The following is a 55835-nucleotide window of genomic DNA, read 5'->3' as shown; positions in this document are numbered from 1 at the left end:
GGTCGGGCAGCATACGGCCCAGACCGGAACAGCCGCCACTTATACCGCGGCAGGGTTCGTGCGCCGCAGGCTGGAGGCCGCCGGGTTTACAGTGACACGCGCGCCGGGCTATGGCCGCAAACGCCACATGACCCGCGCGGTGAAAGGCACAGCATGACCGAACAGAACACCCGCCTTGGCATTTGGCTGATGGTCACGACCACCTTTATTTTCGCCGTGCAGGACGGCATCAGCCGCCATTTGGCGGGCGAATACAATGTGCTGATGGTGGTGATGATCCGCTATTGGTTCTTTGCCGCCTTCGTGATGACCGTGGCCGCGCGTAAAGCAGGCGGGCTGCGCGCGGCGTCGGCCACCAGCCAGCCCTTGGTGCAAGGCTTTCGCGCGGTGTTGCTGGTGGCGGAAATCTGCGTGATGATCTTTGCCTTTACCCTGTTGGGGCTGGTCGAAAGCCATGCAGTGTTTGCCTGTTATCCGCTTTTGATCGCTGCCCTGTCTGGCCCGGTTTTGGGCGAAAGCGTAGGCTGGCGCAGGTGGGCGGCAATTGGCGTCGGGTTCATCGGGGTGATCATCATTCTTGAGCCGGGCTTTGGCGTGTTCCAGCCGCAGGCGATTGTACCGTTGATAGCGGCGCTGATGTTTGCACTTTACGGGCTGCTGACCCGCTATGTGGCGCGGCGCGATTCGGCGGCAACCTCGTTTTTCTGGACAGGCACCGTGGGGTCGGTGGCGATGACTGCCGTCGGCACATGGTTCTGGGAGCCGATGAGCGGCCCGGATTGGGGCTGGATGGCATTGCTGTGCGTGACCGGCGCGTTAGGGCATTTCACCTTGATCAAATGCTACGAAGTGGCCGAGGCGAGCGCCGTGCAGCCTTTTGCCTATCTGCAACTGGCGTTTGCCAGTGCGCTTGGCCTGATGGTGTTTGGCGAAACCATCCGGCTGAACGTGGCGCTTGGCACGGCGCTGATCGTGGCGGCGGGGCTGTTCACCCTGTGGCGGCAACGCCAAAAAACAGCGCGTTAATCCGACACCGGGCGCAGGGTGGCACCGGTAAGTTCTTGCAAAAACGGCACCGGGTGCGGCGGCTTGCCAAGCCGCGCGCGGTAAACCGGCAAGCTTTCGGCAACGCGCATCACGTAGTTTCGGGTTTCGCGGAAGGGGATGTGTTCAATCCAGTCCACCACGTCCATATCGCCGGCGCGCGGATCGCCACGGTCTTCCATCCAACGCACAGGCCGCCCCGGCCCAGCATTGTATCCCGCCGACATCATCACGACATTGCCATCAAAACGATCGGCCAGACCGGCCAGATAGGCACTGCCAAGCTGCACATTGTAAGCCCAATCATTGAACACCCGCGCGCGCGAATGATCCGATGCACCGATGGTGCGGGCCATATCGCTGGCGGTGCCGGGCATCAGTTGCATCAACCCCATGGCACCTGCGCCGCTGACGACGCGGTGATCAAACTCGCTTTCACGGCGGGCAATGGCCAAGGCCAGCTCCATCGGCACGGGCAGGTCCATATCTGTCATCGGATGCAAGGCGTAATAAGGGCCGGGCACGACAATGCCGCGCCGCGCACCGGCCTTGCCGATCATGACTTGCAGGTGCGGTTGCTCCATCCGCTCCAACAAAAGGCCCAGTTGCGCCAACCCTGTGGCGTCAAGATTCGCAGCCAATTGCACGAAAAACCGTTCGGCAAGGTTCAGCTCGTTCGCGGCAAGGGCCAGAACGGCAGCTTTGTAGACCGATCTTTGGGGAAAATCCGCCTGATCGGGGTCAGGCACAGGGGTTTTTCCCGCCAGATCCGGGTCAGAGGGCAAGCCGGCCCTTTCGGCAGCCAGCAGGCCGTAGAAACTGGTTTGATGCGCCGCCCCTTGAGCATAGGCGATCTGCGCCCCCTCGGCATCACCAAGCGCCTCTTGCGCACGCCCAATCCAATAACCTGCACGCCCCAATGAAATCGGCGTATCGACAGCAACTCGAAAGCGTTGGAAATGATCAAGCGCCAATTCCGGCTCGTCCAGATAGGTCAGCGCCAGATACCCCGCCAACCATTCCAGATCGGCAAACGACGATCCATCGACCAACCCATGCCGCGCAGCCAGCGCGTAAGCGGTCTGCGCATCGCCCTCGCGCATTTTCGCGCGGGCCAGATAACGCCGCCAACCTGCCCAACGGTCTGGTTCACCCAAGCCCGCATCCGAGATGCTTTGATCCAGAATCACGCTGATGGCCTGATCGCTGTTGTTGTCTTTCAGATGACGGTTAAAGATTGCATGCGCGACCAGCGGATCCGACGCCAGATCTTCGGGCACATCATCGGGCGACAACGTGCCTGACTCGACCTTTTGGCGGGTCTCGGCCACGGCGCGGCGTTCCTCGCCGACAAGCGGCAACATCTGCGCCACATCGCGCAGACCGCGCCACAGGGCCATCGACAAACGGGTATCGTGGTGACGCGCCAAAAGATCGCCGTGCCGGTCAATGAACTGGTCATGCTCTTCGCTGGACAGGTCCATTGTCAGCCATGCCAGCACCAGCGTCGCCTCGGCCTCGCCCACACGATCGGCTGCGAAAAGCGCACGGGCATGTGCCAAGGCGCCGACGCCGGTTTGGGGCAACTGCCCATTAAAAAAGGCCAAAATCTGTGTGTCCGTCGCGGTTTCGGCCAGCGCCTCCTCGCTTTGGCGGCGCAGATACACCAACCCCGGCCAATCATCATGGGCCCCAAGAAAGGCCAGAACCTGCTCGGGCGTGCCTTGCCCGTCGCTGAGGCGATACCATTCGATCAGGCTTGCGGCCGCCGGGCCATCGCGCGCCGCCAGACGGGCGGCCACGTCCCACCGCCCGGCCTCCATCGCATTCAGCGCCGAGGCCAGCGGGCGCGGTGCGATGCGCGCAGGATCAGCAGCCCACACCGCGGCGGGACCAAGGGCCGCGCCGACAACAAGGCCGATGAGAAAACAGAACAGGCGCATGATCTCTTGCATTTCTTGCCAAGGCGAAGGATAGACAGCGCCAGCCTATGCGCGCGCGCGCGCCCCGTCCAATAACAAACCTTCATGGACGGCGGCCTGATGCCGCAGTGGGGCTGAAACCAAGGATCGGCGGGGCCGCCTGTGCCCCACCGAGTGACGACAAGAAAGGAGCGTGTCATGTTCAAAGGATCTTTTCCTGCCCTGGTCACGCCGTTCAAGAACGGCGAGCTGGATCTGGACACGCTGAAACACCTTGTCGAATGGCATATCGGCGAAGGCAGCCATGGCTTGGTGCCGGTGGGCACCACCGGCGAAAGCCCGACGCTGACCCATGAAGAGCATGAAACCGTGGTCGAGGAAGTGGTGCGCGCCGTGAATGGCCGTATCCCGGTGATCGCGGGGGCGGGCAGTAACAATACACTGGAATCAATCCGCTTCATGCAGCATGCGGCAAAGGTCGGGGCGGATGCCGCGCTGATTGTGACGCCCTATTACAACAAACCGACGCAAGCCGGGATGATTGCGCATTTCACCGCGTTGCACGACTGCTGTGATTTGCCAATCATCATTTACAACATCCCCGGCCGGTCGGTCGTGGATATGACACCGGACACCATGGGCGAATTGGCCAAGCTGCCGCGTATCGTTGGCGTAAAGGATGCCACCGGCGATCTGGCCCGCGTCAACCTGCAACGCATGACCTGCGGCAAGGATTTCATCCAGATTTCGGGCGAAGACGGCACCGCGCATGGGTTTAACGCGCAAGGCGGTGTCGGCGTGATCTCGGTCACCGCCAATGTCGCGCCAAAACTGGTGGCACAGGTGCAAGAGGCCACGCTGGCCGGTGATTATGCCCGCGCGCTGGACTTGCAGGATCGGCTGATGCCCCTGCACACGGCGATTTTCACAGAACCCGGGCTGGTGGGCGCAAAATACGCGATGTCACGGCTGGGCCTGTGCAGCGAAGAAGTGCGCACACCGTTGATTGGCTTGACCGAGCCGACAAAGCAGTTGGTGGATGCCGGGCTGCGCCACGCAGGGTTGATGAACTGATACCGGGTTGAAAGGGGGCGCTGCCCCCGCCGCCGCAAGCGGCGACTCCCCCGGAGTATTTTTGGAACAATGAAGCGCAGGACGCGTGGCCCGGCAGTGCTGTCAATCGACCCGACGGACGTAGAGGTGATTGCCTTCGCGCCGGGTTTCGAGAACCTTGATCGCAGCCACCAGATCACTGAGCTTGCGGTGGCCGTATGAGCGGGTGTCGAAATCGGGGTTGGCGGCGGTGACCTGTTGGCCAAGGCGGCCAAGCGCATACCAGTCGCTGTCTTGATCAATGCTGTCCATCGCCTTGAACAAGAGATCGCGCGCCTCGTTCAGGTTTTTTGGGCTTTTGGTGGCGGGTGCGTTTGTGGTGTCGGGGCCGGGTCCGAGGTTTTCAAGGTAGATAAACCGTTTGCAGGCCTTGCGAAACGCCTCGGGGGTTTTGCGCGCACCGATGCCATAAACATCCAGCCCCTGTTCGCGAATGCGGCTGGCCAGTCGGGTGAAATCACTGTCGGAACTGACCAGAACGAAACCGTCAAACCGGCCCGAATGCATCAGGTCCATCGCGTCGATCACCAAGGCGATATCGCTGGCGTTCTTGCCAACGGTGTTGGCGGGCTGGTGATGCGGGACAAGGCCAAATTCGGCCTGCACCTTGTTCCAGCCGCTCATCAGTTGCGAGGAAAAATCGCCATAGCAACGGCGCACGCTGGCCTCGCCGATGGCGGCAATCTCGTCGAAAATGGCCTTGGTCCATTTCGGTGAGGTGTTATCGGCGTCGATCAGGACAGCCAGAAGCGGCGTTTGGTCAGACATGGCGCGTTCTTTCGTGCGAATCAGTCGGCAGTGCCGAGCTTGTCTTGGGTTTTGGTCTGGAAATCGCTGGCCGCGTGGCGTTCATGCAGTTGCGTATCAGGATCGCCAAAGGTTCGGTTGACCATGCGACCGCGCTGCACCGCCGGGCGGGCATCGATTTTTTGCGCCCACGCCATGACGTTTGTGTAGCTGGCGGCGTCAAGGAAAGTGGCCGCGTCGCCATATTGGCGGCCCAGAACCAGATTGCCATACCACGGCCAGATTGCCATGTCGGCGATGGTATAGTCATCGCCCGCAATGAAGGGCCGGGTTGCAAGCTGACGATCCAGCACATCAAGCAGGCGCTTGGTTTCCATGGTGAAGCGGTCGATGGGGTATTGCATTTTTTCCGGCGCATAGGCGTAGAAATGGCCAAACCCGCCGCCCAGATAGGGCGCGCTGCCCATTTGCCAAAACAGCCAGTTGAGCGTTTCGGTGCGCGCCGGGCCCGTGGCCGGCAGGAAGGCACCGAATTTTTCGGCCAGATGCATCAGGATGGCACCCGATTCGAACACGCGCAAAGGCTCAGCCCCGGTGTGATCGACCATCGCGGGGATCTTGGAGTTCGGGTTGATCTCGACAAAGCCGCTGGAGAATTGATCGCCCTCGGTGATGCGGATCAGCCACGCGTCATATTCGGCGTTATGGCCCGCAGCGAGGAGTTCTTCGAACAGAACGGTGACTTTCACCCCATTGGGTGTGCCCATCGAATAAAGCTGAAACGGGTGCTGACCCACCGGCAACTCTTTGTCATGGGTCGGCCCGGCGATGGGGCGATTGATCGAGGCGAATTGGCCGCCCGATTCGCCCTCCCACGTCCAGACCTTGGGGGGTGTATAGCTGTCGTTGGTCATAGTTTGCATCCTTCCGGCTGGGTCAGTGCGCACGCCGCGCCCGTGGTTCGTGTTGGGGGTCAGCCTACGCTTTTGCCACCTGTCCGCAATGTTGAGGGCCGCACAAGCATGTGTGCGGCCCTGTGTTTTTCAGCCTGAGGCAGGTGAGATCAATACACCACCACCGAGCGGATCGATTCGCCAGCATGCATCATCTCGAAGCCCTTGTTGATCTCGTCCAGCTTGAGGGTATGGGTGATCATCGGATCAATCTCGATCTTGCCGTCCATATACCAATCGACGATCTGCGGCACGTCAGTGCGGCCACGTGCGCCGCCAAAGGCGGTGCCGCGCCAGACCCGGCCGGTGACCAGTTGGAAGGGGCGGGTTGAAATCTCGGCCCCGGCCGGTGCGACACCGATGATCACGCTTTCGCCCCAGCCTTTATGGGCCGATTCAAGCGCGGTGCGCATCACGCCGACATTGCCAGTGGCGTCAAAGGTGTAATCGCCGCCACCGCCGGTCAATTCGACCAGATGGGCCACCAAATCGCCGTCAACCTCGTTGGGATTGACAAAATGGGTCATGCCGAATTTCTCGGCCATGGGTTTCTTGGCATCGTTTAGATCAACGCCGACAATCTGATCGGCCCCGGCAAGGCGCAGCCCCTGAATGACGTTCAGGCCAATGCCGCCCAGACCGAACACGATGGCGGTCGAGCCGATTTCGACCTTGGCGGTGTTGACCACCGCGCCGATGCCGGTGGTCACGCCACAGCCGATATAGCAAATCTTGTCAAACGGCGCGTCCTTGCGCACCTTGGCCAGCGCAATCTCGGGCAGGACGGTGTGGTTGGCGAAGGTCGAGCATCCCATGTAATGCAGGATCGGCGTGCCATCGAGCATGGAAAAGCGCGAGGTGCCATCGGGCATCAAGCCTTGGCCTTGGGTCGAGCGGATCGACTGGCACAGGTTGGTTTTGGGGTTCAGGCAGTATTCGCATTCCCGGCATTCCGGCGTGTAAAGCGGGATGACGTGATCGCCGGGTTGCAAGGATGTGACGCCCGGCCCCACCTCAACCACGACGCCCGCGCCTTCATGGCCCAGAATGGCGGGAAACAGGCCCTCGGGGTCAGCCCCGGACAGGGTGAAATCGTCGGTGTGGCACAGGCCGGTGGCCTTGACCTCAACCAGAACCTCGCCCGCCTTGGGGCCTTCAAGATTGACGTCCATGATTTCAAGCGGTTTGCCAGCCTCTAGGGCAACGGCGGCGGTGGTGCGCATGGTGTTTCCTCCGGGTTTTTCATGTTGCCCCGACTGTGAGCGAAAGCGCGCGCCAAATCAACAGGATGTGCGACAAAGGGTAGACCGGGGCCGACAGGTTGGGGCAACCTGCATGGTGGAAACGGGAGGACCAAAATGAAACATGTTTTGTTTGTCTTGAGTACAATGGCATTGGCTGGATGCAACACGACCAACGAGGGCCCGGCGGATGACACCGACACCTGCGAGGCCGAGCGTTTGCAGCACTGGGTGGGCCAGCCGCGCAACGCGTTTGACGCCGAAGCGATCGACGGCCCAGTGCGTATTTTGCCGCCGGGGGCGATGATGACGATGGATTATCGCCTTGATCGGCTGAACGTAGATCTGTCGAAAGATGGTCAGATCACCCGTATCTGGTGCGGATAGCACGCGATGAGACTCGACTCGGGGCATGGGCATCTTATAAAAAGGAACAAATAGCGAACATTGTGCTGCCATCATGCCCGCCCGCCGTATTCTTTCCGTCTGGTTTCCACGCCTTGGGGCCGAACGCCTGTTGCGCCATATGAGCGCTACGGGAGATGTGCCCTTGGCCGTGGTGCAAGAGGTGGGACAGACACGCGTGATAAGCGCGCTGTCCAAAGCGGCCGAGGCGGCGGGGCTACAGGTGGGCCAGCCGTTGCGCGATGCCCATGCCATGTGCTCCGATCTGGTGACGCGGGCGCAAAACCCACGGGCCGAGGCCGCGTTTCTGGCCGCCTTGCAGCGTTGGGCCGGGCAATTTTCGCCTTGGGTGGCCGCACAGGACACAAACGGTCTGGTGCTGGATATCACCGGCTGCGCGCATCTGTTTGGTGGCGAAGAGGCGATGATGCAGGCCATGGCAGACGGCGCGCAGGGATTTGGGCTAAGCGTGCAGGCCGGGCTGGCCGATACGGTGGGCGCAGCCTGGGCGCTGGCACGTTATGCCGGGCGCACACCGGGGCATGGCCGGTCAGGCGACGCGATTGATCAAGAGGCGCGCGCCACCCGGTCCCGCGCGGCCAAGCGCCGCCATTGGGAACGGGGCGGCCCTGCCGTTCAGCCCACGGCCACCCCCGGCGCGGCGGGCCATGCCCTGCGCATCGCGGCCCCCGGCCAAACCCGTAGCGCATTGGCCGACCTGCCGGTGGCTGCCCTGAGGCTAGAGCCAGAGGTGATTGAGCAATTGGGCCGGATGGGGCTGCGCCGGGTGGGCGATCTGACCGGCCAGCCGCGTGCGCCCTTGGCACGGCGCTTTGGCCGGGGGCTGTTGTTGCGCATGGATCAGGCGCTTGGCGCGGTGCCAGAACCCGTGTCACCGGCGCGTGAAGCGCCGCGCTTTGCCACGCGGCTGACCCTGCCCGAGCCGATCGGGCTGCGCGATGACATTCTGGCGGGGTTGGACCGGCTGCTGCCCCGGTTGGGCCAGTTGCTACGCGATCAGGGCCAAGGCGCGCGCCGGGTGCGGCTACAGGCCGGGCGCGTCAATGACACGATGCAAACCCTTGAGATCGGACTGGCCCGCGCCAGCCATGACCCGGCCCGCATCCGCCCCCTGCTGGACATGAAAATCGACGAAATCGACGCCGGGTTCGGTATCGATATGCTGCGGCTTGAGGCGGTTCAGGTTGAACCCGTTCATGCCCGCACCGTCACCGGCCATGCCGGGGCCACCGAAGCCGCCCACGCCCGTGCCAATGGCGAAACCGCGATGGCCGACTTGTTGGGCCGCATGGGCGCGCGGATCGGTCTGGATGCGATCACCCGCCGTCATCCGGCCAGCAGCCATATTCCGGAAAAGACCGCGCAGGTTCTGGCAGCTGCGTGGTCAGAGCCTGCAACCGGCTGGCCCGCCTCGCCCACGCCCCGCCCGCTCTTGATCTGGAGGCCCGAGCCGGTGATGGCCCCCGATGGCCCACGCCCCCCCCGACAGTTTCGCTGGCGCGGACGGGCGCATGATCTGGCCCATGCCACCGGGCCCGAGCGTATTTCGCCGGAATGGTGGCTGGACGAACCCGAATGGCGCAGCGGCGTGCGCGATTACTGGCAGGTGGTCACCGCGCGGGGCGAGCGGCTGTGGCTGTTCTATGCGCATGGCGCAGCAATAAGTTCGGGCTGGTTCTGTCAGGGCAGTTTTGCGTGATCCGCCGCGCAGGGCAGGGAAACTTCTTGATTTATGAACCTATCAGCGCAACTTTGATGCATGAACTTTCAATCGCCCACATCACTGCCGCCCAGAGGCGGCCAAGACCAAGTGGCGTTCCACCGGACCGAATTGAACGTGATCCTGTCGCTTTACGGGCGCATGGTGGCGGCGGGCGAATGGCGCGATTACGGAATTTCCTGTTTGCGCGACGTGGCCGTGTTTTCGGTCTTTCGCCGCACCGCCGAACATCCGCTGTATCGCATCGAAAAACGCCCCAAGCTGCGCAACCGGCAGGGGCAATATGCGGTGCTTGGCATGGATGGGCAGATATTGAAGCGCGGGCATGACCTGAAAACCGTGCTGCGCGTGCTGGAGCGCAAGCTGATCCGCGCCGTGGAGTGACGGGCAGCAGCCCGATCAGTGCCATTCGCACCGAGCGTCGTGCCACTCTCAAAGCTGATCCAAGCCATTCACAGCTGGAATTTGCGACACGCCGCATGTATCAAATATTGACACATGCATCATCCCGTGATACATACTTGACATGATCCAGAATACCAAGGGAAAGCTGGCCGCAAATGCCATCACAGGCAAGTTCGGCAAAGGCTTTCCTGCCGATCTGGTCAAACGAACGCGGGCGATGCTGACGGCCCTGAACGCTGCGGTTGTGGTAGAGGATTTACGCTTTCCTCCTGGCAATCATCTGGAAGAGTTGCAAGGAAATCGTGCGGGGCAACATTCGATACGGATAAACGGCCAGTGGCGGATTTGTTTTGTCTGGACGCCGCTTGGCCCTGCCGATGTCGAGATCGTCGATTACCATTGAGAGGAAACACCATGAGCCAGCTTGAAAACCCCATGCATCCCGGCGAAGTCCTGAAAGAACTTTATCTTGATGCGGCGGGGATCAGTGCGATTGCCCTTGCACGCCGTCTTGGTGTGCCGCGCACCCGCATCGAGCGGCTGGTGAAGGGCACGACCGGCATTACGCCTGATACGGCCCTGCGATTGTCCCGCGCCTTCAATACCACGCCAGAATACTGGATGAACATGCAGACACAGCATGACATGGCCATCGCGGCGCGATCCATTGACGTATCGGACATCGAACCGCTTTATGCGGCCTGACCGGCCCCGCCCACCATCACGCAGAGCAACTCGAACATGATCGACACCCCCAGAAAGGCCGTGCCGCCCGACGGGTCAAAGGGCGGCGACACCTCGACCATATCCGCGCCGATGATGTTCAGCCCGGCCAGTTCGCGCACCACCTGAAGCGCTTGGTAACTGTTCGGCCCGCCCACCTCGGGGGTGCCGGTGCCGGGGGCGAAAGTGGGATCGACAAAATCAATGTCATAGCTGATATAGGTCGCGCCATCGCCCACGATCTCGCGTGCCTCGGCCATTACGTCGGCCACGCCGCGCGCATGGAATTCCTCAATCTCGATCAGGCGGATGCCTTCGGCGCGGGCGAAATCGCGATCCTCGGAATCGTACATCGTGCCGCGAATGCCAATCTGAACCACGCGCTTGGGGTCCAAAAGCCCCTCTTCAACCGCGCGACGGAACGGCGTGCCGTGGGTATACATCGTGCCGCCGAAATAGGAATGGAACAGGTCGGTATGGCTGTCGAAATGCACCATGCCCACCGGCGCATCCTTGGCCAGCGACCGCAGCACAGGCAGCGAGGTCAGGTGATCGCCGCCCGCTGTCAGTGGCGTGATGCCCGCCTGTTTCACCTGATCGTAGAACGTGGTGATCCGCGTCATCGAATCGATGATATCGGCAGGGTTCGGCCCGACATCGCCCAGATCGGCGCAATTCACCGCCTCGAACGGGCGGATGCCGCTGGCCTGATGCTGCGCGCGGATCATGGTTGAGGCATCGCGCAACTGGCGTGGCCCATGCCGGGGGCCGGGGCGATTGGTTGTGCCACTGTCCCACGGCACACCGATCAGGCCGATATCGACATCTTTCAGCCGGTCATGATCCAGCGGCACATGCGGCAAGCGCATAAAGGTGGACACCCCGGCGAACCGTGGCAGATCAAAGCCCGAAACCGGCTGGAAAAAACTGTCAGACATCGCGTATTCCTTTCAATCGTTTGCGGGCGGTGACCGGCCCGTCACCTTGCTTGGCGATCCGCTCAATCGCCGCGCGCAAGGGTTCATAAGCCACCGCCATGTGATGCACATTGGCATGCAGCAGCGTCTGGGCGTCAACCACCCATGCGACATGGCCTTTCCAGAACAACAGGTCGCCGCGCTGCGGTTGCACGCCTTCGGGCAAGTCAACGCCAAGCGCGGCCTGTTGCAGATCGCTATCGCCGGGGCAGGCGATATCACAGGCCAAGCAACCCGCCTGCACCAGCCCCGAACAATCGATGCCGCTGGCCGAATTACCGCCCCACAGGTAAGGCGTGCCCAGAAACAGTTCGGCCACGCTGACCGGATCGGGGGCGGGCTGGTCCAGCGGGGTCAGATGCGCGGCGGGCACAAAACCCTGCGGAGTTTGTGCAAACCTGCCATCCCGGCCCGACACATGCAGCCGCGCGCCATGGCTAAGCAAAGCCAGTTCGACTGCTTTGAAATCGGGTGTCGGGTACAGGTGGGTCGCACGGGCACTGACCCAGTGGGTCGGGGGCGTGTCGTCGTCGCCCGCCCGGCCCAGTTGATCGTTGCGCAGGTAGCCCACGAACCCGTCGCGCGCCGCCTGCACAAACGCCCAACCGTTGTGATCCTCCAGACAGGTGGCGCTGTCCCCCATCAACAACTGCCGTTCACGGCGGCCATCCGGCGCGTGCAAAAGATCGGCCAAGGGCACCGTCAGCCGACGCGCCGCGCCCTTGGTATAGCGCGGGGCGCTGACCTGCCCGCGCAACGACTCGTGTGCGACACGCGTATTGGCCGGGGTCAGGCGGCGGTCACTCAAAGGTTCAGCGCCTTTGGCAAGGCTTGCAGCAATGCGCGGGCACCCATACCAATACCGCCCTTGGGACGGGCCGGTTTGCTATCGGGGTTCCAGCCGTAAATGTCGAAATGCGCATAGCGCGTGCCGCCCGCAAAACGGCGCAGGAACAGCGCGGCGGTGATCGTCCCGGCAAAACCGCCCTTGGGCGCATTATCCAGATCGGCGATGCCCGGTTCGATCATCGCCTCGTAAGGCGTATGGAACGGCAGCCGCCAGACCGGATCGGCCACATGTGCCGCCGCCCCGTCAAGCGCGCTGGCGAGATCGGGATCATCGGTGAAATAGGGGGCCAGATCGGGGCCCACGGCCACCCGCGCCGCACCGGTCAGCGTCGCCATGGACACCAGCATGTCGGGCTGGTCTTCGGCGGCGTAGGCCAGCGCATCGGCCAGCACAAGGCGACCCTCGGCATCGGTGTTGTTGATCTCGACCGTCAGACCATTGCGGGCGGTCAGGATATCACCGGGGCGAAACGCATTACCGGCCACGGCGTTTTCGACCGCAGGCACCAGCACGCGCAGCCGCAGTGGCAGGTTCAGCGTCATGATCATCTGCGCCAGACCCAGCACCGTCGCCGCGCCGCCCATGTCCTTTTTCATCACCCCCATACCGGCGGCGGGCTTGAGGTTCAGGCCACCCGTGTCAAAGCACACCCCCTTGCCCACCAGCGTCAGTGTCGGCCCGGTCTCGCCCCAGCGCATGTCAATCAGGCGTGGTGCCTGTGCAGCGGCGCGGCCGACCGTGTGGATCATGGCAAAGTTCTGTTCCAGCAGCGCGTCGCCACGGATCACGTCAATGCTGGCCCCGTGGGCCGAGGCCAGCGTGGCGCAGGCCGCTTCCAGATCGGCGGGGCCCATATCGGCGGCCGGCGTGTTGATCAGGTCGCGCGTCAGCGCCTCACCGGCGGCGATCACTTGCAGCCGCGCGGCATCCACGCCTTTGGGCGCAACCAGCTTGGCGGTGGCTGGCGATTGATCCCGGTAGCGGTCGAACGCATAGCGCGCCAGCAGCCAACCCAGCGCTTCTTCCTCGGCGCGGGCGGGATCAAGGCCGTGGAAGGCATAGATGCCCTCGGGCAGTTGCATTGCGGCGGTGGCAAGGTGGAACCGGCCGCGCGCGCGGGCCTCGGCCGTACCGTAGCCTGCCAACGCCATGGTAAGCGCCCCCTTGGCATCAGGCACCAGAAGGGTTGTGCCAAGTCCGGCGGCAAAGCCGGCCGCGCGCACCCAACTGGCAACATGCGCGGGTTGATCGGCCAGCCAAGCGTCAAGCGCATCCTGTTCAATGACATGCAGCGGAATGGCGGGGCTGTCGGCGGTGGCGAAACTCAGGTCCATCAGGCGCGTCCCTTTTCGGTTTGGGCTATATTGCTCGCAGCCTATATGCCCTGTCGTCACCTGCAAGCCGTCAAATGCCCCGCGCCGCTAAATCCGCAAATCCTGAATATCCCACATTTCGCCAAGCGATCGTTCGCCGATCCGCAACAGCCGGGCGAGGGTAGCGGCCAGCGCAATCCGATCACCCCGATCTACGCAATCGGTCACGTCACCCGCCACTTGCGCCAGTTTCTGCATACCGATCTGATCGGAAATCGCGATCAGGCTGCGCGCACTGCGGCGCATATCGTCACTGCGGGCTTCACGATAGCAGCGTTCCGTATGCGACAGGCGCGCGGCCAGTTCTTCAAGCGCGCGGCAAATCACGTCTTCGGCCCCGGTTGCGCCAAGCTGGGCGACCAGCGTCTCAAGCCGGGTCGCATCAAGGCGCACGGCTTCATCCTGTCTGAGCAAAGTCACATGTTCCAAAATCTCACCCCATGTCGTCAGGCCCCCACGGCCTGTGCCAAAATGGCCGAAAACAGGTTTTCAAATGGTTTCACGGTGGCAAGATTGTCTCTCGAATTATCCGAGAATACCGACTATCACAGCGGGAACCAAAAGACCGAGGGACGTTCATGGAACACGCGCGGCCACTGCCCACCTACCTTGTGCACCGCTTTCATGGCTGGAAGGCCACCGCCTACAAGGAAAATCAGTCATGGTATCGGCGGCTGGCGAACGAAGGCCAGCATCCGCGCGCGATGGTGATTTCTTGTTGTGACAGCCGGGTGCATGTCACCTCGATCTTCGGGGCGGATCAGGGCGAGTTTTTCATTCACCGCAATATCGCAAATCTGGTGCCCGCCTATGAACCCGACGGCAATCAGCACGGCACATCGGCTGCGGTGGAATATGCGGTGACCGCGCTGAAGGTGGCGCATGTGATCGTCATGGGGCATTCCAATTGCGGCGGGGTGCAGGGCTGCCTTGAAATGTGCACCGGCAAGGCCCCCGCCTTGGAGGAAAAATCCAGTTTTGTTGGCCGTTGGATGGATATTTTGCGCCCCGGCTATGAGCGGGTGAAAGATATTGCCGACGAAGGCAAACGCCGCCATGCGCTGGAAAAACAGGCGGTCATTGTGTCGCTTGAAAACCTGATGACCTTTCCCTTCGTGGCCGAGTCCGTGAAAAATGACACGCTGACCCTGCATGGCCTGTGGCACGAGATCGGCGAAGGCGGGGTAGAGCAATACAGCCCGGCCATTGGTGACTTTGTGCCGATCTGATCGGGTGGCCTCAGCGCAGCACCTTGCCCTCGGGCCATTCCAAAGAATAGTCCAGCACAATCGCCTGTGTATCACCAGCCGGCAGATCGAACCGCCACTCCAGCACACCGCGCTTGTCGTCTACGTCAGTATCTGACGGGGCGGGCTGGGCGCTCCAGTCAATTGTCAGATCGTCCTGTTCGGAATAGGGCACCCGATCCAGCAGGCGCACCGGCCAATCCTGCGCGGTCAGATTTTCAACGGTGATCCTGACGGTTTCGTCCAAGGCGCCAGAACGGGTGAACACACCTCTTTCACCTTCCTGACGCTGTGGAATGGCCCGCGCAAGGCGCAGCCCGTCGATTGCGCCAAAGGACAAATCGGCCTGCCCACCCGCCGGGATCATCTCATGAAACCGCTGACCGACGAACCGGTCATCAAGGTAAAATCGGGCCTCTTGCGTGGGCAAGATCAACTCGTCTGCGGTGTTCGTGACATCAGCCATCAGAAAGGCCCGATCATCCGAAAGCGGCACGGCTTGGGCCATGACCTCGGCCTTAAGCGCAAGCGTGCCCAGCGCGATGCGCACCCGGTCGGCCTCTGACGCAACCGACACCGTACCGGGATAGTCATAGGTCACGGCCAGACCATCAAACTGGGCTGCGGCCTGTTGTACCTCCACCGGCGCGGCCTGTGGTGCGGCCAGTTCAGCCACGGCATCCGCCGCCACACCGCGCGACAGCGATTTGGGCACCGGGGCATTCGGGTCGGTCACCCGGCGCAGCCATGGCCAGATATCACTGGGCGCAGCTTGATCCGAGGGGCGCGATGTGGACAACGTCAGCGCGATATCGCGCCAGTTTTCCCCCGTGGACTGCCGGATGAACGCGCCGCGTTCGATATCCAACTCGCCGGTCTCGCGGGTCAGGCGCAAATCATAGACCGGCTGCCAACCTGCATCGTCGATGGTGTAGGTCACTGTCACCGTGCCGTCAGTGGGCTGTTGCGTGCTGATTGCCACCGCCAACATAGCGCGGGGCGTATCCTGCGGGACCAGCGCGCGCAGGGCGGCGCGGGCTTGGTCAAGCTCGTGGCGCAAATCGGCCAAGCCACGATCGGCGGCCTCGGACCGCAGGCGCGCATCCAGCGCTGTTTGTCAAGCGGCAAGGGTTTCTTCACCGATCATGGCAACCATGTCGCGCAGGGCGGCGGCATCCATGTCTGCCACGGCCTGCCCCTGCCCCAGTTTCTGCAAGAAGCCTATGCGCGCCTGCGCGGCTTGTTCCTCAAGGCGGATCGCCTCGACCTTGGCCTCGGCCTCGCGCAAGGATTGCTCAAGCGTCTCAACCGTGCTGCGCGCCGCCTTGAGTGCGTCAGATTCGTCGGTGTCTTGGGGCGGCACATAATCATTGCGGGCGGTGACGCTGCCCATACTGGCCCCGTCAACACCCACACGCACAGCCGAAAGCGGCGTGTTTTGCGGCAGGTCGCTCAGGATCAGGTCATGCTGACCGGCAGGTGCGGAAAACCCGACAGACCGGGTGACAGTCGCCCCTTGCGGATAAAGCGTAGCGGCCGTGACCGTGCTGCGCAGGGGAATGTCCTCGGCCCACAAGGGGACAGGCAAAAGACATAGGACACTGACGAAAACGCGCATGGCGGACACTCCTTGCAACTTCTGCGGCAACTATCCCCCCAGCACAGCACAAATGGCAAGCCGAAGCGGCCCATATGTGCGGATTTACGCTTTGCTAACCTTGTTGCGGTGGAATGGGGCCATGTCGCTGGAACGTGTTGAAATGAAGATTCACCCAGACATGCTGCGCGCCGCCAACAGGCTGGCGCGACAGCGTGATGTTACGGTGGGCCAACTGGTCCGCGACCTGCTGTCGCGCGAGATTGGCAGGGCAAGCGCCGCGAAGCCGCCTGTCAGGGCGGATGAGCGGCTTGTCGCGCCCCTGCGTGCGCGCCTCGCCCACGATCTGGCCGAGGCCGAGGGATGGGACGACTTGCAGGCGCGGCTGACATCCAAGGGCTATGTTCTGCGCGCCGCCGGTGGTGGGCTGGCCCTGCATGACTGGCCTGCCGACAGGCGCATCTGCAAGGCTTCTGAACTGGGGTTCAGCTATGCCCGGCTGATGCGCCGCTTTGGGGCACCGCTCCCTGGCCATTCGCACACATGGCTGGAAAAACAACATTTGAACCAAACGCAATCGGGCACCCCAAAAGGAGCGCCCGATGATAACTTGACAGAGCCGTTTTAAAAATCAGCCCTTTTTCAGAACGCGCCGGCCAAGGGTTTCGGCGATTTGAACCGCGTTCAGCGCCGCGCCTTTGCGCAGGTTGTCGGACACACACCAAAGGTTGATACCGTTGTCGATGGTGCTGTCCTGACGAATGCGGCTGATAAAGGTCGCGAAATCGCCCACGCATTCCACCGGCGTGACGTAGCCACCATCTTCGCGCTTATCAATCACCATGATGCCCGGCGCCTCGCGCAGAATGTCGCGGGCTTCGCTCTCGTCCAGATGATCCTCGAACTCGATATTGATCGATTCCGAATGCCCAACAAAGACCGGCACGCGCACGCAGGTCGCGCTGACTTTGATCTTGGGGTCGATGATCTTCTTGGTCTCGGCGACCATCTTCCATTCTTCCTTGGTCGAACCGTCTTCGAGGAACACGTCGATATGCGGGATCACGTTGAACGCGATCTGCTTGGGATAAACCTTGGGCGCGACCTCTTGCGTTGGGTTGTAAACCGCCTTGGTCTGATCCCACAGTTCGTCGATCGCCTCTTTGCCCGAGCCGGACACGGATTGATAAGTGCTGACCACAACGCGCTTGATCGTCGCGCGATCATGCAGCGGCTTCAGCGCCACAACCATCTGCGCGGTCGAGCAATTGGGATTGGCGATGATGTTTTTCTTGGCGTAACCATCAACCGCCTCGGGGTTGCATTCGGGCACAACCAGCGGCACGTCCGGATCATAACGATACAGCGACGAGTTATCGATCACCACGCAGCCCGTCGCCGCCGCCTTGGGCGCGTACACCTTGGTGGCGTCCGAGCCGATGGCAAACAGGGCAATGTCCCAGCCTGTGAAATCAAATGCATCCAGATCCTGCGTTTTCAGGGTCTTGTCCCCAAAGCTCACCTCGGTGCCCAGGCTGCGGCGGCTGGCCAGCACGGCGATTTCATCAACCGGGAACTGGCGCTCGGCCAGAATGTTCAGCATTTCGCGGCCCACGTTGCCCGTGGCGCCCACGACGACGACCTTGTAACCCATTTTGGATCTCCGTTTGCATCAGTCGGATCGGGACATACCGCAGGGCGGCATCAGGTTAAAGCGGATTCCCGTTTTGCCCCATGCAGCTTGACAATTCAGGGGCGGCGCGCGACAGACGCGACCATGATACTCAGCTTTCTTCAGGTGGCCCTTGGCGGCGCAATCGGGTCGGTTCTGCGCTTTGGCGTAGGGCTGGCTGTGGCGCGCCATAGTCATGGCGGCTTTCCGTTGGGGGTGTTGCCGGTCAATGTGATCGGGTCATTCCTGATGGGTGTGGTCGTGGTCCTGACATTTCACCGCGATCTTGAGCACCTGAAGCCACTTGTGATGACCGGCATCCTTGGTGGCTTCACGACCTTTTCGGCCTTCTCGTTGGAAGCCTTCACCTTGTACGAACGCGGCCAGATCGGATCGGCCAGTCTTTATGTGGTGCTGTCGGTCGTGCTGTCGCTGGCCGGTCTGGCAATGGGCATCTGGCTGGCGCGGGGGATATGGACATGAGCCAAGTGCAAACCCTGATTGTCGAAGCCGACGATGCCGATCAGCGGCTGGATCGCTGGCTGCGCCGCCTGTTTCCGCATTTGCCGCAGGGCCGCATCGAAAAGATGTGCCGCAAGGGCGAATTGCGTGTCGATGGCGGCCGCGTCAAGGCCAGCACCCGGCTTGAGGCCGGACAGCAGGTGCGCATCCCGCCCCTGCCCCGCCCGGACGAGATCAAGGCCGCCCAAGCCATGGGCACGCGGATCAGCGATGCCGATACCAAGATGATCCAAGGCACGGTGATCTATCGCGACGATCATATCATCGCGCTGAACAAGCCACCGGGATTGCCGGTGCAGGGCGGCAGCAAGCAAACCCGCCATGTCGATGGGCTGGCCGAGGCGCTGCGTTTTGGATACGAGGAAAAGCCCCGGTTGGTGCACCGGCTGGACAAGGACACATCCGGTGTCTTGATCCTTGCGCGCACGCGGGTCGCGGCCAAGGCGCTGACGGCAGCGTTCCGGCACCGCAACACGCGCAAGATCTATTGGGCCGCGGTGGCCGGCGTGCCCAGCCCACGGATGGGCAACATCCGCTTTGGATTGGTCAAGGCGCCGGGGCATGGCGCGGGCGGTGAAGGCGAAAAGATGCTGTGCCTGCACCCGCGCGACGTGGACAGCACGCCAGGTGCCAAACAGGCCACGACCGATTACGCAGTGATGGAGGCGGCGGGTGGCCGCTGTGCCTGGGTCGGGCTGGTGCCAGTCACCGGGCGCACGCACCAACTGCGGGCGCATATGGCAGAAATCGGACACCCCATCGTGGGCGATGGGAAATACGGTGGCTCGGGGCAGGAAAACCTTGGCGACGGATGGGGCGCGCAATTGGGTGGCGAACTCAGCCGCAAACTGCACCTGCACGCCCGGTCGCTGACCATCGAACATCCGGTCAGCCGCGCCATGCTGCACCTGACGGCCCCTTTGCCACAGCACATGCTGCGCACATGGGAGATGTTCCAGTGGCAGCCGTCGCTGGCACCGAACGACCCGTTTGAGGATCTTGAATGACAACGGCCCCGCTGCGTTTGGTGGTGTTCGATGTGGATGGCACGCTGGTGGACAGTCAGGCCGATATTCTGGCGGCCATGGCCTATGCATTTCAGTGTGCCGGTCACCCATGTCCGTCGCGTGATCAGGTTCTGGGGATTGTCGGGCTATCTCTGGATGTGGCCGTGGCCCGGCTGGCCCCCACGCTGGACCCCACACATCATGCGAAAATGGTGAACTGGTATAAAGACGCCTATATTGACCTGCGTGCGAAAACCGGCGCGGCGCACTCCTCGCCGCTGTATCCCGGTGCGCTTGAGGTCATCAAAACGCTGCATGACGTGCCTGAGGTATTGCTTGGGATCGCCACCGGCAAATCCCGGCGCGGGCTGGACAAGCTGCTGGAGGCGCATGATTTGGGCCGCTATTTCGTGACCCAGCAAGTCAGCGATCATCATCCGTCAAAACCACATCCTGCGATGCTGCACGCGGCGCAGTCGGAAACCGGTGTGAACGCCGCCGATGCCGTGATGATCGGTGACACAAGTTTCGATATGGAAATGGCGCGCGCGGCCGATATGGCCGGAATCGGTGTTGGCTGGGGCTACCATCCGCGCGCAGCGCTGCACATGGCCGCGCAGGTCATCGACGACTTTTCAGATCTGCCAAACTGCCTGACCAACCTGTGGGAGCCCACATCATGAGCGAGTGGAAAGCCAAACGTTTCTGGAAAACCGCAAAGGTGGCCGAAACAGAGCAGGGGTTCACGGTGCATCTGGATGGCCGCACCGTAAAGACACCCGCCAAAGCGCCACTGGTTGTTCCAACCCGGGCCATGGCCAATGCGATTGCCCAAGAATGGGACGCGCAAGAGGGTGATATAGCCCCCTATACCATGCCGGTAACCCGCGCCGCCAACGCAGCGATTGACAAGGTCACCCACCAACATGCCGAAGTGGCGCAGATGATCGCGGGCTATGGCGATACCGATTTGATCTGCTATCGCGCCGACAGCCCAGCGGAATTGGTGGCGCGTCAGGCCGAGGCATGGGATCCACTGCTGGATTGGGCGGCTGACATCCTTGATGCAAGGCTGAAACCGGTCACAGGGATCATGTACAGCCCGCAAGATCCCAAGGCCCTGGCCGCGCTTGCGCAACGCGTGCACCAGATGGACGCGTACAGCCTGACGGCCTTTCATGATTTGGTTGGCATGTCCGGGTCACTGATCATCGGCTTTGCGGCACTGCATGATTTGCACGATATTCAGGCACTTTGGCGGCTTTCGCGCATAGACGAGATCTGGCAAGCAGAATTGTGGGGCGTCGATGAAGAGGCCCAAGAACAGGCCGCCAAGAAAGAATCTGAGTTTTTGGCGGCTAAAATCTTTTATGATCTTGCCAAGCACTAGCCACAGAGGGTTTTAATTGACCATTCCCTTAGGGCACCCTGTCGTGATGATTATCGTTTTTCGTGATCCAGGGCTTGACGTTTCATTATGAATCCACCCAAAATTACGAACACTGAAGGGGCTTAGGCTCCGACGCAGTATAACCCCGGCCCGAACGGGCCGGACGAACCGCTTGGACAAGGGCGGATAATCAGGAAGAGGTAAACATGAAAAAAACCGTATTTCTTGGCGCGCTGACTGTCGCTGGCCTGACGGCTGGCGTTGCTGGTGCTGCGACGCTTGACGATGTGAAAGCGCGCGGCAAGCTGAACTGTGGCGTGACCACAGGTCTTGTCGGTTTTGCCGCGCCCGACGCGAACGGCGAATGGCAGGGCTTCGACGTGGCGGTCTGCCGCGCAGTTGCCGCCGCTACGCTTGGCGATCCGTCGGCTGTTGAATTCGTGCCGACCACCGGCAAGACGCGCTTTACCGCGCTGGCCTCGGGTGAGGTCGACATGCTGGCCCGGAACACCACATGGACGCTTAGCCGTGATGTTGACCTGAAGAACGAATTCGTCGGGATCAACTATTACGACGGTCAGGGCTTTATGGTGCCCAAAGCGCTTGGTGTAAGCTCGGCCAAGGAACTGAACGGCGCAACCGTTTGCATCCAGACCGGGACAACCACCGAACTGAACCTTGCCGATTTCTTCCGTGCCAATGACATGGAATACGAGCCGGTTCCGATCGAAACCAACGCCGAAGGCCAACAGCAGTATCTGGCCGGCTCCTGCGACACCTACACCACCGATTCATCTGGTCTGGCCGCAACCCGCGCCACTTTTGAGAACCCGACAGAGCATGTGATTTTGCCGGAAATCATCTCGAAAGAGCCGCTTGGCCCGCTGGTGCGCCACGGCGACCCTGAGTGGGGCGATATCGTTCGCTGGACCCTGAATTCACTGATCGCTGCCGAAGAATACGGCATCACGTCGGCCAATATTCAGGACATGGCTGCCAATGGTACCGACAACCCCGAAGTCAACCGTATCTTGGGCACCGAGGGCAACCTGGGCGAGATGCTGGGCCTTGAGAATGACTGGGCTGTCAACGCAATTATGGCTGGCGGGAACTACGGCGAGCTGTTCGAGAAGCATATCGGTGAGAACACACCGGTCGGGCTGGCACGTGGTCTGAACGCTCAGTGGAAAGATGGCGGTCTGCTGTATTCGCCGCCCTTCCGCTAAAAACTGAACTTTGGAAGGGCGCGGATCATCCCGCGCCCTTCTGACTTGGTTAGGCACACATAACAAACCGGACCCTCGGGGCAGCCCCGGCTGCAACCGACAACAAAAACACGATTCCGGTAGCCAAGGAAGAAATCATGTCCAGCCTATCTGCGTCGCGCGCGGACTCGTTCAAGCTGTCTCAGCTTTTCAACGACACCCGCTATCGCTCTTATACGTTCCAATTCATCGCTTTGCTTTTGCTGATCATGTTGTTTGCGTATCTTGGCAGCAACTTGGTCCAGAACCTGCGGGATGCGGGCCTGAATATTTCCTACCAGTTCCTTGGCGAACCGGCAGGGTATGACATCAACCAGCGCCTGATTGAATATGACAGCCAGTCCTCGCATCTGCGCGCGTCGGTGGTGGGTGTGCTCAACACGCTGCTTGTGGCCGTTCTGGGCTGCATCCTTGCCACGATCATCGGCGTGGTGGTCGGCATATTGCGCCTGTCCAAAAACTGGCTGATCCGCAAGATAATGGCCGTTTATGTGGAAATCTTCCGCAATGTGCCGGTGCTGATCTGGATTTTGATCATCCTGTCAGTGTTCACTGCGATATTGCCACAGCCGCGTGATTTTCGGGGTGAAAACCCTGACGCGTCAATGCTTTGGGACGCGTTCGCCTTTACCGGCCGAGGTTTCTATTTTCCAAAGCCGATCTTCGAGGCCGGATCTGGTATCGTGATTGCCACTTTTATCGCCTCGATCATCGGGATTTTCGTCTACCGCGCCTATGCGCGAAAGCAACTCTATGAGGCGGGCCGCCTGTTGCCAATTTTCTGGCCTTCAGTGGGGCTGTTTTTTGTGCCCGTGATCGTGATGTTCTTTATCATGGGCCAGCCGATCGTGATGGACTATCCGTCGCTGCAAGGCTTCAATTTCCAAGGTGGCATTTTCGCGCGCAACTCGTTCATTTCGCTTTGGTTCGCGCTGTCCATCTACACAGCGGCCTTCATCGCCGAAAACGTCCGCGCGGGTATTCTAGCGGTCAGCAAGGGCCAGACCGAAGCCGCGGCCAGCCTTGGCTTGCGGCCGGGCCGGATCATGAACCTTGTGGTTCTGCCACAAGCGCTGCGCATCATCATTCCGCCGCTGATCTCGCAGTATCTGAACCTGACCAAGAACAGTTCTCTGGCAATTGCCGTCGGCTACATGGATGTCACCGGCACGCTGGGTGGCATCACCCTGAACCAGACCGGCCGCGCGATTGAAAGCGTTCTGTTGTTGATGCTGTTCTATCTCGCGATCAGCCTTGCGATCTCGGCGGTCATGAATGTCTACAACAATGCCGTGAAACTGAAGGAGCGCTGAGATGTCGAAGTCTGAACTCGCTTTTGTCCGGCATGAAATCCTGCCCGAACAGACCCCGCCCATCACCGATGCTGGCATTGTCAAATGGCTGCGCGACAACCTGTTTCCCGGCCCGATCAATACGATTCTGACACTGGTGGCGATCTATTTCCTATTCAAACTGCTAAGCGGCGCCATGCCGTGGTTTTGGAACGGGGTCTGGACCGCATCCAGCCTGTCGGAATGCCGCGAGATTTTGAACGGGGCAACGGGGGGCTGTTTTTCGGTTCTGACAGAACGCTGGAACCAGTTGCTATTCGGATTCAAATACCCGTCCGAGGCATACTGGCGCCCGACACTGGCCTTTGTGTTGCTGCTGGTATCCATCGCCCCGGTGCTGTTTTCCATGCTGCCGCGTAAATTGCTGATCCTGACCGTTCTTTATCCGTTCGTGGCCTTCTGGCTGATCTGGGGCGGCACGATTCTGACGCCTTTGATGATCTTGCTGGGGTTTGTGGCCGGCTATGTCGCGTTTCGGCGGGTCGAGGCCAAAGGCTTTGGCACGGCAGCCCTTCTTGGTATCGCCGTAACCGTCGTTTTCTGGTGGCTGGGCGGCTATATCAGTTCCGCCGCACCCAATGTCGTGGCCCTGACACCGGTGCCCTCGCGGGATATGGGGGGCTTCATGCTCAACATGATCCTTGGAACGGTCTGTGTGTCGCTTAGCCTGCCGTTCGGGGTTCTTCTGGCGCTTGGCCGTCAGTCGAATATGCCGATCATCAAATGGATGTGTGTGATCTTCATCGAGTTCATTCGCGGTGTGCCGCTGATCACCTTGCTGTTCGTGGCCAATGTGGTGCTGGCCTATTTCCTGCCGCCCGGCACCAGCTTTGATTTGATCCTGCGGGTGATCATCATGATCACGATGTTCGCATCGGCCTATATCGCCGAGGTGGTGCGTGGGGGCCTTGCCGCCCTGCCAAGCGGGCAATACGAGGCCGCCAACAGCCTTGGGTTGGATTATGCGCAATCCATGCGCCTGATCATCCTGCCGCAAGCGTTGAAAATCTCGATCCCCGGCATCGTGAATGTGGCGGTGGGCCTGTTCAAGGATACAACCTTGGTTTCGGTCATCTCGATGTTCGATCTGGTCGGCATGATCCGAGGCCCAATTCTGGCATCGACCGAATGGAACGGCATCTACTGGGAGCTTTGGGGCTTTGCCGTCGTGCTGTTTTTCATCGTTTGCTACAGCATCTCGCAATATTCGCAATGGCTGGAGCATCAGCTACAGCGCGATCATCGTTAAGGAAAGGTCTGTGTCATGACGGAACAACAGGCAGCTTTGAAAGTCTCGGACGAGATCGCGATCTCGATCGAAAATATGAACAAATGGTTTGGTGCATTTCATGTGCTGCGCGACATTGACTTGACGGTCTATAGCGGCGAGCGGATCGTGATCGCCGGGCCGTCCGGGTCGGGGAAATCCACCTTGATCCGCTGCATCAACGCGCTTGAGGAACATCAGCAGGGCAAAATTACGGTGGATGGCACGGTGCTGTCCAATGACCTCAAGAATATCGACAAGATCCGGTCCGAGGTTGGGATGGTGTTTCAGCACTTCAACCTTTTCCCGCATCTGTCGATCTTGGAAAACTGCACCTTGGCGCCGATCTGGGTTCGCAAGACGCCCAAGCGCGAGGCCGAAGAGATCGCGATGCATTTCCTTGAAAAGGTCAAGATCCCCGAGCAGGCCGACAAGTATCCCGGTCAGTTGTCGGGTGGGCAGCAGCAGCGTGTGGCGATTGCCCGGTCGTTGTGCATGAAGCCCCGCATCATGCTGTTTGACGAGCCCACCTCGGCGCTGGACCCGGAGATGATCAAAGAGGTTCTGGACACCATGGTATCGCTGGCCGAAGAAGGCATGACCATGCTGTGCGTCACCCACGAAATGGGCTTTGCGCGGCAGGTGGCCAACCGGGTGATTTTCATGGACCAAGGCCAGATCGTCGAACAGAATGAACCTGAAGAGTTCTTCAACAATCCCCAGTCAGAGCGCACCAAGCTGTTCCTGAGCCAGATTCTGGGTCACTGATTCACAAAGTGTTTTGCCAATGCAATGCGCGGTCCATCGGGCCGCGCATTTGTGTCAGACCCGGTGATAAGGGCTGCCCGCAAGGATCGAGGCCGCGCGATACAATTGCTCGGCCAGCATCACACGCACCAGCATATGCGGCCAGACCATCGCGCCGAAGGACAGTTTAAAATCGGCCTGCGCCCGCAGGTCAGGCGCGATGCCATCAGCACCGCCGATGACAAAGGCCACATCGCTGCGCCCCGTATCGCGCCAATTCGCCAACTGGACCGAGAAGGCTGGAGAGCTGAGCGTTTTGCCACGCTCGTCCAGCATCACCGTCACCGCGCCTTTCGGCAAAGCACGGTCAAGCAAGGCGGCCTCGGCAGCCATGCCGCCGCCTTTTTTGTCCTCAACCTCGTGCATCTGCGCCGGCCCAAGCCCAAGGGCGCGGCCAGTTCGATCAAATCGGGTTAGGTAATCTGTTGTCAAATCACGCTCGGGGCCGGGTTTCATCCGGCCCACAGCGCAGATATGCACGCGCATTCAGCTGTCGGCAGAAGCCGCGGCTTGCCCGGCGGGAAGCCACATCTTCTCCAGCTGGTAAAACTCTCGCACTTCGGGGCGAAAGACATGGACGATCACATCACCCGTGTCGATCAGCACCCAATCGCCCGATTCCTTGCCCTCGATCTTGGACAGGATACCGAACTCTTGCTTGAGCTTATCGGCCAGCTTTTCCGAGATCGCCGCAACCTGCCGCGATGACCGGCCCGAACAGATGACCATGTAATCGGCCATGGCAGATTTTCCGCGCAGGTCGATTTGCACGACATTTTCGGCTTTATCATCGTCAAGCGAGGTAAGAATACGATCAAGCTGCGATTCGCTTGTTGCACCATTGGGGGGGGTCATTGCGAGCACCCCATGTTCAGCGGCCCCAGCCGCATCAGTCGTAAAAGACAGGACATAGTCCTCCTTCGTTGCACACCGTTCCGCCCCGGTGCCGGGAATAATTTGAAAATAGCAAGACTGACGCGACTTTTCAATGAATGCCTTCACCACAAGGACTGCCGGGCCTGAAAATACCTGTCAGTCTGACACATATGATGTGTTCGACGGGCTGCGCGTGTCCAGTGTCGAGCCATCCAGCATCTTGACCTCGCGCTGTGGGAACGGAATGGAAATCTTGTTTTCCTGAAACGCATCCCACAGCGCCAGATAGACATTGCCGCGAATATTGGTCAGCCCGCCGGTGGGGTCACGTATCCAGAACCGCAGGATGTAATCCACGCTGCTGTCGCCAAAGCCGACGATGTGGCAAACGGGTGGTTTGAACTCCAACACCCGTTCGACACCCTTGGCGGCGTCTATGGCGATACGGCGCACCTTATGCGGATCGTCTGTATAAGCCGTGCCGAAATAGATATCGAGCCGCACATAATCGTTGGAATGCGACCAGTTCACCACCTGCCCGGTGATCAGGTCTTCGTTGGGGATCAGGTATTCCTTACCGTCGCGGGTGGTGATCGACACATAGCGCGCACCAAGGGAATTGATCCAACCAAAGGTTTCCCCAAGCGAGATCACGTCGCCCGGTTTGATCGACCGATCCAGCAAAAGGATCACACCAGACACAAGGTTCGACACCACTTTTTGCAGGCCAAACCCAAGGCCCACACCGATAGCACCAGACAAAACCGCAAGCCCGGTCAGGTCCACCCCGACGGCACGCAACCCGATGAAGAACGCCGCGCTATACAGGATGACTTGCAGCAATTTGACCGCAAGCACCTGCATTGAGGGCGAGATTTCCTTGTTCTGGCGGATTTGCGCCGCCGTGGTGCGCGACACGAAGCGCGCGGCGACCATCAGAACGGCAAGCACGCCCACCGCCTGTAGCACCATCCACAAAGACAGGCGCGTATCGCCCAATTCCACGGCTATGCTTTCCAACAGGCTGCGGGCTTCGTCAGTCAGACCAAGAATGCCAAGCGTGACCCATGTCCACGCCACGTAACGCACCATTGTCCGGACAACGCCATTGACGATAAACCGCGTGAGGATGGTGATCAGCAGCCAAGCCAGCGCAAGACTGGCCAATATGCCCAACAGGTACGAGCGGCTGGGCCATGTCACCGACTGCATGATCCAGACCGTGGGCCAGATCAGTGCAACGAAAAAGATCAGCCGCAACCGGCGATGCAACATCACCAAAAAACGCATCCGCCATTTCGGCCAGCCTTCGCGCCCGCGCATCCACGCATGCACATAGGGCCCCAAAAGCCGTGCCAAAAGATGCGCCGCCAGAAACAGGCCAATCGCAATGGCCACCTGATAGGCATTCCATGGCCGCATCAGGCCTTCGACAACAACTTGTGCCTGCGCCCAAAGACTGATCGCAATCTCTTGCGGGGCTTGTAGAATTTCGTTTTCCATTGTCTCTAAGATTTGCATGGGGCACGCGCCGCAACAAGCCCGCACTGGACAAGCGCGCCATTTCGCGTTCATTTTCCATTCAAATCACCGGAGGCCCCATGACAACCGCATTGATCACCCATTCCGATTGCCTGAAGCACCGCACGCCGGATGGCCACCCTGAACAAATTGCCCGGCTATCGCATGTTCTGAATGCGCTTGAGGGCAAAACGCTTGAGCGGTTCGAGGCCCCTCTGGGCACCGAAGACGACGTGCGGCTGGCCCATCCGCAGGCACATATCGAAAGGGTTCGGGCCGCGGAACCCAGCGCAGGGATCGTGCAGCTGGACGCCGATACGTGGATGTCGCCCGGATCCTACGATGCGGCGATGCGCGGTGTCGGTGGTGCCCTGCTTGGGGTCGATCTGGTGTTGGCTGGCACGGTGCAGAACGTTTTTGTCGCCACGCGACCGCCGGGCCATCATGCGGAATCCGAGCGCACAATGGGGTTTTGCCTGTTCGGCACCGCAGCCATCGCCGCGCGTCACGCGCTAGAGCGGCACGGCCTGAACCGCGTCGCCGTGGTGGATTTCGACGTGCACCACGGCAATGGCACGCAAGACCTGCTATGGTCCGAGCCGCGCGCGCGCTTTGTCTCGTCACATCAGTTTCCATTATGGCCCGGCACCGGCAAACCGGATGAACGCGGCGCACATGACAACGTGCTAAACGTGCCGCTGGACCCGGCCAGTGATGGCGGTGCGATGCGGCAGGCTTATGAAGAAACAGTTTTTCCGGCACTGGAAGAGTTCAGCCCCGAGTTGCTGATCCTGTCCGCCGGGTTCGACGCACACCAAGACGATCCGCTGGCCGAACTGCGTTGGACCGAAGAGGACTTCACGTGGTTGACGGGCCGTTTCTGCGATCTGGCCGACACTCACTGCAAGGGGCGCGTTTTGTCCTGCCTTGAAGGCGGGTATAATCTGGACGCGCTATCGCGCAGCGCGGCAGCGCATGTGGATGTGTTGATCGCGCGGGGCGGCTGAGGCCCGAGCGTGGCGCGTGCGGCGGGCCTTATGCCTGATCGTCCGCGGCAGGCTCTTTCACAAAGCCGGCGCGGCCCACGCTTTCATAGGCTTCAAAGCCCGCGCGCTTGGCATCCTTGACCGAATAGATATTGCGCAGGTCGGCCAAGCGGGGCGTGGCCATCTTGCGCGCGATCCGCTTGAGATCAAGAGCGCGGAACTCGTTCCATTCGGTCAGGATGACCAACAGATCGGCCTTATGCACGCATTTGTATGGGTCATCGACCCAATGCACACCCGGCAATAGGTCAACGCCTTCATGCTGGCCTTGCGGGTCACAGACCTTGACCTTGGCACCGCCGCCCACAAGGGCGGGAACAATTGTCAGCGATGGCGCTTCGCGCATGTCGTCGGTGTTTGGCTTGAAGGTCACCCCCAAAACGGCAATTGTTTTGTGATTGAAACTGCCGTCGCATAAATCTTGCAGCTTGTCGATCATCCGGCGCTTGACCTCTTCGTTGACCGATATCACCTTTTCGGTGATCTGCATGGGAATGCTGAAATCCTGCCCGGTTCGGGCCAATGCACGGGTGTCTTTGGGAAAACAACTGCCGCCATAGCCCGGCCCGGCGTGCAAAAACTTGTTCCCGATGCGCCCATCCATCCCCATCCCCTTGGAGACCTGTTTGACATCCGCGCCGGTCCGTTCGCACAGCGCCGCGATCTCGTTGATAAAGGTGATCTTGGTCGCCAAAAATGCGTTGGACGCATATTTGATCATCTCGGCGCTTTCCAGATCGGTGGTGATGATCGGGAATTCGCGCAGGTAAAGCGGGCGGTAAATCTCGCCCATGACATCGGATGCGCGTTCGGTTTGAACGCCCACGACAACCCGGTCGGGTTTCATAAAATCATCAATCGCCGCGCCTTCGCGCCGAAACTCGGGGTTTGAGGCAACATCAAAATCCAGATCGGGGTTGGCCTTTTTCACCGTTTGTTTGACCTGCCGATTGGTGCCCACCGGCACCGTCGACTTGGTGACAATGACCAGATAATCATTCGCGGCGCGGGCGATTTCCTCGGCGGCGGACATCACATAGCTTAGGTCAGCATGACCGTCGCCGCGCCGGGTGGGGGTGCCGACGGCGATAAACACCGCTTCGGCGCCATCAATCGCGCTTGGCAAATCCATGGTGAACGACAGGCGGCCCGCTTCGACGTTCTTGGCCAAAAGACGATCAAGGCCGGGCTCGAAAATCGGAATCTCACCGCGTTCCAGTTTTTCGATCTTGGCCGGGTCTTTGTCGACGCAGACAACCTCGTGCCCAAAGTCCGAGAAGCAGACCCCCGACACAAGGCCTACGTAACCCGTTCCGATCATGGCAATTTTCATGGCGACTACCCTTTCACACCCCACCTCGTGATCTTTAATGCAATGACGTTTTACACGCGTCAATTGCAACTCGGACGAGAGCGTGCTTAGGGTACATCTTAGGCCGTCTGGTGCGCATCCTTGCAACAGTTTTGAACCGGATATTGGACAGCGTGGTATAGCTCGGCTAAGGGATAAGCTAGGTACAGCAGCCGAAATGCTGTTTGGGTAAGACCACGAAGGATAGCGAGTATGTCACAAAAGCTGTTTGGCACGGACGGTGTCAGGGGTCAGGCGAATTCTTGGCCAATGACCGCGGAAATGGCCCTGAAGCTGGGCGAGGCGGCAGGCCGCTATTTTCGGCGCGACACGCAAGAGCACCGCGTGGTGATCGGCAAGGATACCCGCCTGTCGGGCTATATGATCGAAAACGCCCTGACCGCCGGGTTTACCTCAACCGGGATGAACGTGTTTTTGCTGGGGCCGATGCCAACCCCCGCAATCGGCTATCTGACGCATGGTTTGCGCGCCGATGTCGGCGTGATGATTTCAGCCAGCCACAACCCCGCCTGTGACAATGGAATCAAGTTTTTCGGCCCGGACGGCTTTAAACTCAGCGATGAAGCCGAGGCCGGGATCGAAGCCTTGATGCACAAGGGTGTGACGCGCGCTGCCCCTGAAAACATCGGCCGCGCCAAGCGGTTCGAAGACGCGCGCGGACGCTATGTGGAATACGCCAAAACCACCTTCCCGTCGCGGCGGCGGTTGGACGGATTGCGCGTGGTCGTGGATTGCGCAAACGGCGCGGCCTACAAGGTTGCCCCGGCAGTTTTATGGGAACTCGGGGCCGAGGTGATCACCGTTGGGGTGTCGCCGGATGGGGCCAACATCAACCAAAATTGCGGCTCGACCCAACCCGATGCCGCGATCCGCAAAGTCATCGAGACGCGGGCAGATATCGGCATTTGTCTGGATGGCGATGCCGACCGGGTGGTCTTGATCGACGAAAAGGGCCAGATCGCCGATGGCGATCAGATCATGGGTTTGATTGCCTCGCGTTGGGCCGAAGGGGGCCGCCTGTCCGGTAATGCGCTGGTGGCGACGGTGATGTCCAATCTGGGGCTTGAACGGTTTCTGAATGATCGCGGGATTGACCTTAAGCGCACCACTGTCGGCGACCGCTACGTTGTCGAGGCGATGCGCAATGGCAATCACAACCTTGGCGGCGAGCAATCGGGCCATATCGTGATGACGGATTACGCCACCACCGGCGACGGCCTGATTGGTGCCCTGCAATTTCTGGCCTGTATGGTGGAAACTGACCGCAAAGCCAGCGATCTGGCCCGTGTGTTCGAGCCGGTTCCACAAAAACTGATCAATGTTCGGTATCAACGCGGGAAAACCCCACTCGAGACCGAACCAGTGCAGGACGTGATCGCCAAGGCCGAAAAGACGCTTGGCCGCGATGGCCGTCTTTTGATCCGAAAGTCAGGCACCGAGCCGTTGATCCGGGTCATGGCCGAAGCCGTCGATCCCGGTTTGCTGGACGATGTTCTGAAAACCGTTGTCGCCGCCGTCGAGCGCGAAAGCTGACATCTGCTCCCCGCCAAAGCGGCCCATGCTATCCGTGAAAAGTTTCCAGATATAAAGGTCATTTCAAAATGAATTCGGTTGTACCAGTCATCCTTTGCGGCGGGTCCGGCACCCGGTTGTGGCCGCTGTCGCGCAAAAGCTATCCCAAGCAATTCACCCGTATCATCGGGCAAGACAGCTTGCTTCAGTCCTGTGCCAAACGTCTAAGCGGTGGGAACGGCATGGTCAGCTTCGCAGAGCCAGTGATTCTGACCAACACCGATTTCCGGTTTATGGTGACCGAACAGTTGCTGGAAGTTGGCGTAAACCCCGGTGTCGTTCTGATCGAACCCGATGCACGCAACACGGCCCCCGCGGTTTTGGCGGCGGCCCTGCATATCGCGGCCACCGACCCCGACGCGCTGATGCTGATCGCGCCGTCAGATCATGTAATTCCAGACACGCCTGCCTTTTGGCAAGTCGTCGAGGCGGGCATTGAGGCCGTGCAGAACGGTCGCTTGGTGACTTTTGGCATCACGCCAACCCATCCGGAAACCGGCTATGGCTATCTGGAACTGGACAGCGCGCCGGACAAGTCAGGCCAAGCGCAACCCCTTTTGCGATTTGTCGAAAAGCCTGATGCCGACGCCGCGCAAGGTATGGTGGACGCCGGCAATTACCTCTGGAACGCGGGTATTTTTCTGTTCGCCGCCAAAGACATCATAGCCGCCTATACCGAACACGCGCCCGATCTGCTGACCCCGGTGCAGCATGCCGTTGACGACGCCAAGGCCGATCTGGGCTTTTTGCGGCTTGATCCGGCGGCTTGGGCCAAGGCCGACAATATTTCGATTGATTTCGCAGTCATGGAAAAGGCCGACAACCTGTCGGTTGTGCCGTTCACCGGGCATTGGTCAGACCTTGGAAGTTGGGCCGCCGTGCAACAGGAAAGCGGCGTTGATGCCAATGGCGTGGCCATGTCCGGGCCGGTGACTGCCATTGATTGCGAAAACGCGCTGCTACGATCCGAGCATGACGGGCTGGAGCTGGTGGGCCTTGGGCTGAAAGATATGCTGGTGGTTGCCATGCCAGACGCCGTTTTGGTCGCCGACCTGAACCGCACGCAGGACGTGGGGCAGGTCGTCAAGACCCTGCGCGCGAATGCCGTGCCACAAGCCGACAGTTTTGCCCGTGATCACCGCCCATGGGGGTATTTTGAAACATTGGCCTTGTCCGACCGGTTTCAGGTCAAACGGATCGTTGTCAAACCCGGCGCCGCACTCAGCCTGCAAAGCCATGTCCACCGGGCTGAGCATTGGATTGTTGTGTCCGGCACCGCCAAGGTGACGATTGACGACACGGTCAAACTGGTCAGCGAAAACGAGTCTGTCTATGTTCCGCTAGGCTCGGTGCACCGGATGGAAAACCCCGGCAAGGTGCCGATGGTTTTGATCGAAGTGCAAACCGGCAGTTATCTGGGCGAGGATGATATCATCCGCTACGAAGATGTGTATGCCCGCGACAATGACGATTGATTGAACAAGGGGCGGCCCAAAGCCGCCCCTGTCGTCATCAAAACGGCTGCTTGGTGTAGTCCACCTCGTCGGGATAGAACGTATCCTCGATCGAGGTGGTGTGCACCTTGATCAGATTACCGTTTTCGATCCGCGAGATATGCTGCTGGCCAAACACCTGATGGGTCTTGCCGTTGAACACCTTGGGGCCTTGGGGGTGTTCGTTGGACTGCGGGATGGTGCTCATCGCCTCCACCGCCTCGATCAGCGCGGCGCGGTCCTGTGGCCCGCGATAGCCCGCAGCCTCCATTCCCTTCTTGACGATATACAGGGTTTCCCAGCATCCGAACATATGGCCATAGGTCGACACGTCCGTCGGATCGCTCAGCGAGGCACCCCGTTCGTTCAAGCCCACCTGTGCGCGATAGAATTTATCGTATTCCGATTGATCGGGCTGCGCGTGGCGCGGCATCCCCTCCCAGAAATTAGTGCCTTCAAGGAATTCAAGGCCGGGGCTGTCAATCGCGATGGCCTCAAGGCTGTCGATGAACCCAAACAGTTCCGGCCCGCGCCCACCAAAAAATTCGCCCATTTCCTTGACGAAGGTCAGCACAGCCGGCCCCACCATCACATGATAGATCACTTCGGTGTCGCGGGGGATCTTGGGGAAATACTTGGTAAACGACGTCTCAGTGGGCGGAATGGCCAGCTTGGCCACGACCTCGCCGCCCTGCGCCTCGACCGCCGCGCTAAAGAAATCGCGGTGATCATGCCCATAGGCATAATCGGGGAAAATCAGGGTCACCTTCTTGCCCAGATTTTCCGTCACGAAAGGCGCCATCGCCTGAACTTGGCTTTTCACGTCGGTGATGCCGGGCTGCAAGGTATAGCGGTTGAGCATGCCGCTGGCCACGTGGTGGCCTTCGGAGACCACGAAATACGGCAGTTTCAATTCACCCGCGCGCGGTGCCGAACCGATAACCACGTGGCTGAACAACGTGCCGAACGCGATATCGCAATTGTGCTGTGATGCGAATTTTTCCACCACCTCGGCCCCGCGCTTGGGGTCGGTGCCATCGTCTTCGGCGACAATTTCGACCGGACGGCCATTGATGCCACCGGCGTCGTTGATCAGGCGCACGGCGGCTTGGGTCGTGCGATCATACCAGCGGCCATAGGCGGCCCCGATGCCTGTGCGGTGCACCTGAAAGCCGATGCGGATCGGCTCGACCGTCTGCGCATGGGTGTAGCGCGCCCATAGCGGCAGCGTGGCGGCCGCCGCCCCTCCGGCCAGTGTCTTGAGCGCGGTGCGACGCGACGGGGCCTTGGAGTTGTCTGTCATGTCGAGTGTTCCTCTGTCCTGAGACTGACCATAAAAAGAAGCTATTGCTGGCCCCAATTACAAGGGCTTTTCCAATGTTTGCGCAACCGTGGTTACACACCGCGCGGCGACGCCAGCAACCAAAGGCCGAAAAACGTGTAGCCGATCATGAAAATCGCCAACGGGGCTTGTGCGATAATGGCGCGCAAATTGTTACCGTGCCCTCGCAGGGCCAGAACATGCGCCATCAGGATCGCGATCACATGGCCTGTCACCACCCCACCGGCCTGCGACAACCAGATCGCGCGGACAGTGCCGGGGGTGTTGAAAAACCCGGTGGTCACATGGAAATCCCCAAGGCCCAGCAGATCGGCCCCGGTGTTCATCGGGTCGGTCAGATAGGCCAGAACATACTGACCATCCACCAAAAAGACCGTCACGTAATGCGCGATATGATAGGCCAAGGCGATCGGCAGCAACGTGGGCGCGAACAGGCGCACCGCCTCCAAAATGGGTCGTCGCGTTCCTGCAAGGCGGTCGCCAAGCGCCAGACAAGCGGCAAAGATTACCAACAGGGCCATATTGGCCACCAGCATTCCGGCAAGGTTTTGCACAATCACAGCGGACCGGCCCGGAAACTCCAGCGGGTTGACCCCGATGAAGCCCATCCAAAGAAAGGTCTCGTTGATCCCGTCAAAACTGCCGACCCCCAGCATCAGGATGATGAACACCGCCACCCCGGTTGACACTTTGGGCCGGATCAAGCCCTGCCAGCCCCAAAGCCCCATTGCGACACGCCCGCGCACCCGCCCCAGCAGGCCAACCCGCGCATAGGCCCGCATCAGGATGCTAAGCGCCTCGCCGCGCAGCAACCAGCGCGGCCCAAACAGGGTGATGCCCATCACGGTCAGATACCAGTAGCCCCCGGCAATCCATGCCAGACGGTGCGGATCGGTTGGTGCAGGGTCGGCCAGCAGGAAGGCCGCAAAGCCAAGGAAGATGAAAACGCCCGGCCAATGGCCCCAACGGGACGGGTAGCGCATCATTGGGCGTGATCCGGTCAGGCGGGCCAAAACAGCGGCAGGTCCCGTCCAAGGGTTTGTCCAACGCCAGTGATTGCCCAACAGCCCCTGCAAGGCCACCATGACCACCCACCAGACCACCCAGACAAACAGCGGCAAGGGGTTGGCCATCGGATCATGCGGCCCAACCGCCCCACGCCAGACCAGAAACGCCAGTAGCCCCGTCGACAGGCAGCTTGTGACGTGGTGCAGACCAAACCGCGCGGGCGGGGCCAAGCGGATTGGCCGGAACAGCCGCGCCGCCACCCAAGCCGGCAAGATCGCCAGTAAGGCCACGGTCAGCGCGACCGTGGCCACGCCTGCGTCGGTGTAGACATCGGTGGGCATCAGCAGGACAAACCCCTGCTCGGACGCGTGAGCCAAAGACGGATCAGGCAAACAGGCAAGTGCCAAAGCAACACCAGCGATCTGTGCGCGCATGTTGACCCCCTGTTTCAAGATCGGGCCAGAGTATCGGCACTCGGCCTTTGCACCATGGGGTAAATCACCTCACCCCTCCCTTCACCGTGATCAGGCCCCGCCCGTTTCGGCGAGCAAGGCGGCCAATCCGCTGCGATAATCAGGATAGGTCAGGCACACGCCCAACTCTTGCTTGATGCGGGTATTGTCCACGCGCTTTGACTCGGCATAGAAACTACGCGCCATCGGGCTCATCTCGGCCTCGTCAAAGGGCACCTCGGGCGGAATCGGCAGGCCCAGAAGTTCGGCGGCATAGCCGATCACGTCCTGCGGCGGGGCCGGGTCATTGTCACAGACATTGTAGGCGCTGCCGGGATTGGGCCGGTTGATCGACGCCTCAAGCACCTGCGCGATATCATCCACATGAATCCGGCTGAACACCTGGCCCGGCTTGACGATCCGGCGCGCGGTGCCTTGGCGCACCTTTTCAAACGGGCCGCGACCGGGGCCGTAAATGCCTGCCAGCCGAAAGATATGCAGCGGTAAACCGGGGATGGATTGCCAATCGGCCTCGGCCTCCACCCGCATCCGGCCACGACGGGTTGACGGCGTCAGCGCGGTGTCTTCCGTCACCCAATCGCCTTGGTGGTCGCCATAGACCCCCGTGGTGGACAGGTATCCAGCCCATTCCAGCCGAGGGGCCATCGCTGTGACCTGATCACGATAGCGATTCAGAACCGGATCACCCTCGGCATCCGGCCCGGCGGAAATCAACAGATGGGTCGCCGCATCAAAAGCCGCCGATAGATCACCATCGGGCCACATCACCGGCGTCACGCCTTCGGCGCGCAGTGCATCGGCTTTGTCGGGCTTGCGGGTCGTGCCATAAATTGTCCAGCCCTGCGGTATCAGCAGCCGCGCCAAAGCCCGCGCCGAAAACCCATGTCCAAAAGAAAGAAGTGTTTTTGCCATGGCGCATGAATTGGGCATCTGGCGCGCAAAGGCAAGGGCAAGCGCAAGCGATCTTTCGCCGCCCCCACCTGTGCCAACTGGTCTTGCATCAGGGCTGGTGGCACTATGGCACCATATTGCATCCCGGAGATCCAATGCGCCATCTGACCCGCCGCACCGCCCTTGCCCTGACCTGCGCCGCACTTGTGACGGGCTGCGGCACGACCCGCCCGCAAAGCGTCACAGCGTCCAGCGGCCCGTCCGATCCACCGCTTTATCCCAATGAAACACCCGAGCTGCGCCGCCTGATCAACAAATATGCCGATCTGTACCAAGTGCCCCGTTCGCTGGTGCACCGGCTGGCGATCCGCGAAAGCACACACCGGCCTTGGGCCCGCAATGGGCCCTATTACGGGCTGTTGCAAATCCTACCGCAAACCGCCCGCACCATGGGGTTTCGCGGGCAACCCAATGATTTGCTGGATGCCGAAACAAACCTGAAATACGCGGTCAAATACTTGCGCGGCGCGTATATGGTGGCCCAAGGCGACCCGGACGAGGCGATCCAATGGTATGCGCGCGGCTACTATTACGAGGCCAAGCGCATGGGCCTATTGGTAGAAACCGGCCTACGCCCCGCCTGATCCGCCTGTCGCGCTCGGCAAGGGCCGCGCCAAAGGCTTCGGGGCTGATCGTTTCATAATTCATGGCGCATCACACCTGACTGCCGTTCACTGCGGGAATGGTTGATTGCCCCTGTGCGCCATGTCAACGTCAGACCCGACACAACCCTCAAGGATTGCGCATGACGTCGAAACTCACCGAGTCCTCGTTTCTATCGCCGGACCTTCCCGAACCAAGGCAATTCACCGATGCGCGCGCAGCGGTTGACCATCTGACCAAGCTCTATGATGTGGCCACCGGGTTCTTGTGCGACGCCTTCAATCAGGCCATGCGCGGCCAGCTTCCGGGCCAGCGTATCCGTGCGTTCTATCCCGAAATCCGGATCACAACGGTCAGCTATGCCCAAGTCGACAGCCGCCTCAGCTTTGGTCATGTGGCCGCACCGGGCAGCCACGCCGCCACAGTGACCCGCCCCGATCTGTTCCGTCATTACTTGGAACAACAGATCGGCCTGCTTTTAACCAATCATCAGGTGCCAGTTACCATCGGCGCATCTGATACGCCGATCCCGATTCACTTTGCGGTCGCAAACGACCCCTCGATCACCGTGCCGCAAGAAGGCGCTGCCGATTTCACTCTACGCGATCTGTTCGATGTGCCCGATCTTGGCACCACCAATGACGATATCGTCAATGGCACGCATAAAGCCGCCCCGGACGGAACCGAACCGCTGGCCCTGTTTACCGCGCAGCGCGTCGATTACTCTCTGGCGCGACTGTCGCATTACACGGCCACCGACCCCGAACATTTCCAGAACCACGTGTTGTTCACGAACTACCAGTTCTACGTGTCCGAGTTCGAGGCCTATGCCCGCAAAATGCTGCGCGATAAGGATAGCGGCTATACCGAGTTCGTGGGCACTGAAAATATCAGTATTTCCACCGCTGATGCCCCGATGCCGATATCGTCCAAACAGCCGCAAATGCCCACCTTCCACCTCAAACGTGCGGACGGGTCCGGGATCACGTTGGTCAATATCGGCGTCGGGCCATCCAACGCGAAAACCGCAACCGATCATATCGCCGTCCTGCGCCCCCATGCGTGGATCATGGTGGGACATTGCGCAGGGCTTCGAAACACCCAAAGGCTGGGCGATTTCGTTCTGGCCCATGCGTACCTGCGCGAAGACCGCGTTCTTGATGCCGACTTGCCATCATGGGTGCCAATCCCGGCGCTGGCCGAAATCCAGATCGCCCTTGAAGAGGCGGTTGAAGCTGAAACCCAACTGGAAGGCTACGACCTGAAGCAGGTCATGCGCACCGGCACCGTGGCCAGCTTGGACAATCGCAACTGGGAATTGCGCGACCAATCCGGGCCCGTGCAGCGCCTCAGCCAGTCGCGGGCCATCGCATTGGACATGGAAAGCGCAACCATCGCCGCCAATGGGTTTCGCTTCCGGGTGCCGTATGGAACGCTGTTATGTGTCTCCGACAAACCGCTGCACGGCGAGTTGAAGCTGCCGGGCATGGCCTCGGATTTCTACAAAACGCAGGTGTCACGACATTTGCTGATCGGAATTCATGCCGTCGAACGCTTGCGCCGGATGCCACTTGAACGCATTCACAGTCGCAAATTGCGCAGCTTTAACGAGACTGCCTTCCTGTAACGCCGCAAAATCCCCACAAAACCCATGAAAACCACTTGCTTTTCGCCACTATTCATTGTGTTTGGTCACAACATACAGTTAAAATCTGCACATGAGGCCCAAACGCAGGGCAGTTGAAGGAGACCATGAAATGGCAAAACCGATGACCAAAACACAGCTTGTCGCAGCCCTGGCCGAAGAAATGGGCGCTGATAAGAAATCTGCAAGCACCGCATTGGATTCCGTGATCGCGATCATCACCCGCGAAGTATCCAACGGCGGCGCCGTCACCCTGCCCGGCGTTGGCAAAATCTACTGCCGCGAACGCCCCGAGCGTATGGTGCGCAACCCTGCCACCGGTGAACAGATCAAGAAAGAGGCCGACAAGGTTGTCAAGATGACCATCGCCAAGGCCCTCAAGGACAGCGTGAACGGCTGATCTTGCAAAGACCGCGCGTTTAGGAAAGGGTCGCCCAAGCAGGCGGCCCTTTTCAATTCGGGAGACACATATTGGATATCCGTGCGATCTTGATGGGGTTGGCGTTTGCCGTCATGTGGTCCAGCGCCTTTACCTCGGCCCGGATCATCGTGGCATCTGCCCCACCGCTGACAGCACTCAGCCTGCGGTTTCTGGTGTCGGGCATCTTTGGGGTGCTGATCGCCTTGGCGCTGCGCCAAAGCTGGCGGCTGACACGCCCCCAATGGCGCGCAACGATCATCTTCGGCATTTGTCAAAACGCATTGTATCTTGGCATGTATTTCATGGCGATGCGGACGGTCGAGGCCTCGCTGGCCGCGATCATCGCCTCGACCATGCCGCTATTGGTCGGGCTGGCAAGTTGGGCTTTGCTCGGTCAACGGATCGGCTTGGTGGGTGGAATGGGGCTGGTTGCTGGCGTCATCGGTGTCGGCATCATCATGGGCTCACGCCTGCAAGGCGGTGCTGACCTTTACGGTGTTGGGCTATGCATCGGCGGCGTTCTTGCGCTCACGCTGGCCACTCTGGCGGTGCGCGGGGCCACCTCGGGCGGCAACTTTTTGATGATCGTCGGCCTGCAAATGCTGGTGGGCAGCGTCGCTTTGGGTGTCGTCGGCCTCAGCTTTGAGCCTCTGGTCATAGACTGGAGCTGGCAGTTGATCGCGGCCTTCATATACACCACGCTGATTCCCGGTCTGGCCGCCACCTTGGTCTGGTTCAAGCTGGTCAACCGGATCGGCGCCATCAAGGCGGCCACGTTTCACTTTCTCAATCCGTTTCTGGGAGTTGCAATCGCCGCCGTCATTCTAGGCGAAACCCTTGGCCTGACCGATATGGTTGGCGTCGCGATCGTGATGGCGGGCATTCTGGCCGTCCAACTGTCGCGCCAAAAGCAAGCCCCCGCCTGACCCAAGGCTTTCCACGCTGCCCCCCGGTCACCCCTTCTTCTGTTCAAAAATATCCCGGGGAGTTTGAGGGGCAGCGCCCCTCATACCCAAAAACCTGCGCGCCGCAGGCGCACAATCAGATCACCCGATGGTGCCGCGTGGCCCTTCGCCGACCTGCCCCCGATGCAGTAGGAAATGATCCAGCACCACGCAGGCCATCATCGCCTCGGCGACAGGCACCGCCCGGATCCCAACACAGGGGTCATGCCGGCCTTTGGTCACAACCTCGGTCGCGGTGCCATCCATTCGGATCGAGCGGCGCGGCGTCAGGATCGACGAGGTCGGCTTAACCGCGAAGCGCACCACCACGTCCTGCCCCGTGGAAATTCCCCCCAGAATGCCCCCGGCATGGTTCGACGAATATTCTGGGCCATGTTCGCCCATGAAAATTTCATCGGCGTTTTCGGTTCCGGTCAACCGTGCAGCGGCCATGCCCTCGCCCAGCTCGACACCTTTGACGGCATTGATCGACATCATCGCTGCGGCCAGATCGGTATCCAGCTTGCCATAAACCGGCGCGCCCAGACCGGCAGGCAAACCACGCGCCACGACCTCGATCTCGGCCCCGACCGAGTTCTTGTTCTTGCGCAGTCGTTGCAGATAGGCCTCCCACTCGGGCGCGGCGGCGGCATCGGGAATCCAGAAATCATTGCCGTCGATCGCATCCCAGTCAAACCGGTCGCGGTCGATCGTGACCTCACCCATGCGCGTCATATAGCCCTTGACCGCGATGCCCGGGATCAACGCGTTCAACGCCGCCCGCGCCACACCACCGGCAGCAACGCGCGCCGCGGTTTCGCGCGCCGAACTGCGCCCGCCGCCGCGATAATCGCGCAGCCCGTATTTCTGGTGATAGGTGATATCGGCGTGGCCGGGGCGAAACGTCTGGGCAATCTCACCGTAATCACGGCTGCGCTGGTCGGTGTTTTCGATCATCAATTGGATCGGCGTGCCGGTGGTCTGGCCATCGAAGACACCTGACAGGATCTTGACCGCATCAGGCTCTTGCCGCTGCGTGGTGTTCTTGTTCTGCCCCGGCCGACGCTTGTCCAGCCACTGCTGCAAAAACACCTCGTCCACGGCAATGCCCGGCGGGCAGCCATCCACGGTGGCCCCAAGGGCCGGCCCGTGGCTTTCCCCCCATGTGGTGACGCGAAACAGGTGACCAAACGTATTGAGGCTCATGATGCTGCACTCCTTTGCTCCGGTGTCCTAGCCGGGCCGGCGCGGTGCCTCAAGCCATTTTGCAAATCGCAAACCGGGACAGCCCCGCCCGAGGCGGCCCCGGTCGGGGGCGACGAGGGGCCGCGCCTTAGCCTTTGATCACCTTCTCGGGCGAAATCACGTCGATTCCCAGCGCCATGCCCACGGCGTAATAGGTCAACTGCCCGGCATGGACATTCAGACCGTTCAGCAGATGCGGATCATCGGCGCAGGCCTGTTTCCACCCTTTGTCAGCAAGCGCCAGCATGAACGGCATGGTCGCGTTGCCCAGCGCGATGGTCGAGGTGCGCGCCACGGCCCCCGGCATATTGGCCACGCAATAATGCATGATCCCGTCCACCTCGTAGATCGGATCGGCATGGGTGGTCGCCTTGGAGGTCTCGAAACACCCGCCTTGGTCGATGGCCACATCGACCAGAACCGAGCCGGGTTTCATCGTCGGAAATTGATCGCGCCGGACCAGCTTGGGGGCTTCGGCACCGGGGATCAGCACCGCACCGATCACCATATCGGCCTGTGTCAGATGCTCGGCCAGCAAACCGGCCGACGAATAGCCGGTGTTGAACACATTGCCAAATACGTCATCAAGATACCGCAAGCGGGCCAACGAACGGTCCAGCACGGTGACATCCGCGCCCATGCCCGCAGCAATCCGCGCCGCATGTGTGCCGACAACACCGCCACCGACCACAAGCACCTTGGCCGGGCCAACACCCGGCACACCGCCCATCAGCACGCCGCGCCCGCCATTGGCCTTTTGCAGCGTATACGCCCCCACTTGCGGGGCCAGTCGCCCGGCCACCTCGGACATGGGGGCCAGTAGCGGCAGGCCGCCGTTGCCATCGGTCACGGTTTCATAGGCAATCGCGGTACAGCCTGATTCCAGCAAATCCTTGGTTTGTGCAGGATCCGGGGCAAGGTGCAGATAAGTGAACAACACCTGACCCTCCCGCAGCATCTTGCGTTCAGCCGCTTGCGGCTCTTTCACCTTCACGATCATGTCGGCAGTGGCAAAAATTTCCCCGGGCGTGTCGATGATTGCGGCGCCAGCGGCCTGATAATCCGCATCCTCAAAGCCCGCGCCTTTACCGGCACCGGCCTGAATAAACACCTCATGGCCATGCGCCACGGCCTCTTGTGCTGCATTCGGCGTCATGCCAACACGGAATTCCTGTGGTTTGATTTCGGTCGGGCATCCGATTTTCATTGGGGGGCTCCTCCTCCTGAAGTGTCATCATAGTCTCACAAACCGCGCACAATCGGATTGAAATTTCCGTCGCAATTTTTTGTTTTTTGTGAATAAGCTGCGAATATAGTTCGAAATCTGCGAAAGGTATTTCAAGTATGGCACTTGATGCGATGGATCGTCGTTTGCTTCAGGTTCTTCAAAAGCGTGGGCGCATCTCCAACGCCGATCTGGCCGAAAGCGTAAATCTGTCCGCCAGCGCCTGTCACCGGCGCGTGCAGAGATTGGAATCCGAAGGGTATATCCGCGACTATGTCGCGCTTCTGGATGCCCGCAAACTGGGTGTCTCGGCCACGATATTCGTGGAAATCACCCTGTCCACCCAAGCCGACGAAGTGCTGGAAGCCTTTGAAAAGGCCGTGGCGCGTATACCTGACGTGCTGGAATGCCACCTGACGGCGGGTGCTGCGGATTATATCCTCAAGGTCGTGGCCGAAAGCACCGAGGATTTCGCCCGCATCCACCGCCAATACCTGACCCGCCTGCCCAGCGTCGCCAAGATGCAATCCAGTTTTGCCCTGCGGACGGTGTTCAGCACAACAGCCCTGCCCGTCTGAGCAAGCCTTGCGGCAGGCTGGGATTTCGCTACCGTTACAGCATTGAGGAGGCGACCGTCATGCAGTGGGATTACATCATCGTTGGCGCAGGCAGCGCCGGGTGCGTTCTGGCCAATCGGCTAAGCAAAAAGGGCCACAAGGTGCTGCTTCTTGAGGCGGGCGGGCGTGACAATTATCACTGGATTCATATCCCGATGGGGTATCTTTACTGCATCGGAAACCCCCGCACCGATTGGTGTTTTCGCACCGTTGAAGAGGCAGGCCTGAACGGTCGATCCCTGATATACCCGCGCGGCAAGGGCTTGGGTGGGTGCAGTTCGATCAACGGCATGTTGTATCTGCGCGGTCAGGCCGCCGACTATGACAGCTGGCGGCAAATGGGCAATCCCGGCTGGGGTTGGGATGACGTTCTGCCCTACTTCAAACGCTCGGAAGATTACGTTGACGGACCGTCCGAAATGCACGGCACCGGCGGCGAGTGGCGGGTTGATAACCAGCGCCTGCATTGGGATGTTCTGGACCACTGGAAACAAGCCGCCATGGCCGCCGGGTTGCCGGAAACCGATGATTTCAACACCGGCAACAACGAAGGCGTGGGGTATTTCAAGGTTAACCAACGCAAGGGCTGGCGGCTGAACACGGCCCGCGCCTTTTTGGGAGCGCGCAGTGGTGAAACGCTCAAGGTTGAAACACAGGCCCAGACACACCGGGTTTTGCTGGACGGCGCGCGCGCCATTGGCGTCGAATACGAACAGGGCGGCACCGTGAAAACCGCCCATGCCAGTGGCGAGGTCATCCTGTGTGCTGGTGCCATCGGAAGCCCGCAAATCTTGCAACTATCAGGCATCGGCCCCGGCGATTTGTTGCAGCGGAACGGGATCGAAACGCAGCTTGATCAGCCGATGATCGGGCGAAACCTGCAAGACCATTTGCAATTGCGCTGTGCGTGGCGGTTGAGCGGGGCAAAAACCCTGAACACGCTGGCCAATTCACTGTGGGGCAAGGCTGCGATCGGGTTGGAGTATCTGCTGCGGCGCTCGGGGCCGATGTCGATGGCGCCCAGCCAATTGGGGGCGTTTGCCAAATCCCGCCCCGATCTGGCCACGCCGGACCTTGAGTATCACGTTCAACCCCTGACACTGGATGCGTTCGGCCAGCCGTTGCACGATTTCCCCGGCCTGACGGCCAGTGTGTGCAACCTGCGCCCCGAAAGCCGTGGACATATCGCGATCACCTCGCCGAATCCGCAAGACGCGCCCGAGATTGCACCGAATTACCTTTCGACAGAAGGCGACCGGCAGGTCGCCGCCGCATCCATCCGCCTGACTCGGCAGATTATGCAACAGGCCCAGATGCAACAATACGACCCGCAAGAGCTTAGACCCGGTTCATCGGCCGAATCCGAGGCCGATTTGATCAGGGCTGCGGGCGACATCGGGACCACCATCTTTCATCCTGTGGGCACGGTGCATATGGGCCCCGAGGATGGCGCACCGCTTGATGCACGGTTACGCCTGCGCGGGCTTAATGGGCTACGCGTCGTGGATGCCAGTGTGATGCCCACTATCACCAGCGGCAACACCAACTCGCCCACGATCATGATTGCTGAAAAGGCCGCCGACATGATTCATGCGGACAGCTGAGGCAGTAGCGGCCCCGGCGTTTCCACCGGGGCCTGACCGGAGCACAGATCCGCAAGTGATCTGGCACGACCAGCTTACTAAGAACACGGCACTCACTTAAATGGCACTTGGAACATGAAACTCGCCACACGTGTAACTTTGCAGCAAGCGCCGTGCGAGATCATGGGGAAAAAACTATGATTCGTCCCGTATGGTATTCCATACCTTTGAAATCAATTTCTACCTGACGTTGCGTAATTTTTGCCCACCAAAAAAGCCCCGGCAGCGATGCCGGGGCCCTGTCTTGCGATACGGTCAGGACGCTTACGCGTCGGCCGCATCCTCTTTCGTCATTTCTTCGCCGGTTTCTTGATCAATCATCTTCATCGACAGGCGTACCTTGCCACGATCATCAAAGCCCAGCAGTTTGACCCAAACATCCTGACCTTCTTTCAGAACGTCAGACGGATGGTTCAGACGGCGGTTTTCGATCTGGCTGACATGCACCAAGCCATCGCGCTTGCCAAAGAAGTTCACGAAAGCACCGAAATCAACGATCTTGACGACCTTGCCTTTGTAAATTGCACCCTCTTCAGGCTCGGCGACGATCGAATGGATCATCTCATAGGCTTTCTGGATCGCTTCGTTGTTGGGCGAGGCGATCTTGATCACGCCGTCATCGTTGATGTCGACCTTCGCGCCGGACACTTCGACGATTTCACGGATAACCTTGCCACCCGACCCGATCACTTCACGGATCTTGTCTGTGGGAACGGTCATGGTTTCGATCCGCGGTGCGTGAACCGAAAATTCGCTAGCTTCGGTCAGTGCATTGGCCATCTCTTTCAGAATGTGCAGGCGGCCGTCTTTGGCCTGTGCCAGCGCTTTCTTCATGATCTCGGGCGTGATGCCCGCAACCTTGATGTCCATCTGCAGCGAGGTGATGCCGTTTTCGGTGCCCGCCACCTTGAAGTCCATATCACCCAAGTGATCTTCGTCACCCAGAATGTCTGTCAGAACGGCATAGTCACCATCTTCTTCAAGGATCAGGCCCATGGCCACACCGGCCACCGGTGCCTTAAGCGGAACGCCTGCATCCATCATCGACAAAGACCCACCACAGACCGACGCCATCGAGGACGAGCCGTTGGACTCGGTGATCTCAGACACGACGCGGATGGTATAAGGGAAATCGGTTGCGGCAGGCAAAACGGCCTGAAGGGCGCGCCATGCCAGTTTACCGTGGCCCACTTCGCGGCGACCCGGAGGGCCAACGCGGCCCGCTTCACCAACCGAATAGGGCGGGAAGTTGTAGTGCAGCAAGAAGTTCGAGCGGAAATTACCGTGCAGCGCGTCGATGATCTGTTCATCGTCGCCGGTGCCCAGCGTGGTCACCACAAGACCCTGCGTTTCGCCACGGGTAAACAGGGCCGAGCCATGCGTACGCGGCAAAATACCGGTTTCGGAAACAATCTGGCGCACAGTATCAAGGCTACGCCCGTCAATCCGCTTGCCCGATTTCACCACATCGCCACGTAGAACGGTCGCTTCCAGCTTTTTCAGGGCCGCGCTCAGGTTGGGGTCTTCCAACTGCGCCTCGGTCAGCGCCTCTTTGATCGCCTCTTTGGCGTCGGCCACGGCGGTGGTGCGTTCCTGCTTGTCGGTGATGGCATAGGCGGCACGCACCTTGTCTTCACCGGCGGCTTTCACGGCCTCGTACAGCTCGGAGTAATCCGGCGGAGTGAAATCAAACGGCTCTTTCGCGGCGTCCTCGGCCAGATCGATGATCATATCGATCACCGGCTGGATCTGTTCATGCGCGAAATTCACGGCGCCCAGCATTTCTTCCTCGGACAGCTCGTAGGCTTCCGATTCCACCATCATCACGGCGTCTTTGGTGCCGGCAACGACCAGATCAAGGCGTTGATCGGGGTTGTTGCGCAGGTCGTGCATGTCTTCGACATCGGGGTTCAGGATGTAGTCGCCACCCTCATAGCCCACACGGCAGCCTGCGATCGGCCCCATGAACGGCGCGCCCGAAATGGTCAGCGCAGCCGACGCGGCAATCATCGCCACCATATCGGGGTCATTGACCAGATCGTGCGACAGCACGGTGCACATGACCAGCGTTTCATTTTTGAAGCCCGGCACAAACAGCGGACGAACCGGACGGTCGATCAGGCGTGCAGTCAGCGTTTCCTTTTCGGTAGGCCGCGCCTCACGCTTGAAAAAGCCGCCGGGCACTTTGCCTGCGGCATAGTATTTCTCTTGGTAGTGCACGGTCAGCGGAAAGAAATCCATACCGGGCTTGGGGGCTTTGGCAAAGGTCACGTTCGCCATGACCGAGGTTTCACCAAGCGTGGCGATGACCGAGCCATCTGCCTGACGGGCAACCTTACCCGTTTCCAGTGTCAGCGTTTCCTCGCCCCACTGGATTGATTTTTTAACTTCGTTGAACATCGTCGTTTCCTAACTGGAGGCCCTCCCGGGCGTATCCCGGGTCCTCCGTTTCAATGGCGGCCCCATTGCCGCCGACCCCTTCATCCTCACATGCGCCGGGGTCAAAGCGTCACGTCTCAGATACGCGCGCCATACAGCAGAACGCGCGATTTGGAAAGCAATTTGCGCTTTACATCGGGATCATCGACCACACCCCAACAAAAAAACGCCCGCAACGGGTGCGGGCGTTTTCAAGACGTTCAAATCGCAGCGCTTAACGGCGGATGCCCAAACGCTTGATCAGGTCACGATACCGCGCCTCATCCTTGGCTTTCAGGTAGTCCAGCAACTTGCGGCGCTGTGCGACCATCTTCAAAAGACCACGGCGACCGTGGTTGTCTTTTTTGTGGGTCTTGAAATGCTCGGTCAGTGTCGCGATGCGCGAGGTAAGGATCGCAACCTGCACCTCGGGCGAACCTGTGTCGCCGTCTTTGGTTGCGAAGTCTTTCATCACACGGGCTTTTTCTTCTACAGTAATCGACATCGGGGTCTCCTTTTCAATAAAGGGTGAAGGGCACAAGCCGGGATGTCGTCCAGCGAGGTCCTATGGAGAAACGCCCCATGCAAAACGGGGATGCGTGCGTTTAGTAGATATACGGGCAAAATGAAAGCCCAAATTCCATTGCCGCGTCAGACGGGCCAACCACTGGCCAAAGTGCTTTCGGCAATCAAGGTGACATGATCCAAAGTCAGACCATCGGTCCCCTCCACGGCCGCGATCCGCACCCCGTTCAACTCGACATGCTGACGGCTCGGGGTTTCTTCATCCTGCGTGATCGTCACGTCTGGGTCAGGATCAACGCTGTCATCGTAGATCACCATCAGCGAATCTTCGGCTGCGGAAAAATCGGTGACCTGCGCCTGATGATCTTGCGACAGCCAATCGCCCAACGCCACGGTATCGGCGCCGTCGCCCGTGCTTATGATATCGTCGCGCCCCGCCAAAATCAGGTCATCACCGCCGCCGCCATTCAGATAATCGCCTTCATCCAGATCCTGGATACCCGGCACATCCGGATCGTCAACAACGCCACTGATCGTGTCATTGCCCCATCCCCCAAACAGCGTATCGGCCCCACGCCCGCCTTGCAGAACATCATCGCCCAAATCACCGTGCAAGGCATCCGCACCGTCCTGCCCCAGAAGAACATCATTGCCCGCGCTACCGACAAGGCTGTCATCGCCATCGCCACCTAACAGCGTGTCTGCCCCGTTATGGCCAAATATCTGATCGTGACCGGAGCCCCCTACAAGGCTGTCATTATCATCGCCGCCATGCAGGGTATCATCACCCGATTGACCATCTACCGTGTCGGCCCCTGCACCGCCAAACAACTGGTCGCCACCAAAGCCGCCGAATATCAGGTCATCCCCTGCACCGCCGTTGATCTGATCGTTTACGTCAGATCCATTGATCGTATCTGCGCCGGGCTGACCCGTGATGATTTGCCATTCAGGATCGGCAGTATTTTCCGGCGGATAAGGCGCGTCTGATAGCAGATCGCTTTGGCCCAGATTATCGACCTCGGCCAGCAGATCATCCGTGCCACTGCCATCTGGCAAAGGCATGTTCAGCACGTCATCCTCAGCATCCTCCGCGCCGATATCGAAGCCGAAAAACGCTGTGGCCCCAACAGCCATCATACCCAAAAGACCTGCAAGAAGCAGCATAACACCAATCCAACTAGTACAGCAGCCAATGAGCCACAAAGCCCTTGCCCAGTCAAACCTATCTCGTGACCTTGGTTAATCTGCGGATGATGTTTGATGACATCGCGCGCGATGGTGCGACCACTGAGGCTGAAGAGATCTTCTATGCATGGCGCAATGTGCTCGAAAAGGGCGCGTGAAATGAAGCGATAGGTCTTGGTTAAACGCTCGGCAATCTTTGCAGGCTATGCACCGACCGGAAACGCCGCCACTGGCGCAGAGTTCTACTGTCACGCCGTGCAGATCGGTCGCCCGTCTACGGTTCTAAGTGGCAAGAAGGTTGTTTCGACCGGCCCGTCGTGAAGATACCAGTAACATCCGTCGCGCGGCAAAAGGCGCGCGGTCGCGACATTCTGGTAGGGCGCCGCAAGGGCAACGACCTGCTCGGGAATAGCGCCGGGATCCTTGTCCTCTGTGCCAACGCCAGCCGTGCAGCCGCTCAGCAAGGCCGAAAACGCAGAGCCGATAATGAATTTTCGTATCAAGTCCAGTCCTCCCGCATGGTCAGGTCGCCGGGTGTGATCCGGCGTTTCGATTTCTGCGATCAACTATGCGCGCTGACATAGTCTTCCGGCGGATGCAGGTAGGCTGTCACGCCAGTTTCAACCTTCGGATAGAGCGCGTTGATATGGGTCATGACCATCCGCACGCAGCCTGAGCTTGCGCGGCCGCCAATAGAGCGGGGCTCCGGCGAGCCGTGGATGCGCAGATAGGTGTCGCGATCACCGACGAAGAGATAAAAGGCCCGCGAACCCAGCGGATTTTCGGGGCCCGGCTCCATGCCGTCTTCGACATCCGCGTATAGTTCGGGATCCCGCTCGATCATCGAACGCGTCGGCGTCCAGTGTGGCCACCGGACCTTGCGCCGGATCGTGTAGGTGCCGGGCTCGTAAAGATCGCCGCGTGCGATCGCTACGCCATAGCGCATGGCCGTACCGCCGTGCTCGATATGATAAAGGTAACGGGCGATGGCATCCACATGGATGTTTCCCGGAACAAGGCCCGCACGGGCCTCGACCCGTTGCGGAAGAAAGCGCGGATCAAGGCCCCAGGGATTGGACGTCTTAAGGTCGAAGCGGGGCGGGGTCACTTCGGCATCCCACGCGCTTTTCTGCGCCTCGCTCGGCCAGGAATCCGCCAGAAGCGGCCCCGCGACGGGCGGCGCGAACAGCGCGGAGGCCGTGACGATAAAATGGCGCCGTGTCAGGCCCGTTTTTGCAGCTGTCTTCATTGTTCTAGTTACCTCGCATCGGAGACAAGCGTCCGCAAGTGTTCCACGTCCACGACACCGGGGACAAGGGTGTCGCCGATCACGAATGATGGCGTAGCCGTGATACCAAGGGCCTGTGCCAAGCCTATCGAGGGCTTGGCGCGCCGGCAATAGCGGCAGTTGTCGTCGAAAAACGCGACCACCGTGACATCACCCTCAGGGCTGCCCGGAACTGGCGCATTGGGGTCGCGTTCGTGCGCGAGCAGCTCGACCGGCAACGCTGCCTGCGCCTCGGCCGGTCGGACCTTTAAGATCGCGATGGCCGCCACGAAGCCAGTTTGCGTGCCTTATCCTCAGACAGATCCTAAGCCGCTATCTACAAGGGCAGCGCCAGCGAAAGCGCCATCACGATCATCGAGCTGAACTTCTTCATATCACGTCCCACCGTTGGCCATATCGGCAGCCGTGCGGTCGGCCTGCGTAGCGCGCTCCTGCGCGGGCCAAGTGGATTGGATGTAGGCAAGGACATTCCAGATCTCGCGATCCGTAAGGACATCGCCGAATGCGGGCATGCCGCTGTCGAACTCCACCCCTTGCAGCGCCAGAGCGTCCTGTCCACCGAGCTTCGTGTATTGAAACAAAACCCGATCGGGGTGGTGCCAAGTGTGCCCGGTTTCATTGTGCGGCGGCGCGGGCAGACGCCCCTCCGCGTCGGGAGTTTCCCAATCCGGCTGCCCTTCGAGGTTGGCACCGTGGCAGGACGCGCAGCTTTGGGCATAAAGCGCCTTTCCTTGCGCGATATCCACCGTGGCCGGCATCACTGGCGTGGTGGGATCCATGGCGACCTGCGGTGCATCGCGCAGCGCCAGCCACGCGCCAACCCCGGCAAGGACAAGTGCCACCGGCGCGGCGATCAGACTCCATATTTTCATGTCACCTGCACCCTTGTTATCATGCCGCTTTTGGCGTGGCTGATCATGTGGCAGTGAAACAGCCGGTCGCCGGTATTGTCCACCCAAAAGCCGATCTCGCGGGTTTCTTGCGCGGCGTGAAATAACAGCACACCCATCAAGCGATCCCGTTCTCGCGCTGCACCTTGCGGATATAGCGGGTGATATATTGAACGTCGGCTTGGGTCCGATCCTCAACCCGCCTTCGGGACGGCTTTCAAGCGGGATGTCGCCACCGTGTCAGCCCGCTGGTCCGCGCAATGCGCAACGCGTCTTTTGCAGAATTCACCTGTTCTGCCTGTGGCCATAGATCGTCTCCTTTGCTGCACATGATGCACTTAAAGCAGCGGCACCAAACCGCGACAGGTCCAGTCACGACCGACGAGGCCCGCAAAGCCGCCGAATCCTATCTGGCATCCGCACACCTTGGAAACGATCTGGTTGGAAAGGAACGGCAGGCGCGAGCCGAAATGACCGTCAACCAGCTCTGTGATGACTACATCAAGCACGGGATGACGACCAAGAAGCCGAGCACCATCAAAACGGACCTTGGGCGGATCAACGGTCACATCCGCCCGTTGGTCGGAAAAAAGAAAATCAGCTCTTTGACGCGGCGCGATGTTGAGCAGCTTTTAGTAGACGTTGCCGAAGGAAAGACGGCGCGAGACATACGCACGGAGAAGGGGCGCTCGATCATAACGGGCGGCAAGGGTACGGCAACACGAACCGTTCGACTTTTGGGCGGTATTTTCACCTACGCGATGAACCATGGCCTTGTGAAGGCCAACCCATGTCCAGGCGTGAAGGTCTACAAAGACGGATCGAAGGAACGATTCCTGAGCCAAGACGAATTGGACAGTTTGGCCAAGACACTCGAAGAAGCCGAAACCATCGGTCTGCCATGGACGCTGCGAACCGATGCCAAGACCAAGCACCGCCCCAAAGATAAAAATATGCGCGAAGTCATCTCCCCGCATGTCACCGGAGCGTTCCGTTTGCTCGTACTTACCGGGTGCCGCCTTCGAGAAATCTTGCATCTTCGCTGGAACGAGGTGGATTTGGAGCGCGGCTTGCTGAACTTGCCTGACAGTAAGACCGGACGAAAGACGGTCTATCTGTCGAATGCCGCCATTGAGTTATTGGAGAACCTACCCCGCGCGGGAACCTATGTTGTCGCTGGTGATAACCCAAACAAGCCGCGTGCTGACCTCAAGCGCCCTTGGAAGCGTATTTCGGAACACGCCGGGATTGCGGATGTCCGTATCCACGATCTGCGGCACACATTTGCGTCGGTGGGTGCGGCACAAGGTTTGAGCCTTCAAGTGATCGGTAAGCTCTTGGGTCACAAATCACCTGAGACGACCGCCCGATATGCACACCTGACCGAAGACCCGTTGCGGCGAGCCTTGAACGATATGTCTGGCAGACTGCCTTTCAAGCGCGACAACAACTGAAAAAAGAGTCTCTTCAATTCAGAGCTTTACGCCATGGGGGCAAAAAAGTTGCCATGGGTGGCCGAAAGAAATCAGCGTTTCACTGTATGTAATGCAGCCACAAGAAGCGTGGCATTCCAACGGCAAGAAGGAGTGACACCATTGGAACGTCATCTGAGACCGGATGAAGCTGTCCGGTACATCAACACCAGCTACGGCTTTCGCTACAGCCCCAAGTATCTCGCCAAACTGCGGAGTACGTCGTCGCACGGTCCAACATTCGTGCGCCACGGTGGCAGGGTTTACTACCGCCCGAGCGATTTGGACGCATGGATTGAACAGCGGACCACAGCCCTACGATCCACGTCGAGCGTGGAGTGCGGAATCATCAATTGATTTCAGTGCCTTACCAAAATGAATTGTTGACACCTTCTGAGGGTCTGGTTTGTATTGATAGGTGAAGGCCGTCCTGCCTTCACCATGACGCCAACCAACAGAAAGGGTCTCGTCATGGAAGATCACAATGACAACTTCATCCTCATCCCGGCCAAGAGCGGAGGCGGTGCGCTTGTGCGGCGCAGCCAGATCGCGGGAGGCCGCGCCAACGGTGGCGAAGGGGCTATCCTTTATCTGGCTTCCGGCCCATCCGTCTACACCACGGCAACCATTCCGCAGCTTGCCGAATACCTGGGGGCGCGAAAGGCTGAAATCGCCTGATCCGGTCACGACTTGCGGGGTCTCGCCATGAAGCCCCGCAAGAACCCAACCGACGCACAGATGGTTCGGCGGCAGCAGCGGGAACCCATCGGCCCGAAAGACGCCAGAGCAAGGCACGATCCCTACTGGGCGCTCCGCTTGCAAGGATATTCGGACCAGTGCGCCAAACGCGTCTTCCGAGACATACCACCTCGCTACTACAAGGAAGAACTGCGCGTCTCCGAGGAATACATCGCGGATGTGGACCCGGACGACCTGCTTTTCATTCCTCACGTTGATACCGACCGCCAAGTGCTCGCAGTCATGGTGCGCCCTGACCTGACCGAGGAAACCGTGGCAACTGCCCCACCCCGCGCGATGGAATACACGATCTGGTCCGAAACACCGCATGGGTTCGGCCTGCGCATCCGTCCTAGCGGTGCCCGATCCTACATCGTGATGTTCAGGATCAAGGGGAACAAACGCCAATATAAACTCACTCTTGGCAAGGTGGGTGATGTTGCTTTGGAACTGGCAAGGAAACTCGCACGGGAAGCACGGATTGAGGCATCCGTGGGGAACGATCCGCGACCCATGCACAAGAGCGGCCAACTCCTGCGGCAGGTGCATCAATCGGAGCGCGTCCTGGACGGGTTCCCCCATGTTACCCCCGAGAAACAGGGAAACACCATGCCGTCCGAGACATCAGCCAAAGGGACAAGCAGACCTCAGGCTATGCCTATGGCCTGCAAACACGAGAGAAACACGCTGCAAGATACCTATGCAGCCGAGATTGACCCTGACACGGAGATTTAGCGCCAGAGGCGAAACGGATCGGCAACACGCACAGGAATCAGGAACCACGCGGGCAACACCAAGACCGACCGCTGAATCGCCTTTGCCAATTCCTGTGATTGAGTCTGTGCGGTGGTATCGAAGAGCGTCGGGCAACGGAACGCCCGACAGCAATCACGCGCGTTCACCCGCCGGGGCCGAGATCGCGTGACCAAGGACGGCGGCGGCGCACCCGGCACCCAAAACAAACTCAGCATGCTCTGCCCGTATGAAATGTGCAGATAGAAGATCGCAGCAGTCATTATCTTTGGAAGGATGAAGACGTTGCCCAAGGACAAAATGATAGGACCAAGGAAACAGACCCTTATCGGTTGGGAGATACCGTGGCTTTTCGGGGTGGGCTTACTTCCCACCCCGGAAACAGCACAACCGAACGCATGGTGAAGCAATCGTTAACCTTGCCTCCCTATAGTCGAACGCATCTTTGTTTCGTTGGGGGCTTCTATGTACGAATTTCGCGGTTCCACGCTCTTGGAGGCTGTACAGCAGGCCGTTGGTCGATCCGACCTGCAACTCTCGCACAAGAAGCTACTCAAAAGGAAAGGGAAATTCGACTTCTTGGCACGTGTGCGGTTGGGCAGCGTCCTGTTCGTCGGCGAAGGCAATTTCAGCTTTTCCCTGTCATTGGCAAAGCGAAAAGCTGTGCCGGTCAGCTCTATCGTCGCCACGACCTGTGAAGCGGAAGACGACCCGACTGACATGGCCTACCAGAATGCCCGAAAACTCATCAGACTTGGTGCGCAGGCCAAGACAGGAGTTGACGCAACCCGCCTCTCCGAGACAATCGGCAGCCGCAGATTTTCGACGATCATCTTCCAGTTCCCGAATGTTGCGTCTCGCGATCCGAAGGGGAATGTCCCGCTTGATGTTGAAACTCGCCTGAGTGGCGCAGCTTGATGCGAGGTTATGCGGCGTCCTTGATCTG

At 60.0% G+C, this 55835-nt stretch carries 60 protein-coding genes (1 of these 60 running past the window's edge); 31 read left to right on the top strand and 29 right to left on the bottom strand.

Translation table 11 applies throughout. The features are described 5' to 3' along the window. Both mnmD and HAT86_RS06070 read left to right on the top strand, forming a co-directional pair. On the top strand, nt 1–157 hold the final stretch of the coding sequence (gene mnmD / locus HAT86_RS06075) for a tRNA (5-methylaminomethyl-2-thiouridine)(34)-methyltransferase MnmD (RefSeq protein WP_167194460.1). It extends 518 nt beyond the left edge of the window; 157 of the gene's 675 nt are visible here — the last part of the coding sequence; its start codon lies beyond the left edge, outside the window; the stop codon is at nt 155–157. Further along, nucleotides 154–1026 carry a DMT family transporter gene (locus tag HAT86_RS06070; protein ID WP_167194458.1) on the top strand — a complete coding sequence of 291 codons (873 nt, stop codon included), beginning with the start codon at nt 154–156 and terminating at the stop codon, nt 1024–1026. Before mnmD ends, HAT86_RS06070 begins: the two co-directional genes overlap by 4 nt. Here HAT86_RS06070 and HAT86_RS06065 read toward each other — a convergent pair. After that, complete coding sequence (locus tag HAT86_RS06065; protein ID WP_231125830.1) at nt 1023–2987, bottom strand: lytic transglycosylase domain-containing protein; 1965 nt, start codon at nt 2985–2987, stop codon at nt 1023–1025. The two genes, HAT86_RS06070 and HAT86_RS06065, sit on opposite strands and share 4 nt — an antisense overlap. A gap of 177 nt (nt 2988–3164) precedes the next feature. Between HAT86_RS06065 and dapA the strand changes: the two genes are divergently transcribed. Continuing rightward, nucleotides 3165–4040, top strand: a complete 876-nt coding sequence (gene dapA, locus HAT86_RS06060; RefSeq protein ID WP_167194454.1) for a 4-hydroxy-tetrahydrodipicolinate synthase — start codon at nt 3165–3167, stop codon at nt 4038–4040. 102 nt (nt 4041–4142) lie between these two features. Here the strand turns inward: dapA and HAT86_RS06055 are convergent, their stop codons facing one another. The 3 genes from HAT86_RS06055 to HAT86_RS06045 all read right to left on the bottom strand — a co-directional run bounded on the left by HAT86_RS06055 (nt 4143) and on the right by HAT86_RS06045 (nt 7002). After that, on the bottom strand, nt 4143–4847 hold the full coding sequence (locus HAT86_RS06055) for an NYN domain-containing protein (protein ID WP_167194452.1): 705 nt from the start codon (nt 4845–4847) through the stop codon (nt 4143–4145). Nucleotides 4848–4867: 20 nt separating this feature from the next. After that, complete coding sequence (gene yghU, locus HAT86_RS06050) at nt 4868–5740, bottom strand: glutathione-dependent disulfide-bond oxidoreductase (protein ID WP_167194450.1); 873 nt, start codon at nt 5738–5740, stop codon at nt 4868–4870. 149 nt (nt 5741–5889) lie between these two features. Then, the gene (locus HAT86_RS06045; protein ID WP_167194448.1) at nt 5890–7002 is read right to left on the bottom strand and encodes an S-(hydroxymethyl)glutathione dehydrogenase/class III alcohol dehydrogenase; all 1113 of its coding nucleotides are present in this window, start codon (nt 7000–7002) and stop codon (nt 5890–5892) included. Between the two features lie 135 nt (nt 7003–7137). On the opposite strand from HAT86_RS06045, the gene HAT86_RS06040 reads away from it, so the two are divergent. From HAT86_RS06040 to HAT86_RS06020, 5 genes are all read left to right on the top strand, one after another. Further along, a complete protein-coding gene (locus HAT86_RS06040) occupies nt 7138–7407 on the top strand; it encodes an I78 family peptidase inhibitor (RefSeq protein ID WP_167194446.1) in 270 nt (89 codons plus the stop codon). Nucleotides 7408–7480: 73 nt separating this feature from the next. Then, nucleotides 7481–9145 carry a Y-family DNA polymerase gene (locus HAT86_RS06035; RefSeq protein WP_167194444.1) on the top strand — a complete coding sequence of 555 codons (1665 nt, stop codon included), beginning with the start codon at nt 7481–7483 and terminating at the stop codon, nt 9143–9145. A gap of 60 nt (nt 9146–9205) precedes the next feature. After that, nucleotides 9206–9550 carry a DUF2794 domain-containing protein gene (locus HAT86_RS06030; RefSeq protein ID WP_167194442.1) on the top strand — a complete coding sequence of 115 codons (345 nt, stop codon included), beginning with the start codon at nt 9206–9208 and terminating at the stop codon, nt 9548–9550. A 142-nt stretch (nt 9551–9692) separates the two neighbouring features. Continuing rightward, on the top strand, nt 9693–9974 hold the full coding sequence (locus HAT86_RS06025) for a type II toxin-antitoxin system RelE/ParE family toxin (RefSeq protein WP_167194440.1): 282 nt from the start codon (nt 9693–9695) through the stop codon (nt 9972–9974). 11 nt (nt 9975–9985) lie between these two features. After that, nucleotides 9986–10276 (top strand): HigA family addiction module antitoxin, encoded by a 291-nt coding sequence (locus tag HAT86_RS06020; protein WP_167194438.1) that lies wholly within the window; start codon nt 9986–9988, stop codon nt 10274–10276. On the opposite strand, the gene speB is transcribed toward HAT86_RS06020, so the two are convergent. The 4 genes from speB to HAT86_RS06000 form a co-directional block, all read right to left on the bottom strand. Further along, nucleotides 10264–11232: an agmatinase gene (speB, locus tag HAT86_RS06015; RefSeq protein WP_167194436.1), complete on the bottom strand. Its 969-nt coding sequence runs from the start codon at nt 11230–11232 to the stop codon at nt 10264–10266. The genes HAT86_RS06020 and speB overlap by 13 nt on opposite strands. Continuing rightward, entirely contained in the window at nt 11225–12079 is an 855-nt protein-coding gene (locus tag HAT86_RS06010) for a C40 family peptidase (RefSeq protein ID WP_167194434.1), read from the bottom strand. Before HAT86_RS06010 ends, speB begins: the two co-directional genes overlap by 8 nt. Beyond that, complete coding sequence (locus HAT86_RS06005; protein ID WP_167194432.1) at nt 12076–13455, bottom strand: leucyl aminopeptidase family protein; 1380 nt, start codon at nt 13453–13455, stop codon at nt 12076–12078. The genes HAT86_RS06010 and HAT86_RS06005 overlap by 4 nt, the downstream gene beginning before the upstream one ends. Before the next feature lie 87 nt (nt 13456–13542). Next, complete coding sequence (locus HAT86_RS06000) at nt 13543–13887, bottom strand: hypothetical protein (RefSeq protein ID WP_331272506.1); 345 nt, start codon at nt 13885–13887, stop codon at nt 13543–13545. A 185-nt stretch (nt 13888–14072) separates the two neighbouring features. Between HAT86_RS06000 and HAT86_RS05995 the strand changes: the two genes are divergently transcribed. After that, nucleotides 14073–14723 carry a carbonic anhydrase gene (locus HAT86_RS05995; RefSeq protein ID WP_167194430.1) on the top strand — a complete coding sequence of 217 codons (651 nt, stop codon included), beginning with the start codon at nt 14073–14075 and terminating at the stop codon, nt 14721–14723. A gap of 10 nt (nt 14724–14733) precedes the next feature. On the opposite strand, the gene HAT86_RS05990 is transcribed toward HAT86_RS05995, so the two are convergent. Then, on the bottom strand, nt 14734–15837 hold the full coding sequence (locus HAT86_RS05990) for a DUF4139 domain-containing protein (protein WP_269204303.1): 1104 nt from the start codon (nt 15835–15837) through the stop codon (nt 14734–14736). A gap of 21 nt (nt 15838–15858) precedes the next feature. Then, complete coding sequence (locus HAT86_RS16825) at nt 15859–16359, bottom strand: DUF4140 domain-containing protein (RefSeq protein WP_231125828.1); 501 nt, start codon at nt 16357–16359, stop codon at nt 15859–15861. Between the two features lie 121 nt (nt 16360–16480). On the opposite strand from HAT86_RS16825, the gene HAT86_RS05985 reads away from it, so the two are divergent. Continuing rightward, nucleotides 16481–16966: a hypothetical protein gene (locus tag HAT86_RS05985; protein WP_167194428.1), complete on the top strand. Its 486-nt coding sequence runs from the start codon at nt 16481–16483 to the stop codon at nt 16964–16966. Nucleotides 16967–16969: 3 nt separating this feature from the next. Here HAT86_RS05985 and HAT86_RS05980 read toward each other — a convergent pair whose 3' ends face one another. Beyond that, the gene (locus tag HAT86_RS05980) at nt 16970–17992 is read right to left on the bottom strand and encodes an aspartate-semialdehyde dehydrogenase (RefSeq protein WP_167194426.1); all 1023 of its coding nucleotides are present in this window, start codon (nt 17990–17992) and stop codon (nt 16970–16972) included. A gap of 123 nt (nt 17993–18115) precedes the next feature. Here HAT86_RS05980 and crcB point away from each other — a divergent pair, with 123 nt between their 5' ends. From crcB to HAT86_RS05940, 8 genes are all read left to right on the top strand, one after another. Then, complete coding sequence (gene crcB / locus HAT86_RS05975) at nt 18116–18493, top strand: fluoride efflux transporter CrcB (RefSeq protein ID WP_167194424.1); 378 nt, start codon at nt 18116–18118, stop codon at nt 18491–18493. Then, nucleotides 18490–19539 (top strand): RluA family pseudouridine synthase, encoded by a 1050-nt coding sequence (locus HAT86_RS05970; protein WP_167194422.1) that lies wholly within the window; start codon nt 18490–18492, stop codon nt 19537–19539. The genes crcB and HAT86_RS05970 overlap by 4 nt, the downstream gene beginning before the upstream one ends. After that, on the top strand, nt 19536–20222 hold the full coding sequence (locus HAT86_RS05965) for an HAD-IA family hydrolase (protein ID WP_167194420.1): 687 nt from the start codon (nt 19536–19538) through the stop codon (nt 20220–20222). The genes HAT86_RS05970 and HAT86_RS05965 overlap by 4 nt, the downstream gene beginning before the upstream one ends. Continuing rightward, complete coding sequence (locus HAT86_RS05960) at nt 20219–20929, top strand: ATP12 family chaperone protein (RefSeq protein WP_167194418.1); 711 nt, start codon at nt 20219–20221, stop codon at nt 20927–20929. The genes HAT86_RS05965 and HAT86_RS05960 overlap by 4 nt, the downstream gene beginning before the upstream one ends. A 206-nt stretch (nt 20930–21135) precedes the next feature. Continuing rightward, a complete protein-coding gene (locus HAT86_RS05955; protein ID WP_167194416.1) occupies nt 21136–22155 on the top strand; it encodes an amino acid ABC transporter substrate-binding protein in 1020 nt (339 codons plus the stop codon). A 137-nt stretch (nt 22156–22292) separates the two neighbouring features. Further along, complete coding sequence (locus tag HAT86_RS05950; protein WP_167194414.1) at nt 22293–23507, top strand: amino acid ABC transporter permease; 1215 nt, start codon at nt 22293–22295, stop codon at nt 23505–23507. A 1-nt stretch (nt 23508) separates the two neighbouring features. Beyond that, nucleotides 23509–24795, top strand: a complete 1287-nt coding sequence (locus HAT86_RS05945; RefSeq protein WP_167194412.1) for an amino acid ABC transporter permease — start codon at nt 23509–23511, stop codon at nt 24793–24795. 15 nt (nt 24796–24810) lie between these two features. Continuing rightward, complete coding sequence (locus tag HAT86_RS05940; RefSeq protein ID WP_167194409.1) at nt 24811–25581, top strand: amino acid ABC transporter ATP-binding protein; 771 nt, start codon at nt 24811–24813, stop codon at nt 25579–25581. A 54-nt stretch (nt 25582–25635) separates the two neighbouring features. Here the strand turns inward: HAT86_RS05940 and rlmH are convergent, their stop codons facing one another. From rlmH to HAT86_RS05925, 3 genes are all read right to left on the bottom strand, one after another. Then, entirely contained in the window at nt 25636–26106 is a 471-nt protein-coding gene (gene rlmH, locus HAT86_RS05935) for a 23S rRNA (pseudouridine(1915)-N(3))-methyltransferase RlmH (RefSeq protein WP_167194407.1), read from the bottom strand. After that, a complete protein-coding gene (gene rsfS, locus HAT86_RS05930) occupies nt 26107–26574 on the bottom strand; it encodes a ribosome silencing factor (protein ID WP_408015005.1) in 468 nt (155 codons plus the stop codon). Nucleotides 26575–26652: 78 nt separating this feature from the next. Further along, nucleotides 26653–27999 (bottom strand): mechanosensitive ion channel family protein, encoded by a 1347-nt coding sequence (locus HAT86_RS05925; RefSeq protein WP_196780529.1) that lies wholly within the window; start codon nt 27997–27999, stop codon nt 26653–26655. 98 nt (nt 28000–28097) lie between these two features. Here HAT86_RS05925 and HAT86_RS05920 point away from each other — a divergent pair, with 98 nt between their 5' ends. Then, nucleotides 28098–29024 (top strand): histone deacetylase family protein, encoded by a 927-nt coding sequence (locus tag HAT86_RS05920; protein WP_167194400.1) that lies wholly within the window; start codon nt 28098–28100, stop codon nt 29022–29024. Nucleotides 29025–29052: 28 nt separating this feature from the next. Here the strand turns inward: HAT86_RS05920 and HAT86_RS05915 are convergent, their stop codons facing one another. Next, complete coding sequence (locus tag HAT86_RS05915) at nt 29053–30396, bottom strand: UDP-glucose dehydrogenase family protein (RefSeq protein WP_167194398.1); 1344 nt, start codon at nt 30394–30396, stop codon at nt 29053–29055. A gap of 231 nt (nt 30397–30627) precedes the next feature. On the opposite strand from HAT86_RS05915, the gene glmM reads away from it, so the two are divergent. Beyond that, nucleotides 30628–31968 carry a phosphoglucosamine mutase gene (glmM, locus tag HAT86_RS05910; protein ID WP_167194396.1) on the top strand — a complete coding sequence of 447 codons (1341 nt, stop codon included), beginning with the start codon at nt 30628–30630 and terminating at the stop codon, nt 31966–31968. A gap of 68 nt (nt 31969–32036) precedes the next feature. Next, the gene (locus tag HAT86_RS05905; RefSeq protein ID WP_167194394.1) at nt 32037–33482 is read left to right on the top strand and encodes a mannose-1-phosphate guanylyltransferase/mannose-6-phosphate isomerase; all 1446 of its coding nucleotides are present in this window, start codon (nt 32037–32039) and stop codon (nt 33480–33482) included. A 37-nt stretch (nt 33483–33519) separates the two neighbouring features. On the opposite strand, the gene HAT86_RS05900 is transcribed toward HAT86_RS05905, so the two are convergent. The 3 genes from HAT86_RS05900 to HAT86_RS05890 all read right to left on the bottom strand — a co-directional run bounded on the left by HAT86_RS05900 (nt 33520) and on the right by HAT86_RS05890 (nt 37235). Then, nucleotides 33520–34803 carry an ABC transporter substrate-binding protein gene (locus tag HAT86_RS05900; RefSeq protein WP_167194392.1) on the bottom strand — a complete coding sequence of 428 codons (1284 nt, stop codon included), beginning with the start codon at nt 34801–34803 and terminating at the stop codon, nt 33520–33522. 92 nt (nt 34804–34895) lie between these two features. Continuing rightward, nucleotides 34896–36284 (bottom strand): hypothetical protein, encoded by a 1389-nt coding sequence (locus tag HAT86_RS05895; RefSeq protein ID WP_167194390.1) that lies wholly within the window; start codon nt 36282–36284, stop codon nt 34896–34898. Between the two features lie 90 nt (nt 36285–36374). Beyond that, a complete protein-coding gene (locus HAT86_RS05890) occupies nt 36375–37235 on the bottom strand; it encodes an SDR family oxidoreductase (protein ID WP_167194388.1) in 861 nt (286 codons plus the stop codon). 134 nt (nt 37236–37369) lie between these two features. Between HAT86_RS05890 and HAT86_RS05885 the strand changes: the two genes are divergently transcribed. The 4 genes from HAT86_RS05885 to HAT86_RS05870 all read left to right on the top strand — a co-directional run bounded on the left by HAT86_RS05885 (nt 37370) and on the right by HAT86_RS05870 (nt 40869). Next, complete coding sequence (locus tag HAT86_RS05885; protein WP_167194572.1) at nt 37370–37858, top strand: lytic transglycosylase domain-containing protein; 489 nt, start codon at nt 37370–37372, stop codon at nt 37856–37858. Nucleotides 37859–38019: 161 nt separating this feature from the next. Continuing rightward, nucleotides 38020–39504: an AMP nucleosidase gene (locus HAT86_RS05880; protein WP_167194386.1), complete on the top strand. Its 1485-nt coding sequence runs from the start codon at nt 38020–38022 to the stop codon at nt 39502–39504. A 130-nt stretch (nt 39505–39634) separates the two neighbouring features. Beyond that, complete coding sequence (locus HAT86_RS05875; protein WP_167194384.1) at nt 39635–39922, top strand: HU family DNA-binding protein; 288 nt, start codon at nt 39635–39637, stop codon at nt 39920–39922. A 71-nt stretch (nt 39923–39993) separates the two neighbouring features. After that, nucleotides 39994–40869, top strand: coding sequence for a DMT family transporter (locus HAT86_RS05870; protein WP_167194382.1), 876 nt, complete (start codon nt 39994–39996; stop codon nt 40867–40869). A 120-nt stretch (nt 40870–40989) separates the two neighbouring features. Here HAT86_RS05870 and aroC read toward each other — a convergent pair whose 3' ends face one another. Both aroC and ald read right to left on the bottom strand, forming a co-directional pair. Continuing rightward, nucleotides 40990–42093 carry a chorismate synthase gene (gene aroC / locus HAT86_RS05865; RefSeq protein ID WP_167194380.1) on the bottom strand — a complete coding sequence of 368 codons (1104 nt, stop codon included), beginning with the start codon at nt 42091–42093 and terminating at the stop codon, nt 40990–40992. Between the two features lie 127 nt (nt 42094–42220). After that, the gene (gene ald / locus HAT86_RS05860) at nt 42221–43339 is read right to left on the bottom strand and encodes an alanine dehydrogenase (RefSeq protein ID WP_167194378.1); all 1119 of its coding nucleotides are present in this window, start codon (nt 43337–43339) and stop codon (nt 42221–42223) included. A 137-nt stretch (nt 43340–43476) separates the two neighbouring features. Here ald and HAT86_RS05855 point away from each other — a divergent pair, with 137 nt between their 5' ends. Then, nucleotides 43477–43935 carry an Lrp/AsnC family transcriptional regulator gene (locus HAT86_RS05855; RefSeq protein WP_167194376.1) on the top strand — a complete coding sequence of 153 codons (459 nt, stop codon included), beginning with the start codon at nt 43477–43479 and terminating at the stop codon, nt 43933–43935. Nucleotides 43936–43994: 59 nt separating this feature from the next. Next, entirely contained in the window at nt 43995–45578 is a 1584-nt protein-coding gene (locus HAT86_RS05850; RefSeq protein WP_167194374.1) for a GMC family oxidoreductase, read from the top strand. Between the two features lie 303 nt (nt 45579–45881). Here HAT86_RS05850 and pnp read toward each other — a convergent pair whose 3' ends face one another. The 8 genes from pnp to HAT86_RS05810 form a co-directional block, all read right to left on the bottom strand. Next, on the bottom strand, nt 45882–48017 hold the full coding sequence (gene pnp / locus HAT86_RS05845) for a polyribonucleotide nucleotidyltransferase (protein WP_167194372.1): 2136 nt from the start codon (nt 48015–48017) through the stop codon (nt 45882–45884). A gap of 253 nt (nt 48018–48270) precedes the next feature. After that, complete coding sequence (rpsO, locus tag HAT86_RS05840) at nt 48271–48540, bottom strand: 30S ribosomal protein S15 (protein WP_167194370.1); 270 nt, start codon at nt 48538–48540, stop codon at nt 48271–48273. A 146-nt stretch (nt 48541–48686) separates the two neighbouring features. Continuing rightward, on the bottom strand, nt 48687–49727 hold the full coding sequence (locus HAT86_RS05835; protein WP_167194368.1) for a calcium-binding protein: 1041 nt from the start codon (nt 49725–49727) through the stop codon (nt 48687–48689). 269 nt (nt 49728–49996) lie between these two features. Next, nucleotides 49997–50251 (bottom strand): hypothetical protein, encoded by a 255-nt coding sequence (locus tag HAT86_RS05830; protein ID WP_167194366.1) that lies wholly within the window; start codon nt 50249–50251, stop codon nt 49997–49999. A gap of 59 nt (nt 50252–50310) precedes the next feature. Beyond that, the gene (locus tag HAT86_RS05825) at nt 50311–50997 is read right to left on the bottom strand and encodes a L,D-transpeptidase (RefSeq protein ID WP_167194364.1); all 687 of its coding nucleotides are present in this window, start codon (nt 50995–50997) and stop codon (nt 50311–50313) included. Between the two features lie 8 nt (nt 50998–51005). Next, the gene (locus tag HAT86_RS05820; RefSeq protein WP_331272505.1) at nt 51006–51305 is read right to left on the bottom strand and encodes a thioredoxin domain-containing protein; all 300 of its coding nucleotides are present in this window, start codon (nt 51303–51305) and stop codon (nt 51006–51008) included. Between the two features lie 105 nt (nt 51306–51410). Further along, nucleotides 51411–51908 (bottom strand): c-type cytochrome, encoded by a 498-nt coding sequence (locus tag HAT86_RS05815; protein WP_167194362.1) that lies wholly within the window; start codon nt 51906–51908, stop codon nt 51411–51413. Beyond that, nucleotides 51905–52045 (bottom strand): multicopper oxidase domain-containing protein, encoded by a 141-nt coding sequence (locus tag HAT86_RS05810; protein WP_167194360.1) that lies wholly within the window; start codon nt 52043–52045, stop codon nt 51905–51907. The genes HAT86_RS05815 and HAT86_RS05810 overlap by 4 nt, the downstream gene beginning before the upstream one ends. 141 nt (nt 52046–52186) lie before the next feature. Between HAT86_RS05810 and HAT86_RS05805 the strand changes: the two genes are divergently transcribed. The 3 genes from HAT86_RS05805 to HAT86_RS05795 all read left to right on the top strand — a co-directional run bounded on the left by HAT86_RS05805 (nt 52187) and on the right by HAT86_RS05795 (nt 54871). Continuing rightward, a complete protein-coding gene (locus tag HAT86_RS05805) occupies nt 52187–53380 on the top strand; it encodes a tyrosine-type recombinase/integrase (RefSeq protein WP_167194358.1) in 1194 nt (397 codons plus the stop codon). A gap of 489 nt (nt 53381–53869) precedes the next feature. Continuing rightward, nucleotides 53870–54076 carry a hypothetical protein gene (locus HAT86_RS05800; RefSeq protein WP_117153525.1) on the top strand — a complete coding sequence of 69 codons (207 nt, stop codon included), beginning with the start codon at nt 53870–53872 and terminating at the stop codon, nt 54074–54076. A gap of 27 nt (nt 54077–54103) precedes the next feature. Next, nucleotides 54104–54871, top strand: a complete 768-nt coding sequence (locus tag HAT86_RS05795) for an Arm DNA-binding domain-containing protein (RefSeq protein WP_167194356.1) — start codon at nt 54104–54106, stop codon at nt 54869–54871. Here HAT86_RS05795 and HAT86_RS05790 read toward each other — a convergent pair. Then, entirely contained in the window at nt 54868–55152 is a 285-nt protein-coding gene (locus HAT86_RS05790; RefSeq protein ID WP_167194354.1) for a hypothetical protein, read from the bottom strand. The two genes, HAT86_RS05795 and HAT86_RS05790, sit on opposite strands and share 4 nt — an antisense overlap. A gap of 202 nt (nt 55153–55354) precedes the next feature. Between HAT86_RS05790 and HAT86_RS05785 the strand changes: the two genes are divergently transcribed. Next, nucleotides 55355–55807, top strand: coding sequence for a Rossmann-like fold-containing protein (locus tag HAT86_RS05785; RefSeq protein ID WP_167194352.1), 453 nt, complete (start codon nt 55355–55357; stop codon nt 55805–55807). Nucleotides 55808–55835: the final 28 nt, after the last annotated feature.

Source organism: Roseovarius gahaiensis (assembly GCF_011601345.1).
GTDB lineage: Bacteria > Pseudomonadota > Alphaproteobacteria > Rhodobacterales > Rhodobacteraceae > Roseovarius > Roseovarius gahaiensis.
Note: the sequence above shows the minus strand (reverse complement) of the source record. Positions and strands in the feature narration are given on the sequence as shown.

Bases quoted from the DNA above. Each gene is read 5' to 3' on its own strand.
- HAT86_RS05790 (WP_167194354.1), bottom strand. From the start codon at position 55,152: ATGACTGCTGCGATCTTCTATCTGCACATTTCATACGGGCAGAGCATG.
- HAT86_RS06040 (WP_167194446.1), top strand. From the start codon at position 7,138: ATGAAACATGTTTTGTTTGTCTTGAGTACAATGGCATTGGCTGGATGC.
- HAT86_RS06045 (WP_167194448.1), bottom strand. From the start codon at position 7,002: ATGCGCACCACCGCCGCCGTTGCCCTAGAGGCTGGCAAACCGCTTGAA.
- HAT86_RS05850 (WP_167194374.1), top strand. From the start codon at position 43,995: ATGCAGTGGGATTACATCATCGTTGGCGCAGGCAGCGCCGGGTGCGTT.
- ald (WP_167194378.1), bottom strand. From the start codon at position 43,339: ATGAAAATCGGATGCCCGACCGAAATCAAACCACAGGAATTCCGTGTT.
- HAT86_RS05825 (WP_167194364.1), bottom strand. From the start codon at position 50,997: ATGAAGACAGCTGCAAAAACGGGCCTGACACGGCGCCATTTTATCGTC.
- HAT86_RS05905 (WP_167194394.1), top strand. From the start codon at position 32,037: ATGAATTCGGTTGTACCAGTCATCCTTTGCGGCGGGTCCGGCACCCGG.
- HAT86_RS05785 (WP_167194352.1), top strand. From the start codon at position 55,355: ATGTACGAATTTCGCGGTTCCACGCTCTTGGAGGCTGTACAGCAGGCC.
- rpsO (WP_167194370.1), bottom strand. From the start codon at position 48,540: ATGTCGATTACTGTAGAAGAAAAAGCCCGTGTGATGAAAGACTTCGCA.
- HAT86_RS05920 (WP_167194400.1), top strand. From the start codon at position 28,098: ATGACAACCGCATTGATCACCCATTCCGATTGCCTGAAGCACCGCACG.
- dapA (WP_167194454.1), top strand. From the start codon at position 3,165: ATGTTCAAAGGATCTTTTCCTGCCCTGGTCACGCCGTTCAAGAACGGC.
- HAT86_RS06020 (WP_167194438.1), top strand. From the start codon at position 9,986: ATGAGCCAGCTTGAAAACCCCATGCATCCCGGCGAAGTCCTGAAAGAA.
- HAT86_RS06005 (WP_167194432.1), bottom strand. From the start codon at position 13,455: ATGGACCTGAGTTTCGCCACCGCCGACAGCCCCGCCATTCCGCTGCAT.
- speB (WP_167194436.1), bottom strand. From the start codon at position 11,232: ATGTCTGACAGTTTTTTCCAGCCGGTTTCGGGCTTTGATCTGCCACGG.
- HAT86_RS06055 (WP_167194452.1), bottom strand. From the start codon at position 4,847: ATGTCTGACCAAACGCCGCTTCTGGCTGTCCTGATCGACGCCGATAAC.
- HAT86_RS05980 (WP_167194426.1), bottom strand. From the start codon at position 17,992: ATGGGTTACAAGGTCGTCGTCGTGGGCGCCACGGGCAACGTGGGCCGC.
- HAT86_RS06070 (WP_167194458.1), top strand. From the start codon at position 154: ATGACCGAACAGAACACCCGCCTTGGCATTTGGCTGATGGTCACGACC.
- HAT86_RS05970 (WP_167194422.1), top strand. From the start codon at position 18,490: ATGAGCCAAGTGCAAACCCTGATTGTCGAAGCCGACGATGCCGATCAG.
- HAT86_RS05915 (WP_167194398.1), bottom strand. From the start codon at position 30,396: ATGAAAATTGCCATGATCGGAACGGGTTACGTAGGCCTTGTGTCGGGG.
- HAT86_RS05875 (WP_167194384.1), top strand. From the start codon at position 39,635: ATGGCAAAACCGATGACCAAAACACAGCTTGTCGCAGCCCTGGCCGAA.
- HAT86_RS05960 (WP_167194418.1), top strand. From the start codon at position 20,219: ATGAGCGAGTGGAAAGCCAAACGTTTCTGGAAAACCGCAAAGGTGGCC.
- HAT86_RS05815 (WP_167194362.1), bottom strand. From the start codon at position 51,908: ATGAAAATATGGAGTCTGATCGCCGCGCCGGTGGCACTTGTCCTTGCC.
- HAT86_RS05955 (WP_167194416.1), top strand. From the start codon at position 21,136: ATGAAAAAAACCGTATTTCTTGGCGCGCTGACTGTCGCTGGCCTGACG.
- aroC (WP_167194380.1), bottom strand. From the start codon at position 42,093: ATGAGCCTCAATACGTTTGGTCACCTGTTTCGCGTCACCACATGGGGG.
- HAT86_RS05950 (WP_167194414.1), top strand. From the start codon at position 22,293: ATGTCCAGCCTATCTGCGTCGCGCGCGGACTCGTTCAAGCTGTCTCAG.
- glmM (WP_167194396.1), top strand. From the start codon at position 30,628: ATGTCACAAAAGCTGTTTGGCACGGACGGTGTCAGGGGTCAGGCGAAT.
- yghU (WP_167194450.1), bottom strand. From the start codon at position 5,740: ATGACCAACGACAGCTATACACCCCCCAAGGTCTGGACGTGGGAGGGC.
- HAT86_RS06065 (WP_231125830.1), bottom strand. From the start codon at position 2,987: ATGCGCCTGTTCTGTTTTCTCATCGGCCTTGTTGTCGGCGCGGCCCTT.
- HAT86_RS06035 (WP_167194444.1), top strand. From the start codon at position 7,481: ATGCCCGCCCGCCGTATTCTTTCCGTCTGGTTTCCACGCCTTGGGGCC.
- HAT86_RS05965 (WP_167194420.1), top strand. From the start codon at position 19,536: ATGACAACGGCCCCGCTGCGTTTGGTGGTGTTCGATGTGGATGGCACG.
- HAT86_RS05995 (WP_167194430.1), top strand. From the start codon at position 14,073: ATGGAACACGCGCGGCCACTGCCCACCTACCTTGTGCACCGCTTTCAT.
- HAT86_RS05835 (WP_167194368.1), bottom strand. From the start codon at position 49,727: ATGCTGCTTCTTGCAGGTCTTTTGGGTATGATGGCTGTTGGGGCCACA.
- crcB (WP_167194424.1), top strand. From the start codon at position 18,116: ATGATACTCAGCTTTCTTCAGGTGGCCCTTGGCGGCGCAATCGGGTCG.
- HAT86_RS05805 (WP_167194358.1), top strand. From the start codon at position 52,187: ATGCGCAACGCGTCTTTTGCAGAATTCACCTGTTCTGCCTGTGGCCAT.
- HAT86_RS05940 (WP_167194409.1), top strand. From the start codon at position 24,811: ATGACGGAACAACAGGCAGCTTTGAAAGTCTCGGACGAGATCGCGATC.
- HAT86_RS06030 (WP_167194442.1), top strand. From the start codon at position 9,206: ATGAACTTTCAATCGCCCACATCACTGCCGCCCAGAGGCGGCCAAGAC.
- HAT86_RS05895 (WP_167194390.1), bottom strand. From the start codon at position 36,284: ATGCGCGCACAGATCGCTGGTGTTGCTTTGGCACTTGCCTGTTTGCCT.
- HAT86_RS05795 (WP_167194356.1), top strand. From the start codon at position 54,104: ATGAAGCCCCGCAAGAACCCAACCGACGCACAGATGGTTCGGCGGCAG.
- HAT86_RS05885 (WP_167194572.1), top strand. From the start codon at position 37,370: ATGCGCCATCTGACCCGCCGCACCGCCCTTGCCCTGACCTGCGCCGCA.
- HAT86_RS06025 (WP_167194440.1), top strand. From the start codon at position 9,693: ATGATCCAGAATACCAAGGGAAAGCTGGCCGCAAATGCCATCACAGGC.
- HAT86_RS05880 (WP_167194386.1), top strand. From the start codon at position 38,020: ATGACGTCGAAACTCACCGAGTCCTCGTTTCTATCGCCGGACCTTCCC.
- pnp (WP_167194372.1), bottom strand. From the start codon at position 48,017: ATGTTCAACGAAGTTAAAAAATCAATCCAGTGGGGCGAGGAAACGCTG.
- HAT86_RS05985 (WP_167194428.1), top strand. From the start codon at position 16,481: ATGTCGCTGGAACGTGTTGAAATGAAGATTCACCCAGACATGCTGCGC.
- HAT86_RS05945 (WP_167194412.1), top strand. From the start codon at position 23,509: ATGTCGAAGTCTGAACTCGCTTTTGTCCGGCATGAAATCCTGCCCGAA.
- HAT86_RS05890 (WP_167194388.1), bottom strand. From the start codon at position 37,235: ATGGCAAAAACACTTCTTTCTTTTGGACATGGGTTTTCGGCGCGGGCT.
- HAT86_RS05925 (WP_196780529.1), bottom strand. From the start codon at position 27,999: ATGGAAAACGAAATTCTACAAGCCCCGCAAGAGATTGCGATCAGTCTT.
- HAT86_RS16825 (WP_231125828.1), bottom strand. From the start codon at position 16,359: ATGCGCGTTTTCGTCAGTGTCCTATGTCTTTTGCCTGTCCCCTTGTGG.
- rlmH (WP_167194407.1), bottom strand. From the start codon at position 26,106: ATGCGCGTGCATATCTGCGCTGTGGGCCGGATGAAACCCGGCCCCGAG.
- HAT86_RS05855 (WP_167194376.1), top strand. From the start codon at position 43,477: ATGGCACTTGATGCGATGGATCGTCGTTTGCTTCAGGTTCTTCAAAAG.
- HAT86_RS05900 (WP_167194392.1), bottom strand. From the start codon at position 34,803: ATGACAGACAACTCCAAGGCCCCGTCGCGTCGCACCGCGCTCAAGACA.
- HAT86_RS05800 (WP_117153525.1), top strand. From the start codon at position 53,870: ATGGAAGATCACAATGACAACTTCATCCTCATCCCGGCCAAGAGCGGA.
- HAT86_RS05810 (WP_167194360.1), bottom strand. From the start codon at position 52,045: ATGGGTGTGCTGTTATTTCACGCCGCGCAAGAAACCCGCGAGATCGGC.